The 57671-nt window shown below is 36.5% G+C and carries 59 protein-coding genes, 8 tRNA genes, 1 pseudogene and 1 riboswitch (1 of these 69 running past the window's edge); of the genes and pseudogenes, 56 read left to right on the forward strand and 12 right to left on the reverse strand.

What is annotated here, in order from left to right; all coding sequences use genetic code 11:
* Window positions 1-8 precede the first annotated feature (8 nt).
* From NiCM35_RS14715 to rocF, 9 genes are all read left to right on the forward strand, one after another.
* A tRNA-Asn gene (locus tag NiCM35_RS14715) sits at window positions 9-80 on the forward strand.
* A gap of 30 nt (window positions 81-110) precedes the next feature.
* Window positions 111-183, forward strand: a tRNA-Thr gene (locus NiCM35_RS14720).
* 15 nt (window positions 184-198) lie between these two features.
* Window positions 199-273: transfer RNA gene (locus NiCM35_RS14725), tRNA-Glu, on the forward strand.
* 3 nt (window positions 274-276) lie between these two features.
* A tRNA-Val gene (locus NiCM35_RS14730) sits at window positions 277-352 on the forward strand.
* 28 nt (window positions 353-380) lie between these two features.
* Window positions 381-456 (forward strand) — tRNA-Thr (locus NiCM35_RS14735).
* 29 nt (window positions 457-485) lie between these two features.
* Window positions 486-569: transfer RNA gene (locus tag NiCM35_RS14740), tRNA-Tyr, on the forward strand.
* 43 nt (window positions 570-612) lie between these two features.
* Window positions 613-687: transfer RNA gene (locus NiCM35_RS14745), tRNA-Gln, on the forward strand.
* Window positions 688-689: 2 nt separating this feature from the next.
* A tRNA-Lys gene (locus NiCM35_RS14750) sits at window positions 690-762 on the forward strand.
* 184 nt (window positions 763-946) lie between these two features.
* Window positions 947-1843 (forward strand): arginase, encoded by an 897-nt coding sequence (gene rocF, locus NiCM35_RS14755; protein ID WP_163185870.1) that lies wholly within the window; start codon window positions 947-949, stop codon window positions 1841-1843.
* Window positions 1844-1938: 95 nt separating this feature from the next.
* On the opposite strand, the gene NiCM35_RS14760 is transcribed toward rocF, so the two are convergent.
* Window positions 1939-2106, reverse strand: a complete 168-nt coding sequence (locus NiCM35_RS14760; protein ID WP_095331404.1) for an aspartyl-phosphate phosphatase Spo0E family protein — start codon at window positions 2104-2106, stop codon at window positions 1939-1941.
* Between the two features lie 323 nt (window positions 2107-2429).
* On the opposite strand from NiCM35_RS14760, the gene sigW reads away from it, so the two are divergent.
* The 6 genes from sigW to glmS all read left to right on the forward strand — a co-directional run bounded on the left by sigW (window position 2430) and on the right by glmS (window position 9879).
* Window positions 2430-2993 carry an RNA polymerase sigma factor SigW gene (gene sigW, locus NiCM35_RS14765; protein ID WP_047943945.1) on the forward strand — a complete coding sequence of 188 codons (564 nt, stop codon included), beginning with the start codon at window positions 2430-2432 and terminating at the stop codon, window positions 2991-2993.
* A gap of 19 nt (window positions 2994-3012) precedes the next feature.
* Window positions 3013-3663, forward strand: a complete 651-nt coding sequence (locus NiCM35_RS14770) for an anti-sigma factor family protein (protein ID WP_123260934.1) — start codon at window positions 3013-3015, stop codon at window positions 3661-3663.
* Between the two features lie 258 nt (window positions 3664-3921).
* Entirely contained in the window at window positions 3922-4746 is an 825-nt protein-coding gene (gene cdaA, locus NiCM35_RS14775) for a diadenylate cyclase CdaA (protein ID WP_433779912.1), read from the forward strand.
* The gene (locus NiCM35_RS14780; RefSeq protein WP_249879462.1) at window positions 4739-6064 is read left to right on the forward strand and encodes a CdaR family protein; all 1326 of its coding nucleotides are present in this window, start codon (window positions 4739-4741) and stop codon (window positions 6062-6064) included. The genes cdaA and NiCM35_RS14780 overlap by 8 nt, the downstream gene beginning before the upstream one ends.
* A 42-nt stretch (window positions 6065-6106) precedes the next feature.
* Entirely contained in the window at window positions 6107-7459 is a 1353-nt protein-coding gene (gene glmM / locus NiCM35_RS14785) for a phosphoglucosamine mutase (protein ID WP_095331398.1), read from the forward strand.
* A 617-nt stretch (window positions 7460-8076) separates the two neighbouring features.
* Window positions 8077-9879 carry a glutamine--fructose-6-phosphate transaminase (isomerizing) gene (gene glmS / locus NiCM35_RS14790; protein WP_123258684.1) on the forward strand — a complete coding sequence of 601 codons (1803 nt, stop codon included), beginning with the start codon at window positions 8077-8079 and terminating at the stop codon, window positions 9877-9879.
* Between the two features lie 192 nt (window positions 9880-10071).
* Here the strand turns inward: glmS and NiCM35_RS14795 are convergent, their stop codons facing one another.
* The gene (locus NiCM35_RS14795; RefSeq protein WP_433779915.1) at window positions 10072-10923 is read right to left on the reverse strand and encodes a helix-turn-helix transcriptional regulator; all 852 of its coding nucleotides are present in this window, start codon (window positions 10921-10923) and stop codon (window positions 10072-10074) included.
* 146 nt (window positions 10924-11069) lie between these two features.
* On the opposite strand from NiCM35_RS14795, the gene NiCM35_RS14800 reads away from it, so the two are divergent.
* Window positions 11070-11864: an SDR family NAD(P)-dependent oxidoreductase gene (locus tag NiCM35_RS14800; protein WP_433779916.1), complete on the forward strand. Its 795-nt coding sequence runs from the start codon at window positions 11070-11072 to the stop codon at window positions 11862-11864.
* Between the two features lie 406 nt (window positions 11865-12270).
* Here the strand turns inward: NiCM35_RS14800 and NiCM35_RS14805 are convergent, their stop codons facing one another.
* Window positions 12271-13524, reverse strand: coding sequence for a DUF5068 domain-containing protein (locus tag NiCM35_RS14805; RefSeq protein ID WP_433779917.1), 1254 nt, complete (start codon window positions 13522-13524; stop codon window positions 12271-12273).
* A 409-nt stretch (window positions 13525-13933) separates the two neighbouring features.
* Between NiCM35_RS14805 and NiCM35_RS14810 the strand changes: the two genes are divergently transcribed.
* From NiCM35_RS14810 to NiCM35_RS14860, 11 genes are all read left to right on the forward strand, one after another.
* Complete coding sequence (locus NiCM35_RS14810; RefSeq protein WP_123258707.1) at window positions 13934-14626, forward strand: DUF1963 domain-containing protein; 693 nt, start codon at window positions 13934-13936, stop codon at window positions 14624-14626.
* A 649-nt stretch (window positions 14627-15275) separates the two neighbouring features.
* Window positions 15276-15704 carry a MarR family winged helix-turn-helix transcriptional regulator gene (locus NiCM35_RS14815; RefSeq protein ID WP_123258708.1) on the forward strand — a complete coding sequence of 143 codons (429 nt, stop codon included), beginning with the start codon at window positions 15276-15278 and terminating at the stop codon, window positions 15702-15704.
* Window positions 15705-15815: 111 nt separating this feature from the next.
* Window positions 15816-16112 (forward strand): putative quinol monooxygenase, encoded by a 297-nt coding sequence (locus tag NiCM35_RS14820; protein WP_123258709.1) that lies wholly within the window; start codon window positions 15816-15818, stop codon window positions 16110-16112.
* 478 nt (window positions 16113-16590) lie between these two features.
* Entirely contained in the window at window positions 16591-17229 is a 639-nt protein-coding gene (locus NiCM35_RS14825; protein WP_095331352.1) for a nitroreductase family protein, read from the forward strand.
* Window positions 17230-17270: 41 nt separating this feature from the next.
* Complete coding sequence (locus tag NiCM35_RS14830; protein WP_095331350.1) at window positions 17271-17642, forward strand: DUF1304 domain-containing protein; 372 nt, start codon at window positions 17271-17273, stop codon at window positions 17640-17642.
* Window positions 17643-17986: 344 nt separating this feature from the next.
* A complete protein-coding gene (locus tag NiCM35_RS14835; RefSeq protein WP_123258711.1) occupies window positions 17987-18793 on the forward strand; it encodes a hypothetical protein in 807 nt (268 codons plus the stop codon).
* A 424-nt stretch (window positions 18794-19217) separates the two neighbouring features.
* Entirely contained in the window at window positions 19218-19886 is a 669-nt protein-coding gene (locus tag NiCM35_RS14840) for a response regulator transcription factor (RefSeq protein ID WP_095331376.1), read from the forward strand.
* Window positions 19883-21283: a HAMP domain-containing sensor histidine kinase gene (locus NiCM35_RS14845; RefSeq protein WP_095331348.1), complete on the forward strand. Its 1401-nt coding sequence runs from the start codon at window positions 19883-19885 to the stop codon at window positions 21281-21283. The genes NiCM35_RS14840 and NiCM35_RS14845 overlap by 4 nt, the downstream gene beginning before the upstream one ends.
* Window positions 21284-21380: 97 nt before the next feature.
* Window positions 21381-22292, forward strand: coding sequence for an ABC transporter ATP-binding protein (locus tag NiCM35_RS14850; RefSeq protein ID WP_095331346.1), 912 nt, complete (start codon window positions 21381-21383; stop codon window positions 22290-22292).
* Window positions 22289-22999, forward strand: coding sequence for an ABC transporter permease (locus NiCM35_RS14855; RefSeq protein ID WP_095331344.1), 711 nt, complete (start codon window positions 22289-22291; stop codon window positions 22997-22999). The genes NiCM35_RS14850 and NiCM35_RS14855 overlap by 4 nt, the downstream gene beginning before the upstream one ends.
* Window positions 23000-23002: 3 nt before the next feature.
* A complete protein-coding gene (locus tag NiCM35_RS14860; RefSeq protein WP_095331342.1) occupies window positions 23003-23734 on the forward strand; it encodes an ABC transporter permease in 732 nt (243 codons plus the stop codon).
* A 181-nt stretch (window positions 23735-23915) separates the two neighbouring features.
* Here NiCM35_RS14860 and NiCM35_RS14865 read toward each other — a convergent pair whose 3' ends face one another.
* On the reverse strand, window positions 23916-24275 hold the full coding sequence (locus NiCM35_RS14865) for a winged helix-turn-helix transcriptional regulator (RefSeq protein ID WP_047943959.1): 360 nt from the start codon (window positions 24273-24275) through the stop codon (window positions 23916-23918).
* 208 nt (window positions 24276-24483) lie between these two features.
* On the opposite strand from NiCM35_RS14865, the gene NiCM35_RS14870 reads away from it, so the two are divergent.
* A complete protein-coding gene (locus tag NiCM35_RS14870) occupies window positions 24484-25503 on the forward strand; it encodes a zinc-binding alcohol dehydrogenase family protein (protein WP_163185821.1) in 1020 nt (339 codons plus the stop codon).
* A 176-nt stretch (window positions 25504-25679) separates the two neighbouring features.
* Here NiCM35_RS14870 and NiCM35_RS14875 read toward each other — a convergent pair whose 3' ends face one another.
* On the reverse strand, window positions 25680-26525 hold the full coding sequence (locus NiCM35_RS14875; protein WP_217279740.1) for an SDR family NAD(P)-dependent oxidoreductase: 846 nt from the start codon (window positions 26523-26525) through the stop codon (window positions 25680-25682).
* Window positions 26526-26686: 161 nt separating this feature from the next.
* On the opposite strand from NiCM35_RS14875, the gene NiCM35_RS14880 reads away from it, so the two are divergent.
* From NiCM35_RS14880 to NiCM35_RS14930, 11 genes are all read left to right on the forward strand, one after another.
* Entirely contained in the window at window positions 26687-27232 is a 546-nt protein-coding gene (locus tag NiCM35_RS14880) for a TetR/AcrR family transcriptional regulator (RefSeq protein WP_095331338.1), read from the forward strand.
* Window positions 27233-27296: 64 nt separating this feature from the next.
* The gene (locus NiCM35_RS14885) at window positions 27297-27866 is read left to right on the forward strand and encodes a helix-turn-helix domain-containing protein (RefSeq protein ID WP_095331336.1); all 570 of its coding nucleotides are present in this window, start codon (window positions 27297-27299) and stop codon (window positions 27864-27866) included.
* 201 nt (window positions 27867-28067) lie between these two features.
* The gene (locus NiCM35_RS14890) at window positions 28068-29285 is read left to right on the forward strand and encodes a CynX/NimT family MFS transporter (RefSeq protein WP_433779921.1); all 1218 of its coding nucleotides are present in this window, start codon (window positions 28068-28070) and stop codon (window positions 29283-29285) included.
* A 234-nt stretch (window positions 29286-29519) separates the two neighbouring features.
* The gene (locus tag NiCM35_RS14895) at window positions 29520-29780 is read left to right on the forward strand and encodes a DUF3243 domain-containing protein (RefSeq protein ID WP_433780062.1); all 261 of its coding nucleotides are present in this window, start codon (window positions 29520-29522) and stop codon (window positions 29778-29780) included.
* 302 nt (window positions 29781-30082) lie between these two features.
* Window positions 30083-31132, forward strand: coding sequence for an iron-siderophore ABC transporter substrate-binding protein (locus NiCM35_RS14900; RefSeq protein ID WP_249879452.1), 1050 nt, complete (start codon window positions 30083-30085; stop codon window positions 31130-31132).
* Window positions 31133-32167 (forward strand): FecCD family ABC transporter permease, encoded by a 1035-nt coding sequence (locus NiCM35_RS14905; RefSeq protein WP_433779924.1) that lies wholly within the window; start codon window positions 31133-31135, stop codon window positions 32165-32167.
* Window positions 32164-33195, forward strand: coding sequence for a FecCD family ABC transporter permease (locus tag NiCM35_RS14910; protein ID WP_095331330.1), 1032 nt, complete (start codon window positions 32164-32166; stop codon window positions 33193-33195). The genes NiCM35_RS14905 and NiCM35_RS14910 overlap by 4 nt, the downstream gene beginning before the upstream one ends.
* The gene (locus NiCM35_RS14915) at window positions 33195-33998 is read left to right on the forward strand and encodes an ABC transporter ATP-binding protein (protein WP_095331328.1); all 804 of its coding nucleotides are present in this window, start codon (window positions 33195-33197) and stop codon (window positions 33996-33998) included. Before NiCM35_RS14910 ends, NiCM35_RS14915 begins: the two co-directional genes overlap by 1 nt.
* Before the next feature lie 166 nt (window positions 33999-34164).
* Window positions 34165-34638, forward strand: coding sequence for a hypothetical protein (locus tag NiCM35_RS14920; RefSeq protein ID WP_095331326.1), 474 nt, complete (start codon window positions 34165-34167; stop codon window positions 34636-34638).
* Window positions 34635-35138 carry a hypothetical protein gene (locus NiCM35_RS14925; RefSeq protein ID WP_433779926.1) on the forward strand — a complete coding sequence of 168 codons (504 nt, stop codon included), beginning with the start codon at window positions 34635-34637 and terminating at the stop codon, window positions 35136-35138. Before NiCM35_RS14920 ends, NiCM35_RS14925 begins: the two co-directional genes overlap by 4 nt.
* A gap of 175 nt (window positions 35139-35313) precedes the next feature.
* Window positions 35314-35462, forward strand: a riboswitch (cyclic di-AMP (ydaO/yuaA leader).
* A gap of 121 nt (window positions 35463-35583) precedes the next feature.
* Window positions 35584-36918 carry a TrkH family potassium uptake protein gene (locus NiCM35_RS14930; protein ID WP_095331322.1) on the forward strand — a complete coding sequence of 445 codons (1335 nt, stop codon included), beginning with the start codon at window positions 35584-35586 and terminating at the stop codon, window positions 36916-36918.
* 43 nt (window positions 36919-36961) lie between these two features.
* On the opposite strand, the gene NiCM35_RS14935 is transcribed toward NiCM35_RS14930, so the two are convergent.
* Both NiCM35_RS14935 and NiCM35_RS14940 read right to left on the reverse strand, forming a co-directional pair.
* Window positions 36962-37342 (reverse strand): DUF1634 domain-containing protein, encoded by a 381-nt coding sequence (locus NiCM35_RS14935; protein WP_095331320.1) that lies wholly within the window; start codon window positions 37340-37342, stop codon window positions 36962-36964.
* Window positions 37342-38184 (reverse strand): sulfite exporter TauE/SafE family protein, encoded by an 843-nt coding sequence (locus tag NiCM35_RS14940; RefSeq protein ID WP_433779929.1) that lies wholly within the window; start codon window positions 38182-38184, stop codon window positions 37342-37344. Before NiCM35_RS14940 ends, NiCM35_RS14935 begins: the two co-directional genes overlap by 1 nt.
* Window positions 38185-38612: 428 nt before the next feature.
* Between NiCM35_RS14940 and NiCM35_RS14945 the strand changes: the two genes are divergently transcribed.
* The 4 genes from NiCM35_RS14945 (at window position 38613) to NiCM35_RS14960 (ending at window position 43118) form a co-directional block, all read left to right on the forward strand.
* Window positions 38613-39248: a helix-turn-helix domain-containing protein gene (locus NiCM35_RS14945; RefSeq protein ID WP_433779931.1), complete on the forward strand. Its 636-nt coding sequence runs from the start codon at window positions 38613-38615 to the stop codon at window positions 39246-39248.
* 18 nt (window positions 39249-39266) lie between these two features.
* A complete protein-coding gene (locus NiCM35_RS14950) occupies window positions 39267-40232 on the forward strand; it encodes an LCP family protein (RefSeq protein ID WP_433779933.1) in 966 nt (321 codons plus the stop codon).
* Between the two features lie 316 nt (window positions 40233-40548).
* A complete protein-coding gene (locus tag NiCM35_RS14955) occupies window positions 40549-42123 on the forward strand; it encodes a hypothetical protein (RefSeq protein ID WP_433779935.1) in 1575 nt (524 codons plus the stop codon).
* 125 nt (window positions 42124-42248) lie between these two features.
* Window positions 42249-43118 (forward strand): aminoglycoside 6-adenylyltransferase, encoded by an 870-nt coding sequence (locus NiCM35_RS14960; RefSeq protein ID WP_303985562.1) that lies wholly within the window; start codon window positions 42249-42251, stop codon window positions 43116-43118.
* 55 nt (window positions 43119-43173) lie between these two features.
* Here the strand turns inward: NiCM35_RS14960 and NiCM35_RS14965 are convergent.
* Window positions 43174-43649: pseudogene (locus tag NiCM35_RS14965) on the reverse strand (DsrE/DsrF/DrsH-like family protein).
* 135 nt (window positions 43650-43784) lie between these two features.
* Between NiCM35_RS14965 and NiCM35_RS14970 the strand changes: the two are divergent.
* Window positions 43785-44261, forward strand: coding sequence for a GNAT family N-acetyltransferase (locus tag NiCM35_RS14970; protein WP_163185804.1), 477 nt, complete (start codon window positions 43785-43787; stop codon window positions 44259-44261).
* 106 nt (window positions 44262-44367) lie between these two features.
* Window positions 44368-45696, forward strand: coding sequence for a branched-chain amino acid transport system II carrier protein (gene brnQ / locus NiCM35_RS14975; protein ID WP_163185801.1), 1329 nt, complete (start codon window positions 44368-44370; stop codon window positions 45694-45696).
* A 96-nt stretch (window positions 45697-45792) separates the two neighbouring features.
* Here the strand turns inward: brnQ and NiCM35_RS14980 are convergent, their stop codons facing one another.
* Window positions 45793-46761 carry a helix-turn-helix transcriptional regulator gene (locus NiCM35_RS14980; RefSeq protein ID WP_433779937.1) on the reverse strand — a complete coding sequence of 323 codons (969 nt, stop codon included), beginning with the start codon at window positions 46759-46761 and terminating at the stop codon, window positions 45793-45795.
* 259 nt (window positions 46762-47020) lie between these two features.
* Here NiCM35_RS14980 and NiCM35_RS14985 point away from each other — a divergent pair, with 259 nt between their 5' ends.
* Both NiCM35_RS14985 and hflX read left to right on the forward strand, forming a co-directional pair.
* Window positions 47021-47578, forward strand: coding sequence for a DNA-3-methyladenine glycosylase I (locus NiCM35_RS14985; RefSeq protein ID WP_433779939.1), 558 nt, complete (start codon window positions 47021-47023; stop codon window positions 47576-47578).
* 528 nt (window positions 47579-48106) lie between these two features.
* Window positions 48107-49363, forward strand: a complete 1257-nt coding sequence (gene hflX, locus NiCM35_RS14990; RefSeq protein WP_433779941.1) for a GTPase HflX — start codon at window positions 48107-48109, stop codon at window positions 49361-49363.
* A gap of 65 nt (window positions 49364-49428) precedes the next feature.
* On the opposite strand, the gene NiCM35_RS14995 is transcribed toward hflX, so the two are convergent.
* The gene (locus tag NiCM35_RS14995) at window positions 49429-50553 is read right to left on the reverse strand and encodes a hypothetical protein (RefSeq protein ID WP_433779943.1); all 1125 of its coding nucleotides are present in this window, start codon (window positions 50551-50553) and stop codon (window positions 49429-49431) included.
* A complete protein-coding gene (locus NiCM35_RS15000; protein WP_303985551.1) occupies window positions 50537-51070 on the reverse strand; it encodes a sigma-70 family RNA polymerase sigma factor in 534 nt (177 codons plus the stop codon). Before NiCM35_RS15000 ends, NiCM35_RS14995 begins: the two co-directional genes overlap by 17 nt.
* A 140-nt stretch (window positions 51071-51210) precedes the next feature.
* Here NiCM35_RS15000 and NiCM35_RS15005 point away from each other — a divergent pair, with 140 nt between their 5' ends.
* Window positions 51211-52116, forward strand: coding sequence for an NAD(P)/FAD-dependent oxidoreductase (locus NiCM35_RS15005; protein WP_095331364.1), 906 nt, complete (start codon window positions 51211-51213; stop codon window positions 52114-52116).
* Window positions 52117-52189: 73 nt separating this feature from the next.
* Here NiCM35_RS15005 and NiCM35_RS15010 read toward each other — a convergent pair whose 3' ends face one another.
* Window positions 52190-53347, reverse strand: a complete 1158-nt coding sequence (locus NiCM35_RS15010) for a class I SAM-dependent methyltransferase (protein WP_433779944.1) — start codon at window positions 53345-53347, stop codon at window positions 52190-52192.
* Between the two features lie 174 nt (window positions 53348-53521).
* On the opposite strand from NiCM35_RS15010, the gene NiCM35_RS15015 reads away from it, so the two are divergent.
* The 8 genes from NiCM35_RS15015 to NiCM35_RS15050 form a co-directional block, all read left to right on the forward strand.
* On the forward strand, window positions 53522-54028 hold the full coding sequence (locus NiCM35_RS15015) for a GNAT family N-acetyltransferase (RefSeq protein ID WP_433779946.1): 507 nt from the start codon (window positions 53522-53524) through the stop codon (window positions 54026-54028).
* Window positions 54025-54513 (forward strand): GNAT family N-acetyltransferase, encoded by a 489-nt coding sequence (locus NiCM35_RS15020; RefSeq protein WP_433779948.1) that lies wholly within the window; start codon window positions 54025-54027, stop codon window positions 54511-54513. Before NiCM35_RS15015 ends, NiCM35_RS15020 begins: the two co-directional genes overlap by 4 nt.
* Before the next feature lie 16 nt (window positions 54514-54529).
* Complete coding sequence (locus NiCM35_RS15025) at window positions 54530-55003, forward strand: GNAT family N-acetyltransferase (protein ID WP_433779950.1); 474 nt, start codon at window positions 54530-54532, stop codon at window positions 55001-55003.
* A gap of 96 nt (window positions 55004-55099) precedes the next feature.
* Window positions 55100-55546: a MarR family winged helix-turn-helix transcriptional regulator gene (locus tag NiCM35_RS15030; protein ID WP_016201414.1), complete on the forward strand. Its 447-nt coding sequence runs from the start codon at window positions 55100-55102 to the stop codon at window positions 55544-55546.
* 83 nt (window positions 55547-55629) lie between these two features.
* Window positions 55630-56496, forward strand: a complete 867-nt coding sequence (locus NiCM35_RS15035) for a permease (RefSeq protein ID WP_433779953.1) — start codon at window positions 55630-55632, stop codon at window positions 56494-56496.
* A 33-nt stretch (window positions 56497-56529) separates the two neighbouring features.
* Window positions 56530-56664: a hypothetical protein gene (locus tag NiCM35_RS15040; RefSeq protein WP_268877124.1), complete on the forward strand. Its 135-nt coding sequence runs from the start codon at window positions 56530-56532 to the stop codon at window positions 56662-56664.
* Window positions 56648-57142, forward strand: a complete 495-nt coding sequence (locus tag NiCM35_RS15045; protein WP_433779955.1) for a GNAT family N-acetyltransferase — start codon at window positions 56648-56650, stop codon at window positions 57140-57142. Before NiCM35_RS15040 ends, NiCM35_RS15045 begins: the two co-directional genes overlap by 17 nt.
* Before the next feature lie 174 nt (window positions 57143-57316).
* A protein-coding gene (locus tag NiCM35_RS15050) for a sigma-70 family RNA polymerase sigma factor (protein WP_433779957.1) crosses the window boundary here: on the forward strand, window positions 57317-57671 show its 5' portion. The gene runs 218 nt beyond the window's last position; the window shows 355 of its 573 coding nt (coding positions 1-355); its start codon is at window positions 57317-57319; its stop codon lies beyond the right edge, outside the window.

A 57671-nucleotide genomic window follows, 5' to 3' on the forward strand; every position in this document is an offset into this window, starting at 1 on the left:
ACCATTATTCCGCAGTAGCTCAGTGGTAGAGCATTCGGCTGTTAACCGAACGGTCGTAGGTTCGAGTCCTACCTGCGGAGCCTTATTTTTAATTATATGTTAGCCAAAGTGCTTCCATAGCTCAGCAGGTAGAGCACTTCCATGGTAAGGAAGAGGTCACCGGTTCGAGCCCGGTTGGAAGCTTACGAAAATAAATACGGCCCATTGGTCAAGCGGTTAAGACACCGCCCTTTCACGGCGGTAACACGGGTTCGAATCCCGTATGGGTCACCATTTGGAGGATTAGCTCAGCTGGGAGAGCATCTGCCTTACAAGCAGAGGGTCGGCGGTTCGATCCCGTCATCCTCCACCATTAATTTTTAAAAGTTTATAAATTTATTGCCGGTTTAGCTCAATTGGTAGAGCAACTGACTTGTAATCAGTAGGTTGGGGGTTCAAGTCCTCTAGCCGGCACCACTTTTTTAATTGTCATTAGTTTGAATATCGGAGGGGTAGCGAAGTGGCTAAACGCGGCGGACTGTAAATCCGCTCCTTCGGGTTCGGCGGTTCGAATCCGTCCCCCTCCACCATTTATCATTGGACAATATTAATTATATGTCCTTTTTATATTTTTGGGCTATAGCCAAGCGGTAAGGCAACGGACTTTGACTCCGTCATTCGTTGGTTCGAATCCAGCTAGCCCAGCCAACGAGCCATTAGCTCAGTCGGTAGAGCATCTGACTTTTAATCAGAGGGTCGGAGGTTCGAATCCTCCATGGCTCATCTTTAAACCAAACACGATTGTGTTTGGTTTTTTTGTGCTTTTAAACATGGCATTCTTGTTATTTCCCCTTGAGGATTTATAGCATATTCGCATATATATACATAAAGATGTTGAGTTGAGTCATTGTTTCGGGAGAAGGTACAATAAAAGAAAAATATAGCTGGAGAGATGGGGAGGATTTTCATGAGAAAGCTGACTATTATTGGAATGCCGATGGATCTTGGACAAATGCGCAGAGGGGTAGATATGGGGCCAAGTGCAATCCGCTATGCAGGTGTTTTTGAAAGATTATCAAAGCTATTTTCTTCTATTGAAGATTGGGGAGATATATCAGTAGGAAGACCAGAAACCATAATAGATGTTCAAAGCAATCTTAGAAATCTTCACTTAATAGCAGAAAAAAGTCTAATGCTTGCAGAAATGGTTGATAAGATCATTCAATCAAAGTCATTTCCTCTTATATTAGGCGGAGACCATAGTATAGCAATTGGGACACTTGCTGGAGTATCTAAGCATTACACAAATTTAGGGGTCATTTGGTATGATGCACATGGAGATTTAAATACGGCAGAAACCTCTCCATCAGGGAATATTCATGGCATGCCACTGGCTGTAAGTTTAGGATATGGGCATGAGCTATTGACCAATATATTAGGAGCCTCTCCTAAAATAAAACCAGAGCATGTAGTTATAATAGGGGCTAGATCTTTGGATGAAGGTGAGCGCAGGCTTATAAAAGAATTAGGAATCAAGGTTTTTACTATGCATGAAATTGATCGACTAGGAATGACGAAGGTGATGGAGAGTACGATTGATTACTTAAAGGAAAAAACAGATGGGGTACACTTGTCTCTGGACTTAGATGGATTAGATCCAAATGATGCACCAGGAGTTGGAACACCAGTTCCTGGGGGAATAAGTTATAGGGAGAGTCATTTAGCTATGGAAATGTTAGCGGAATCAGGACTTATTACTTCCGCTGAATTTGTAGAAGTTAACCCGATATTAGATGAAAGAAACAAGACTGCCTCATTAGCTGTAGCATTAATGGGTTCCCTATTTGGAGAAAAATTACTATAAAATTAAAAAAGGTAACAAAGCTAAAAAGCAGGCATGGATGTGCACTGCTTTTCATATGATAATTGGATTGGAAGTCAGGACAAAAACAATCCTTATTATTTTACAGATAGCTGACTACATATTTTTTCATATTTATTTAATAACAAATCTAATTTTGTACTTATGTCAACAACTTTTGGGTGCGAAAAAGAAGTGTTGTTTGCCAAATAGATCATCATTTCACGATGTTCTTCAATGTCTTTTAATAATTTTCTATCACTCATTTGCTTCACCCTCTATATGTTTTTATAATTTCTTCCTAATCTATATAGCCGTAGTAAATTCAAATGTTGCTTGTCTTGATTTTAGCATATTATTACTTTTTTTATAACCAATTCTAAAAATTTTAAACATTATGTGGCATTATTTGTTAAAATAAGAATGAGTATCCTAAAAAAGATAGATGTGCATAATAGGGAGATTTTTCACTACATATAAGTGAGAATATTATTTTTTATACATAATAAAAAATTTTTAAAGAAAAAATGAAACCTTTCCTGCTGTCGATTCGTAAATCGATTAGCCGCACTAGAGCGGAGGTAAATAGATGGAAGCATTAGTAAAAAAAAGGATTCAACAAGTTTTAAAAGGGGATAAAAATGCATTTGGTGACATAATCGAACTATATAAAGATAAAGTGTTTCAAATTTGTTATCGGATGTTGGGGAATAGGCATGAAGCAGAGGATATAGCACAAGAGGCTTTTATTCGTGCATATGTGAATGTTCATCGCTATAATATGGAATATAAGTTTTCAACATGGCTATATCGTATTGCGACAAACCTATGCATTGACCGTATAAGAAAGAGGAAACCAGATTATTATCTTGATGCAGAGGTTCCAGGAACAGACGGCTTAAATATGTACTCACAAATTTCCTCGGATGGAAAATTGCCTGAGGAGGATGTAGAGAGTATGGAGCTACAAGCAATGATACAAAGGGAAATCTCCAAACTTCCTGAAAAGTATCGAGCAGTCATCGTTTTAAAATATATCGAAGAACTTTCTTTGAATGAGATAAGTGAAATTCTGGAGCTTCCTTTAGGAACAGTTAAAACGCGTATTCACAGGGGAAGAGAAGCGTTGAGAAAACAATTACGGTATGTCTGATAAAGAAGGTGAAAATAATATGACTTGTTCAACAAAGATTATTACCTATATGCATCAATATCTTGATGAAGAAATAGAAGAAGAGAATTTAAAAGAATTAAAAAAGCATTTAGATCAGTGTGAAGAATGTGCAACTCATTTTCATGAATTGAAAAAAACTATTGCGCTGGTCCAAAGTACGTCTCACATCCAAGCACCAATGAACTTTACAGAAAATATACTAGCTAAATTGCCGGAAGAAAAGAAGCAAGTAAGAGTGAAACGATGGCTTCGTCACCATCCTATGCTTGCTGCTGCTTCCCTTTTCCTTATATTAATGATATCGAGTCTAATGTCGTCATGGAATGAGGACCATCAGTTTTCTGTTTCGAAACAGCCAAATATAATAGTAGAAAATAATACCGCTATTGTGCCAGAGGGAGAGACAGTAAAAGGTGATGTGATCGTTCGTAATGGAGATATTAAAATAGAGGGACAAGTTGAAGGGAATGTAACAGTAATCAATGGTAAGAAGTATATGGCTTCTGCTAACCAAGTAACCGGTGATATTAAAGAGGTAAATGAAATATTTGATTGGTTATGGTACCATATAAAGAAAACTGTAACGGATATTACAGGGGTATTTAGTGATGAGGATAATACCCAAAAAAATAGCCTTCCTGCAATTTAATTTTAAATTGCAGGTTTTTTTATTTAGTTTTATATGTATTTTTCTTTCGAGTAAAAATAGGGCTTAAATACAATCGAGACACATATACTAGTGATATGGACAATCTAATTGTTTTCAAGATTGTTGGTTATGCTTTTCTTTGTATTAATTGGAATTGTGTTATAATATGATAATTGTAGGTTTTCTCCTGACATATTTGAGTTAGGGAAAAATCTTCTAAAGCGTCACTTTTGAAATATATACTTTGGAGGAAGGAAAATGTCGTTTGCAGATTTCCCTTTTTTAAAATATTTAGCGAATACAGTAGACATTATCCTTGTTTGGTATGTCATTTATAAGATTATTACAATTATCCGCGGGACAAAAGCGGTACAATTGTTGAATGGAATATTTGTTATTTTAATTATTAAAATGTTAAGTGAATATTTCCAACTACAAACATTAAGCTGGATGATGCAGCAGGTAATACAGTGGGGTGCTTTAGCCCTTATTATTATTTTCCAGGGAGAATTAAGAAGAGCTCTCGAACAATTGGGGCGAGGGAAGTTTTTTTCACGATCCGTTGTTCAGGAACATGAACTCCAAGCCCAGTTAGTGGAATCGATTGTAAAAGCAGTAGACTATATGGCTAAACGAAGAATTGGTGCGTTAATCACAATTGAAAGAGAAACAGGAATGAGTGATTACATAGAAACAGGTATTGCGCTTTATTCAAAGATATCTGCAGAGCTATTAATTAATATTTTTATTCCGAATACTCCACTGCATGATGGAGCCGTTATTATACAAAAAACAAATATTGCCGCAGCCGCATGTTACCTTCCTCTATCGGAAAGTCCCTTTATTTCAAAAGAGCTGGGAACTAGACATAGAGCGGCACTGGGCATTAGTGAAGTAACAGACAGCTTAACCGTCGTTGTTTCAGAGGAAACGGGTGCAATCTCGATAACGAAAAACGGTGATTTGCACAGAGAATTAAAATTAGATGCATTTAGAGAAATGTTATCTAGTGCTTTGATAACACCTTCTACCAAACAAACCACGTCAAGTAAGTGGAGCTGGAAGGGGAAGAAAAATGAGTAAATTGTTTAATAATGTAATAGGGAAAAATTGGTTTACAAAAGTTTTATCCTTAGCTTTTGCTCTTTTACTTTTTTCCTATGCATATGATCCCAATGAAAGTTCAACAGATGTAAATGTTCCAGGTGATTCAGAAACCGTTATTTTAGAGGATATCCCAGTAACAGCCTATTATGATACTGAAAATGTAGTTGTTACAGGGATACCGAAAACTGTTACCGTTACTTTAAGAGGTCCAACGGTTCATATACAGCAGGCTAAATTGAAAAAGGATTTTGAGGTATATGTGAATTTAGCAAATGCTAATTTAGGAAGTAAGACCGTTCCCCTTCAAATAAAGGACTTATCTGATAAAATTAGGGCAACGATTGATCCTGAAACGATAAAAGTCACGGTAAAAGAAAAGGTTACTCAAGAATTTAATGTAGAAGCAGAATTTAGCAGTAACGCTCTTGCGAAAGGATACGCTGCTGGAACACCGAAAATTGAGCCGAAAACAGTTAAAGTTACAGGAGCAAAAGATGAGATTGAAAAAATTGCCTATGTAAAGGCAAATGTAAATCTTGATGGAAATACAAATGAGGCTGTAAGCCAACAGGCGAAGGTTTCTGTATTGGATGGTAGTTTAAATAAATTAAATGTGCAAGTGGAACCAGAAATAGTAGAAGTGAATATTCCTGTAAAAAGAACGAGTAAAACAGTACCTATAAAAATAGTGGAACAAGGTAAGCCAAAGGATGGTATAACCATTGACTCGATAACTTTGGATACAAAGGAAGCAACTATCACTGGTCCAGAAGATGTTTTAAAAGATGTGGAAAGCACAAGAGTTGAAGTTGACCTAAGTAAAATAGAAAAAGATGAAGAATTAACATTACCTGTCATTATATCCAATGGGGTAACATCTGTTGATCCAGAGCTTGTAAAGGTTACAGTAAAGGTAACAGCCGCCCAGCAAGAGCAAGAACAAGAACAGAAAGAGGATGATGAGCAGGCGAATCAGGATTCAGAGGAAGCTGTGACGACAGAAAAAACAGAAACAAGAACGTTAAGCAATGTACCTATTACTATTAAAGGTTTAAATAGCGATTTAGAGGCAACCATTGCTAAACCTAAAAGTAGTAGTACAAGTCTTCGGATTTCTGGGGAGCAAAATAGGGTAAGGGAATTAAGTGTCTCTGATTTTAATCTCTATATAGATTTAACAGGAATGGATGATGGGGAGCACGAAGTCCCTATTAAAGTAAATGGACCTGACAATATAGATTGGGAACTAGCTACAAATACGGCGAGTGTGTCTATTACAAATAAAGAGGCTTAACATAAAACGTGATCTATACTAGTTAGAAGGAGCGATATAGAAATGGGTAAATATTTCGGTACGGACGGAGTACGAGGTGTGGCAAATAGTGAACTAACACCAGAAATAGCGTTTAAGCTAGGAAGATATGGTGGTTTCGTCCTAACAAAAGACCACGACAGACCAAAGGTATTAATCGGACGAGATACTCGTATTTCCGGACATATGCTGGAAGGAGCGCTTGTAGCAGGATTGCTTTCCATTGGTGCAGAAGTAATGCGCTTAGGTGTTATCTCTACACCAGGTGTATCCTATTTAACTAAGGCATTAGGAGCACAGGCGGGAGTAATGATTTCTGCATCGCATAACCCGGTCGCAGATAATGGGATTAAATTTTTTGGTCCTGATGGTTTTAAACTATCGGATGAGCAAGAGTTAGAAATTGAAGCACTGATTGATCAAGCAGAAGATACGTTACCTAGACCAACGGGTGCAGATCTTGGTCAGGTTGATGACTATTTTGAAGGTGGTCAAAAGTATCTGCAGTTCTTAAAACAAACAGTGGATGAGGAATTTGCAGGCATTCACATTGCATTAGATTGTGCACATGGAGCAACTTCTTCCTTAGCAATGCATTTGTTTGCAGATTTAGATGCGGATATTTCTACAATGGGCGCATCACCGAATGGATTAAATATTAATGATGGCGTAGGTTCTACACACCCTGAGGCACTTTCTAAATTTGTCCTAGAAAAAGAAGCAGATGTTGGGTTAGCCTTTGACGGTGATGGTGATCGTTTGATTGCTATTGATGAAAATGGGGATATCGTGGACGGCGATCAAATTATGTATATATGTGCAAAATACTTAAAAGAAACAGCAAGACTCAAAAACAATACAGTTGTTTCTACTGTCATGAGTAATTTAGGCTTCTATAAAGCACTAGAACAACACGAAATTACGAGCATTCCAACTGCTGTTGGAGACCGTTATGTAGTCGAAGAAATGCGTAATAATGGCTATAACCTTGGTGGAGAACAGTCAGGACATATTATCTTCCTTGACTACAATACAACAGGTGACGGTCTTTTAACTGGGCTGCAATTAGTTAATATTATGAAAGTAACAAAGAAAAAGCTATCGGAGCTTGCAGGAGAAATGAAGAAATTTCCGCAAAAATTAGTGAATATTAGAGTGACAGATAAATTTCATGTAACAGATAATGAAAAAGTAAAAGAAGTAATTGCAAAAGTAGAACAAGATATGAACGGAAATGGAAGAATTTTAGTTCGTCCTTCTGGAACCGAGCCACTTGTACGTGTAATGGCGGAGGCTCCAACAGAGGAATTATGTGAAGCTTATGTGAATGTTATTTCCGAAGTTGTTAAAGAGGAAATGGGTTTACCAGAAGAATAAGCTTAAACACATAAGGAACTCATATTAATATCTATGCAATTAGGAACAAAATTAGCACGATAGAATACATTAATAGGGTGAAAGACATTTCGAAGGAATGTTTTTCACCCTATTAATTTTTCCGCTTTTCGTGTCGGGAATGGATCCTACCTCAGTTAATGAAATAAAAATTTACGATTTTGTCATAGGATTGTATTTGACGGAACGATTCTAGGTAGGGTATGATTAAATTGCTTTTTGAATAAAGCAAACCTGTTGATAAGGAGGATAGGGATTATTATAGGAAATTGAAGCGCCTGGACTAGTAATGGACGACACGAAACTAGTTGACGAGGAGGAGGTTTATCGATTTTTCGGCGGATGCCTCCCGGTTGTATTAGCCAATCGTAAGTCATACTTTAAAACATTAAGGTAACTTAATGCACAAAGAGTAGGGCAAGCTAAAATCATAAGCGTAATCTTTAAGTTGTATTATCTACAGCCTTTGTTTTCATCTGTCTTTAGGCAGTACAAAAGATGCAGTATATTACAGCTTATAACCAAAAAAACAGAGATAAGGGAGCAAGTTTGTTCCCTAAAAGTGACTTCTTGCTCCCTTAGAACGGAGGAAAAGAAGTATGTGCGGAATTGTTGGTTATATTGGAAACCAGGATGCGAAAGAGATTTTATTAAAAGGTTTAGAGAAACTAGAATATAGAGGCTATGACTCAGCTGGTATTGCATTAAGCAATGGAGAGGGAGTTCAAGTTTTTAAAGAAAAAGGACGAATTGCTGACCTACGCAGTATTGTGGACGAAGAAGTATTTGCACCTGCTGGAATTGGTCATACACGCTGGGCAACCCATGGTGTGCCAAGCAGATTAAATGCGCACCCACATAAAAGTGCATCAGAACGCTTTACAATTGTTCATAATGGTGTCATTGAGAACTATGACTTATTAAAGAAAGAATACCTTGCTGATGTTACTTTGAAAAGTGATACAGATACAGAAGTCGTTGTTCAACTTATTGAACATTTTGTAGAAGCCGGAAGCGATGTAAAGGCAGCATTTGTTCAAACACTAAAATTATTAAAAGGGTCTTATGCGTTTGCCTTATTAGATGAGCAAAACAAAGACATGATATATGTAGCAAAAAATAAAAGCCCATTATTGATAGGATTAGGGGAAAGCTTCAATGTTATCGCAAGTGATGCAATGGCTATGCTTCAAGTAACTGATCAATATGTGGAATTAGTAGATAAAGAAATTGTGATCGTGACAAAAGACGAGGTAACCATTGAAACATTAGAGGGAGAGATTATTTCCCGGGAAGCATATACGGCAGAACTAGATGCTAGTGATATTGAAAAAGGAACATATCCTCATTATATGCTAAAAGAAATTGACGAACAGCCAGTAGCTATTCGCAAAATTATTCAGGAATATCAAGACAAAGATGGAAAGTTGACAATTGATCCAGCGATCATTGAAGCGGTGAAAGCTGCCGATCGACTGTACATTGTAGCTGCTGGTACATCTTATCATGCCGGTCTTCTTGGGAAGCAATTTATTGAGAAATTAGCAAAAATCCCTGTAGAGGTTCATGTGGCAAGTGAGTTCGGCTACAATATGCCGCTGCTTTCTGAAAAACCACTGTTCATTTTCATTACACAAAGTGGAGAAACTGCAGATAGCCGTGCTGTGCTTGTGCAAGTGAAGGAAATGGGTTATCCAACTCTAACTATCACAAATGTACCAGGCTCCACATTGTCTCGTGAAGCTGACCACACCTTATTATTGTATGCTGGTCCGGAAATTGCAGTAGCTTCTACTAAAGCTTATACTTCGCAAATGGCTGTATTGTCTATCCTTGCAGAAGTAACAGCAAGAAACAAAGGCTACCAGATAGATTTTGATCTTATTCATGAATTAGGTATCATTGCCAATGCCATGGAAGGCGTTTTTGAAGATAAAGAAGAGCTAGAGGCTATTGCTCGAGAATATCTGGAAACATCAAGAAATGCTTTCTATATCGGGCGCGGCATTGATTACTATGTTGGCCTTGAAGGTTCTTTAAAGCTAAAAGAAATCTCTTACATCCAAGCAGAAGGATTCGCAGGTGGAGAATTAAAGCATGGAACAATTGCTTTAATTGAAGATGGAACACCTATTATCGCATTAGCAACACAAGAGAGTGTTAACTTAAGCATACGTGGTAACGTGAAAGAGGTAGTAGCTCGTGGAGCAAACCCGTGCATCATTTCGATGAAAGGCTTAGAAATGGATGGCGACCGCTACATCGTACCAGCTGTGCACGATCTGTTAACACCCCTTATCTCTGTAGTACCATTACAATTAATTGCTTACTATGCAGCACTTCATAGAGGCTGCGACGTGGATAAACCACGTAACTTGGCTAAGAGTGTTACGGTGGAATAAGTTTGGTTTTAACCTTTTCGGGTAATGTAGATTTATAAAAAATAACCTCTTCGGGTATGATATCCCGAAGAGGTTATATTTATTATAAAAGGTGGAATGAGAATGTTTCCTAAATATAATTCCCAGAAACATAGCCTATTAGAATCGATAGTTTGCTTTACTGATATTTTAGGGTTTTCTAGCTTAATGATGTTATCCCTTACTTCCTTTTGCAGGTGATCCCTTTGCCAAATATTTTTCTAGCTTTGATCTTGTTGCTGGTAGAGGCATGTAAATCATCACTCTCATATCAGGATCATTGGGGACTTGCAGGGTAATATGATCGAACTCAAGGTGTCCCATGTGGGGATGTTCCACTTCTTTAAATCCTTCAAGAGAGCCGGGCGTTTCATGCTGCAGCCATAGACGGCCAAATTCAGGACTTATTCGTTTAAGATCTTCTATTAACTCGGCAAACGACGAATCTTCAACGTATCGGGCTGATGCCGTGTGGAATTCCGCAATCATTCCCATAGCCTTTTGGTCGAAATTTTTGAAGTGTCCCCTCCATACCGGGTCCGTGAAAAACCGCCAGATTAAATTGAATTCATGAGGCGGTGTTCCCAAGGAAATAGAGAAAATTTCATTTGCAGCATCATTCCAGGCTACAAAATCCCAGCGCCTTCCCAGAATATATGCAGGATTCGGAGTAAGGTCATCCAGCATCCTTTGAAATGTTGCCCCGATACTTTCTTTATGAGGAGACAAATAAGGAGGAAGTGATTCTCCTGCAAGAAAAAAAAGATGGCGTCGTTCATTGGGATTAAGCTTTAGAGCAGCAGCTAGGCTTTCTAACACTTGTACTGACGGACGGATATCACGTCCCTGCTCCAGCCACATATACCAGGATGTGCCGATATTTGATAGCTGTGCGACCTCTTCCCTGCGCAATCCTACTGTCCGCCGTCGGGACCCAGTCGGTAAACCCACATTCTCTGGAGAAAGCCTTGACCTCTGTTTACGCAAAAAATCCCCAAGAGCCGAACGGCGCTCGCTATCGTTCATCCAATCCCTCCTAACCTATTACTCGGAAACCTATGATTAAGCAACCTCTCGTTAAATGTGTATTATAAAATTATACTTAATTATAGAAATCGTTTCAACTCAGTTTGAAACGTTTCAAACCATTACTGACTATAAAGGAGATAGCCATGCAATCAATAACACAGCACAAAAATTACAATTCTCAGGGAATGCTTATCAATAAAGTAGCTCTTGTTACAGGGGCCAGCCGCGGCATCGGAGCAGCGGCTGCCAAACTATTCGCCGGAGAAGGAGCGGCGGTTACTCTCGTCGCAAGAACAGAGGCAGCTTTACGCTCTGGAGTTGAGGAAATTATCGCGAAAGGCGGTAAAGCCGATTATATTGTAGCTGATCTGGCCGATCCCCCCAGCATCGAACGGGCGGTTCAAACGACCGTTGAGCGTCACGGTCGCCTGGATATAGCATTCAATAATGCTGGAATTGGATCTCCTCTTTCGCCCTTAACAGATGTCACAGAAGAGGATTTCGACCATCTTCAAGCTGTAAATTACAAAGGAATCTGGGCGGCAATGAAAGCGGAAATCAAGGCAATGCTTGATACTGCAGGTACTGGTGCCATTGTCAATAACAGCAGCGTGGGCAGCTTCAGAGGTAATCCTGGGTTGTCTGTCTACGGAGCCGCCAAACGGGCTGTTAATAGTCTGACCGAGACAGCTGCCATTGAATTCGGACCCTCGGGTATCCGCGTAAACGCTATTGCACCTGGCACCACTATGACCGAGATGATCGAGGGGTTAGTTGCACAAGTTCCAGATATAATCGAAAAAAGCAACTCTGTGACACCACTTAGGCGTCCTGCCGATCCTCATGAGATCGCACAAGCAGCTGCCTGGTTATTGAGCGATAGAGCCTCTTACGTAACAGGCGTAGTTCTGCCGGTGGACGGTGGAACAAGAGCGTAGTCCCAAACAGAGGGAGTATCCCAAAGGGTCCATAGCCAGGGATACTCCTTTCGTATGTAATGGAAGAACAGAATTTTACGATCAAGCAAGTCGCCGAGTAAACCGGTATTTCTGAAGATACAATCCGCTATTGCGAAAAGAGGATGCTTTTTATATTACACAAATGTTGTAGCATTCTTATAATAAAAGAAGAGAGGTCTTCTTTTAACACAAACGGGGCAGTTTTAAAAGGATTTCTTATATTTTTACAAAATATTATAAATGGACTTGAATTCGCATTTGCTAAGCCAAAATAACAAGCTAAAATCCCCATCATAAGTGATAAGTATTGTACATTTGGGAACTCATAATAAGTCCGAAAAAACCAGTGCCTTTTCTAACTGACACTGGTTTCTGTTTTTTTTATTTATCTTGGTAAGCTAAACGTAGCAGATTTTCCTTTGAATTGGTCTTTGCCATCTGTACCGACAAATGGACCAAATCTCATATCAAACTTCTTATATATTTCAAATTCATCTTTTCTAAGTAGGAAAACATGCAGTTTTTCACCTTTTTGTCCCGCAGCAATCTCCCTTTGTTCACGAGGTTCCGCCATACCCTGACTTAACACTTTCGCACGATTGTCATCAATATTAAGAGTAGTTTTTAGATTCGATATGTCAACAGGTTCTGATGTTTGATTATCAACATTCAATTTGACAGTCACAGCCACAATCCCATTATCACCAAAATTTCTAAAGCGTTCTTTATTGGCTTCTGTTGGAATCACTTCAGTATATTGTACACCTTCAAGGGTAATTTTCACTTTATCTATCTCTTTGGTATCATTAATTCCAGATTTTTCAAAAATCATTTTTTTGTCAGCCATATTATCAGTCGTTAAACGATCTTGATAAAATTGGGGTTGTTCAGCTGTTTGTTTTGCTTGTTCATCGCTATAAATAAAATCATAAGCCGGCGATTGCTGCATGTTACTATTTTTAGCTTGTTCATTATCAGCTAAACCGCCTTCAATTATATATTTTGGTTTTACTGTTTTTAATTTTTCAAATTCAGCATCTGATAATCTGAAACTCATTAAGCCAGTTACCTTCTCGCCAGCTTCATATAAAGTAATCTTTTCTTTATTCTTTTTGATTTTATTAATCTGCTGATCTTCAGGTACAAGAGTTTTCCAGTCAGAAGGAATATAATCATACTCATTGCTTAGCTGGATCTTATGATTATTATTATAATACATTGGTTTATCGGTTCCATTTTCAATGGTAACTTTAGTCGTTACTACGTATCCATTATTCTGGCCATCAAAACGCAACTTAGAATCTTCGTTCATGTCTGTTACTTTAACAATTTGGTATTCGTTAACGGATACTTTGAAACCATTAATATCATTTAAAAATCCAGGTTCTTTATTGGTATAAACAACTTCAACATTTCCTTCTGTTTCTTCTGCAATACTTGGATTCAATACCTCACCTGATTTAGTATCTGATTCTTCTGCTTTTTCATTCGTTTTCCCTTTATTACTTGTTTCCTCTGTTTTAGCCTTTGAATCATTCTCTTTTGGTGATTCAGAAGCTTTTTCTTCATTTCCGCAAGCCGCCAACAATAACATTGCTGCAGAAAGGATTGATACCGATAATACTTTCGTTTTTTTCACATTTACACCCCTTCTTTTTATGTAGACCATAATTATTATAAAGGAAAATAGATAAGAATTCCTTTAATATTACAAAAATGGTATATTTTATCTAGTTTTGAAGAAGACTTTATCCCTAATTTCAATAACTTTTGTAGTATGAAACTTTCTAAAAGATTATTGATAGAGAAATGGATGAATGAGCGACGAAAAGCAATTTAAAGCATAGGTTGGTCAACCTGCTTTCGCAAGAAACTGATAAAAAGAAGCTAGATTTCGATTTGGCCGTCTTTGATGAAAGAATCAGGAGCATATTTGAGCCGCGTATCGGCATCCATTATACTTGAGGAGATGGATGGAACTTATAGAAAGACTGCTATCCGTCTATCCAGTAGAAAGCTAACAGATATCGGGAGGAGAATTGCTTACCATGACACAATTTGAGGCATTTAGTTTACTTAGGGAAATAGCAAAAAAGCCAGTACTGGCGCAAATTGGCGGATTTCGTCCGGAGGAAGCGAGGATGAGTTGGTTTGGCGGGCATTTTTATATTGATAAGGAAGCGGGATGGCCTCATGACAAAGATGGTCCCATGATTCCCGTATTGCAAGCGTATGTGCCTGAAATACCTGGTGGGATCGATGGTGTGGGAGAGGCAAGTTTGATCCAGCTATTTCTTAACAGGAAACAGCTTCCAATCTATCCTGTTAAGAACGGAGAAGGCTGGCTACTCATCGAGCATCAGTCGGTGGAAGAGCTGCAATTAATGGAAACACCGGAAGAAGCAAGAGGTCTGAGGGAATTTCAGATTCGGTGGCACAAGGCTGATAGCGATGATTACCCATGCTGGGAAGAGGCTTGGGATTATGTTGACTTGACGGAAGTGAACGAGGATGAAGATGCGAGCGATCAGTTCTTCGATGAATTCGGCAGTTATCCGCAAACGAAAATAGGAGGATACGCATCCTATATCCAGTCACCGGTTTCCTTAGAAGATTGTCAGTATATCATGCAGATCGGAAGCGAGGAAAAGCCGAGATTTATGGTGGGTGACAACGGGACGATTTACTTGTTCAGGTCTCGTTCGACTGGTGAATGGCATATGCATTGGGATTGTTATTGAGACTTTGACGGTCAGATAAGATAAACGGGCGATAAAAAGCAGATTTTTTTACCCAATGGAATTAATTTTTTGTCATTATGGAGTGTTAAGAAATTGATCCCCATGTCTGACAGCAATAACTTGAGCTGGTTCCGGATTTGCAAATGGTAAAATGATGTTAGGGATAAGCCAGCGGTCAGTGGAGTCGTTTCGTCTTATCTCTGGGGCCTTTGACGCCTCGAGCAGTTTAAGCCGCGGGTTAGCTTAGCTTGCATACGACTGGCTTTGGTTAATACTTAAAATTAATGATATTTTTACCAGAAAAGGCAAAATAAAATGCAATTTCCTTAAGTTACTTTATTCTAAAGCTACAGGTGACATATCTGTATAGACAAATCTAAATAAGACAATATAAAACACCTACGAAAAGGTACACTTAAACAAAGTACTATTTCGGAGGTGATTTGCATGGGAAAAACTATGTGATACTTATAATTCCAGGTAGTATGCGCTAAACTATTCATGTCCTTTATAAGGTACCCCTTTTTTGCGCGAGATAAAAAGGAAAAATAAAAATACTTGCATTTTAAATCCAATTGAGTTAAATTATTTGATGAGTCAATAATTGATACATCAAATAATTTTTAAACTGTAAAAAGGAGGGAAGTTATTGACAAATTCTTGCTCTAAGGAAGCAATTATTTTATATAAATTATTTTTTATTAATAAAGAAATCAATTCGAAATTTGAAGGCTGCACAGGTGTTAGTCAGTCGCGCCTTGAACTTTTGCGCCATCTTTATCAAGCGGATGAAATGAGCCAGAAAGCACTTCAAAAAGAGATGAATATTGACAATGCTGCAATCACGCGGCATTTGAAACAACTCGAGGCAAACGGGTTGATTTTAAGACGAAAAAAAGCGAGTGACAACAGGATCACTCTTGTAACGCTAACTGATTATGGACGTCAAAAAATTAGTTGCTATCAAGAAGAAAAGAAACGTTTCGTCACTTCTATGCTAAAAGATATTAGTGAAGAGGAACGAGATTTGCTATTTGATATGCTAGATCGTATTCAAAATAGCATAAAAGAAATCTAAAACGTAAAACTTTAATGGAACGACGTTCAAATATTGATATACGCACCGGAGTGTTCATAGATGTTTTAAATTTTCTTTAATATAAAAGGATTGAGAGAAGAGGAGAAGAAGATGATTATTATTCATGCTGAAATGCAAATAGACGCAACAAAACAACAAATTTTTTTAGAAGAGATAGAAACACTAATTCGTGCTTCTAGACAAGAAAGTGGAAATGTTTCTTACAATTTATATAAAGATATAGAAAAGAATCATACATTTACCATGGTTGAAGTATGGCAAGATGAAGCGGCGGTAGCAAGCCATAATACAAGTGAACATTTTACTTCTTTCGTGGCCAAAGCTAGTAACTTTTTAGTGGCACCACTTGCTATAAAAGCATATGATGGACAACCTTTGCAAAGTTAGATAGCTCTAGTGTAAAAATGAGTTACAAGTAGACATCATTTTTTAATTGATTGGCGATTTATAAATGGGAAGATTGTTTATTAGAAAATATTCTGGATAACAATGACATGTCGGAATCCCTTAAATTGTAAAGTTTACATTTTTAAGAGATTCTCCTGCATTGCCCTCAACTTAGTTATTATAACTTTGATAATCGAGAATTAATTAAAAGTAGATGGAACAAAAAATGATTAAGAAAAACCTTCAAAAAAGGATGATATCGATGGCGCAGCCGTTACAAGACACGTCAAGCAGATTGAAGCTAAAAGAAGAAGGTAATCCTGAGGACAGCCGTATTATCCTTGCTCGGTTGAGCGAACAAGGGCGAGACCAAGTCAAGGCTTCCTCGGAAATCTCAGCATAGAAGAAAGCACTGTGTTTAAGAAAGTGCTGTTTGCAGATAAGGAAAAATATTAAAATATACAGGAGTTGTTTGCACATGAAAACTACATTAAAAACAAACGATTTTATGAAAATAATGAAAGAGCGCCGATCCATTCGCAACTATGATCCAACAGTTAAAATCAGCAAAGAAGAGATGACGGAAATATTAGAGGAAGCGACTACAGCTCCATCTTCAGTCAACGCACAGCCATGGCGTTTTCTTATCATCGAAAGCCCAGAATCCAAAGAAAAACTTGCAGCGCTTGCTAAATTTAATCAGTCACAAGTCACCACTTCATCTGCCGTAATCGCAGTATTTGCAGATATGAACAATGCAGACTATTTAGAAGAAATTTATTCAAAAGCCGTTGACCTAGGGTACATGCCACAGGAGGTAAAAGACAGACAAATTGAGGCTTTGAAGGCACATTTTGAACAACTACCGGAGCAAGTAAATCGGGAAACGATCCTAGTTGACGCTGGTCTCGTCTCCATGCAGCTTATGTTGACAGCACGCGCGCACGGATATGAAACAAACCCAATAGGGGGCTATGAAAAAGAAAATATCGCTGAAGCTTTCGGATTGGAAAAGGAGCGCTATGTACCAGTCATGCTTCTGTCCATCGGAAAAGCAGCTGATGAAGGATATGCTTCATACCGTCTCCCTGTCGATAGAATTGCGCAATGGAAATAATATAAATTGATATTAGGAAACAGAAAAGGGGGGATTAGTGAGTGGAAGTACTTGCGGCCATTTTAGTTGGGATAGTAGCAATAGAACATTTATTTATTATGATCCTTGAAATGTTTTTTATTGATTCAAAATTGGCAAAACGAGCTTTCAATTTACCGAAGCACTTAGAAAGAGATCGAAATGTAGCCATCATGTTTGCAAATCAAGGTCTATATAATGGGTTTTTAGCAGCTGGTCTCATTTGGGGACTCATACTTGGACTTAATTCAATTGGCTATATGATTCAGTTGTTTTTCATAATTTGTGTGGTAGTGGCAGCCATTTTCGGAGGCTTTACATCCAACAAATCAATTATTGTGAAACAAGGGCTTCCGGCTATTTTAGCACTGGTTACCCTTTTGTCTGTAATGTAGAACCGAAGCTTTTATATTTTATAAAAAAATCTAACAGAGTTATTAAAAGAAAATCCATTTTGAACAATCTTTCTTCAAAATGGATTTTTTGTATTCTTTGATAAATAAAGAGTCCATAAAATGTTTTAATCAATCTTTATTAAAAAGCTACTTTTGTATAAAGTTGCAACGTTTATCCCCCTTTAGTTCTAATAATTGGCAGGGGGTTTTTTAGTGAAGGGAAGAGGTATGCATATTCAAATGGGAGAATGATTGAAGGGAAGTAGCGGGGAAATTTATGTCATAAAATAGTTTCCTGATAACAAATATAGTAAAATAAAGGAAAAAGAAAAGGCGGTTTTTGAATGCAGCGCAACTTTGGAAAGTATGATATACCAGCAAGCCTTCAAAAATTAATGGAATTAGAGAAGGAACTTGGCGATTGTGAATCTTTTTATAATGGGCTTCACTTTTATATTTCATTATCCGACTTTCGCTATTTTAACACACCAAGCGATGTTATTGTATTTGGCCATATTGGAGTAGATGGTATTCATTATGGATTTTTAACAGACTATGGATCGGTTTCTGACCTTGAAGAGGCGCCTATTGTCTGTATATGTCCAATGGAGTTTGAAAAGCCAACCCGTATAGTCGCAAAAAATTTGCGTGAATTTTTACGTATCAATTGCACAGATAGTGATTTATTTTATAATTATTTCGCTGATGAAGACAGTTATTTAGTATTCAAGGAACGGGAAGTGGATGATGAACTTCATCCTCAGTCTGAACGACAATTATTAAAGTATATCGATAACTTTTTAGAAAAAAACATTCAAATGCCTATTATAGCTAATCCTTATCGCTATATTCAAACGCTTAGATTGCAGCGACAAAAAATGATAACTATTCAAACCCAGGATGGCATTGGTGTAATTGCTCCATTTCTTGCTAATGAAACGCACTTTCCTTTAAAAATTAATAAAGACGTTGAACCAGACTTAGCAGCTTTAAAAGCATACTTATCTCGTGCACCAATACCATCACAATATGCTGTATTTCGAGATATACAACTTCATCATGTTTTATCAGATGAACCACTGTTAAAGAAAATTGTGCTGGAATCCATGTATAATATAGGGCTTATCGATGAAGCGAATAGACTATCTTAAAATCTCTTACCAGGTCTAAAAAATCAGCTGGAAAATGTTTCTAAATGAAAGTGTTTGAAGACATATTAACCTAAGAAGTGCTGCATATCAGCATTTTTTGAATTTTTCTTTGAATATTTATATAAATGGACTTTTACAATTGTTCCATAAACAGATGCTTGTTTCACATGAATTATTCGAAATAATTAAATTTTATTTAAATGCTAAACTAGTCGTTGAATTGAAATGTGTTGCACCGCTTACCCCTTTGGTTAATACTGTCTAAAAGGGGTGTTTTTTAACATTTATAAGAAAAAGAAAGTCTTAGATTTAGCAGTGGATGAAATAAGGCCAAGGGACAGGTTGGAACTAAGATCTTTTTTGATAGGTTGATATAGGTATGTTATATGTAAAAGAAAACAGCTATTTTAAAAAGGAGGAAGAAATGGTTCATGTATTGTATATAGAAGATCAAAGTGATATAGGCAGCTGGGTGACAAAGGATCTAACGGGAAGAGGATATGAAGTAACATGGCTACAGTCAGGCGAAGGAGTGGAAGAGTATCTATTAACCGTAGATATCCTCATTTTGGACGTAATGTTACCAGGATTAGATGGTTTCTCTATCGGAAAGCGTATCAAAAAAGAAAATAGAGATTTGCCTATTTTAATGCTTTCCGCACGTACCTCAATTGAGGATAAAATAGAAGGTCTTTATTTTGCAGATGATTATTTAACAAAACCCTTTCATCCTGATGAGCTTGCAGCTCGTGTCGAAGTATTAATAAGAAGATATCAAAAGAATGACGATATATTAGAATTGCGACATTTAACTATTTATACAAAAGACATGAGATTAGTAAACAACGACACAGGAAGCGAAATTCAATTAACAGGAAAACAATATCATTTATTTCAATTCTTTATTCGACATTTGAACCAAATATTAACAAAAGAACAGCTATATGAAGGCGTTTGGGGCGAGCGATATATTGAAGGAGATAAGACTTTAATGGTTCATATTCGTTATTTACGAGAAAAAATTGAAAAGAATCCTTCAAATCCAACAATCATTGAAACGATTCGTGGCATCGGATATCGGGTGAAAATATGAGAAGGTTTTTCCAATCATTATTGGCGAAGTACATGATGATTATTTTAATAGCCATTTTTCTTGTTCAATTCGCATTCCTAGTTGTCACAATATTTGTGTCTGGTGTTGCAGAAAACATGGAAAGTGGAAGTCAATCCCAATATAGGAATGATTTCAATGAAATAGAGACAAAGTGGCATGCTGAAGCAAACAATTTGAAAAACGTCACGCCTGAAACAATTGAACAGCATTTTTCCAAGTGGAAAAATCAATTTCACGATGCCTCTATGTTTTGGGTTGATGAAAATGGTAAGTTAGGAAAGCAAGTAAATGTAAGAGAACAACTTCCTTCCGAATGGTCATCTGTTTTTACAGCAAAATTTATCAAAGGTCGATATGAAGGGGACCCCTTTACGGTTATTGCCTTTGTTGGAAAGGAAGAATCTCGAGGCTTTATAGTTTTTGAGATTCCTAGAACTGCGTTAAAATCTCCGCTTGAAAAAGCAAATGATAATTATGGCACGATATTATTAGTCGGTGTTATCTGTATCATCTTCTTATTTATTATAGCTTCCTTTTTATTTTTTAGAGGCATCAGAAAACGATTATTACAATTACAAGATGCGATGGAGATACGGGATGTTGACGGTTTGCCAATCCAGATTAACGTAAAAAAGCAGGATGAAATTGGACAACTTGAAAAAACGTTTAATCAAATGGTATTTGAACTCAAGGAAAGTAAACAACGTGAACAGAAAGAAGAACAAATACGGCGGGAATTAATTGCTAATCTTTCTCATGACTTACGGACACCTTTAACTAAAATAAGAGCTCAAACCTATTCAATTGCTAAAGAAGATTTATCAGAAGAGGGTACAAAAGCAATAAAGGCGTTGGAAGCCTCGGTAGTGAATATTGATAGGTTAATGGAAAATTTGATGTCATATACTCTACTAATGGCTAGTAAATATAAAGTTGATTGGAAGGATATAGATGTTATTCGTTATGTGCGTGAATGTTTAGCTTTATGGTACCCGGTTTTTGAAAAAGAGGGATTTGAAATAGAAGTTAAATTACTCCCGTTTAAAAATAGTAAATGGACGGTTGATCCAATTTGGTTAGGACGTATATTAGATAATTTATTGCAAAATGTATTGCGTCACGCTAAAAGTGGAAGATATATTTGTGTGAAAACGGAATCCACAGATCAATATGATGCTATAGTTGTTTCAGATAAAGGAAAAGGGATGAAGGGTATTTCAAATGAAGCAGGTGCAGGAATTGGTTTGTCTATTGTTGATATGATGGTGAAAGGTATGGAGTTATATTGGGAAATTAAGTCAAGTGAACATGGAACAACAATAAAAATAATAAAAAAAAGAGACTCAAGTAAAGATAGATTGGAAAAGGTCATTTAGCACCTTTTCCAATCTATCTTTTTTTAAACAAAATTTAACCTGTCAGCATACTCAGTTTTAACCTTCTTTTCCTAGGATAGAAGATGAGGTGAGAGAAATGGAATATGTAGTGCAGACGGAAAATTTATCTAAACGTTTTGGTAAAGAAGAGGCTGTTGCAGGCTTGAATATGAAGATTAAAAAAGGAGAAATATACGGATTTTTAGGGCCTAATGGTGCAGGGAAGACAACGACGATTCGTATGCTTTTGGGGTTGATGAAATCAACATCGGGTAGGATTCATATTTTTCAAAAGGATTTAAGGCTGGAAAGAAGAGACATATTAAAAAGAGTAGGTTCACTAGTAGAGAATCCATCCTATTATCCACATCTAACTGCTTATGAGAATTTAGAAGCATTGAGAAAGATTTTAGGGGTGCCGAAAACGAGAATTAACGAAGTATTAGAGATTGTTCGATTACAAGACGTGGCAAATAAAAAAGTAAAAGGCTTTTCATTAGGAATGAAGCAACGGTTAGGAATTGCTGCTTCTCTATTAAACAATCCCGAATTATTAATCTTGGATGAACCTACAAATGGACTAGACCCATCCGGAATTATTGAGATCCGAAATTTAATTAAACGATTGCCTGCTGAGACAGGAATGACTATATTGATTTCTAGTCATTTGTTGTCAGAGATTGATCAAATGGCGACAACGGTAGGGATCGTTACAAAAGGAAAAATGATTTTTCAGGATTCCATTGAAGCATTACGTATGTATGCGCAGCAAAGGATTTTATTAAAGGTTAGTGATAGTAAGCTAGCTTGGCGCTCCTTATTAGGAAAAGGGATAAATGCTGATTGGCAAGATGAGATCATTTTATTAACCGAGCATTCAAATGAGGGGGTAGCAAAAGCTGTACAGTCTCTTGTTCAAGAGGGATTTTCGATTTATCGTGTTGAAGAGGAAAAGAGATCATTGGAAGAAATATTCCTTCAAATGACTATGGAGGAGAAAGCAGTATGATTGGAAAACTTTTAAGGGCAGACTTTTTAAAAACTAAACGAAAAGGATTTTGGTTTCTAACCTTTTTAGGCCCCTTTGGTGTTGTCGCATTACAGATGGTTAACTATGGAGTGAGAAAGGATTATTTATTAAAACAGAGTGAGGATGATTGGGGATATTATTTATTGAATGTAAGTTCTTTTACACCACTTGCACTTGCATTAGGCATCGTCATTTTAACATCCTTTATGGCTAGTATTGAAAATGAAACGAATTCATGGAAGCAACTGATTTCGTTGCCTGTTTCCAAAATGAATGTTTATTTATCAAAATTTACAGTGCTTGCATTTTTTTTATTCCTATCATCCGTGCTATTGATGGTATTTACCATAGCTTTTGGAGTCTTTTTAGATTTGGGAGAGCAAACTCCATTTGTTGAAATAGTAAAATATAGTTTTTATCCGTATTTTGCCGCACTGCCTATATTGGCATTACAGCTTTGGATTGCCACTGTTAGTCAGAATCAAGGGATTCCGATTACCATAGGGATTTTAGGCGTGATTTTCGTTTATTCGGCCATGGTTTTACCAGATTGGATGATTTGGAAGTGGCCTTCATTAACGAACGAATGGAATGAGCCGATGATCAATGTCCTGCTTGGAATTGGAGTAGGTGTTTTATTATATATCGCTGGAATGATAGATTTTACAAGAAGGGATGTGAAATAATAAATGCTCTCTATTCTTCAATCAGAATGGTTTAAATTGCGAAAATCAAAAATCCTATTAATTATTTTTACCGGTCCACTCATTGGCCTTTTTACAGGGTTGACTGCTAAACCTTTCCATCTCGAAACGGAAATGAATGAATGGTATCTACCATTATTATCAATGAACTTGACATATGCTTTACTATTTTTACCTTTAGTCACAGGGGTGCTGGCGAGTGTGATATGCAGATATGAACATCAAGCTGGTGGTTGGAAGCAGCTGTTAGCACTGCCCGTAACAAGAGGACAAGTATTTACAGGGAAATACATATTGTTAATGCTCCTCGTATTGGTTATACAATTATTCTACCTTGGTGCCGTTTATGGAGTGGGAATGATGAAAGGTTTCACAGATCCATTTCCAATTGAAATTGTTTGGAAAAGTATTTTCGGAGGATGGGTTGCCACGTTTCCATTAGTAGCTTTTCAATTGTGGATGTCTATTCTATTCAAGAGTTTTGCTGCTCCTTTGGCTGTCAATGTGATCTTCACATTACCGTCAATATTAGCGGTGAATTCTGAGCGTTTTGGACCTTATTATCCATGGGCCCAGCCCTTTGCAATGATGTATATGAGTGATACTAGTGGTGATGTGTTTTCAGTTCCTTGGGACCAATTATTAACCGTAGTGGGAGGAAGTTTTATTTTATTTTTTCTTGGAGGGTATTTATACTTTCATAGGAAAACTGTATAGAACGGGTAAGCCTTATTCCAAATCAACTTACTTAATTGTTGTAAATTTATTTTTCCACATCACAACAAGAAAACCTTGGTATATTCAATTCTTGCTGTACCAAGGTTTTCTTTATAAAATATAAAGGAAGACTCTACAAAGGTGGAGAGACTATATCCGATCGATATATATGCTTATAAACCTATTTTAATTCCCGCTTATTTTCTTTTAAAAACTCTTTGTAATTTTCTCCCCATTCATTCATTAGAGAAATAATTGGTTCGAGCGTTCTTCCAAATTCCGTTAATGAGTATTCCACTTTAGGGGGGATTTCGGGATATACTTCTCGATGAACAATTCCGTCTTCTTCCAGTTCTCTTAATTGGAGAGATAACATTCGTTTGGTAATACCAGGCATTAATCTACTGAATTCATTAAATCTTTTCTTTCCATCTAATAAATAAAACAAAATAACGCCTTTCCATTTACCCCCAATCACATCAAGCGTTCCCTCAACCGGACATCCTTCGGGGCATCCATACCCTTTCTTTCGATTTCTCATCGGTACTCATACCTTTCTCATTTCTGCTTGTTCTATTTTCTTAATTAGTAACATAGTTAATAGCAGATTACAAGAATGTCAGTTGCAGCTGCTTTCATTTCTCTCCTAATAGGTAACATGTGTGATACCAGATTACAAGAATGTGCGTACTTACTCTTAATATATTTCTTTTTTATAATAAACATGAATAAAAAAGGAGGGCTTTTAAATGAAAGCAGTTGGATTGTATAAATATTTACCGATAGAAGAGGAAGAAAGTTTGATAGATGTCCAAGTGGAAAAACCAACACCAACCAAAAGAGATATACTTGTTAAAATAAAAGCTGTTTCGGTTAATCCGGTTGATGTAAAGGTACGTGCTCCTAAAGATAAAGAAGAATCAGAACCAAGAATTTTAGGCTGGGATGCAAGTGGAGTGGTGGAAGAAGTTGGACCAGATTGTAGAATGTTTAAACCTGGAGACGAAGTGTTTTATTCTGGTGACCTAACTCGACCAGGGACGTATAGTGAATACCATTTAGTTGATGAAAGAATTGTCGGATTAAAGCCAAAGTCTTTAAATTTTGCACAATCAGCAGCTTTACCACTGACATCGATAACAGCATGGGAAAGTTTATTTGATCGATTAATGATAGATGTAAATAACTACGAAGAAAATCAAACTAAGAGCATTCTTATTATTGGTGGGGCTGGAGGAGTGGGCTCCATAGCGATTCAATTAGCTAAAATGGCAGGTTTACAAGTGATTGCCACAGCATCCAGAGAAGAGAGTAAGCAATGGGTGAATAAATTAGGTGCTGATTATATCATTAACCATCACGAAAACTTTCGAACTCAACTACAAGATCATGATATAAAGGGCGTTGAGTACATTTTATGTTTGAACGAAACAGAGCAGCATTGGCAAAATATGGCCGATATTATTTTCCCTCAAGGAAGGATTTGCTCGATTGTAGAAATGGCTAATCCTATCGACCTTACTGCTTTAAAAAATAAAAGTGTCACGTTTGTTTGGGAATTTATGTTTACAAGATCTATGTATGAAACTCCAGACATGATTAAACAACATGAACTTTTATCCAAACTAAGTAAACTAATAGACGGCGGGAAAGTAACAACAACCCTTACAGAAACTCTTAGACCAATTAATGCCGAAACGTTACGTAAAGCACATAAAATTGTAGAAACGGGAAGTATGATTGGTAAAATAGTAGTTGAGAATGAATAAATGCCTAATGGGATTGTCATCTTATCTAAAAAGTAGACTGTTTGGTTAACAATGACTTAGGATTAAAGATTATTAGTCTATTTAAAACTAAATTTTGGGGATTTGCCTTATAAAAGGGAGAGGAAAACCAGCGAAGCTGTTATCCTCTCCTTAAGAATAAATACTCATCACATCCTCTACTCCTCACTATTCAAAAATTCCCTTACATAAATTCTGTCTACTCCCTCTAAAACAAGGGAACTATATTCAGCAAAATTAACCTTTGTGCTTTTCCCCTTTACAATAAAGTCCCCAGAAACTGCTCTAGTCTTATCCATTGCGGCATCGTAGAGTAAAGTAGCCCCTTTCGTGGGTGGAGAAGAGAAAAACTTCATCAATGGTTTTATATAAAAGGGAATACCTGATTTTTTTTCTTTCCGTAACGTATTGTTACTCCCGGGGTCTACACTTAGAAACCGGAATCCATTGGCACTCTCTTTTTTTGCTATTTCTTTTGTCCATAAAGATAGAGCTAGCTTTGCTGTCGCATAGGGACCAAATAATCTTTTAAAGGAAGATGGATTTTCCAATGTGTCTGGATCAAACTGTTTCATATGAAGGATGACAGCTGAAGAGGTATTCACAATTGTCTTATCCTCTCCCTTTTCAAATAAAGGGGACAGTTCCTTAAAAATAATATAAGGCACTACTGTCTGAAGTTCATAATGTAGTTCGCGATTTTGCTTAGAAAATAACAGCGAAGGAAAGGTGCCGCCGGCATTATTGAAAAGGAAATCTATTTTCTTCTCCGCTGCGTTTATTTCTTCCAGCGCTTTTTTTAGACTGTTAAAATCAGATAAATCGGCTTTATAAATTCGTAACTGTCCTGTTGTAATTTTTGATTGAATAAAGATGTCATCCTTCAAAAAAGAAGAACGTATTAATGCAATGACTTGACTCCCTTCTGCTAGGATTTTTTTTGTTAATTCTAGACCAATCCCATTATTTGCTCCAGTAATGACTACTACCTTTCCTGTTTCCAAAATAATTCCCTCCGATAGGATAAATAATTTTTGTTGGTAAATGAACAATTGACACTTAAGTTACAATTGTCACTTAGCTTGAAAGGATTGTATAATAAATTTAAGCAAAGAAAAAGCAAAGAATTTTTTTATGTGACACAGGAAAGGAAATTGGTGCATAAATGGATAAACGGGTTGAAAGAACACAAAAATTATTGCTGCAAAGTTTAATGATGTTTAATCTTAAGAATAAAAACTTTTATGAGATTTCCATCCGAGATTTATGCGAGCAAGCTGGAATTGCAAGGCAAACTTTTTATAGAAATTATTTAGTGAAAGAAGACATCATTATAAGACAGATATCCAACGTAATGAGTGATTTTAAGTCGGTTTTAAAGCAGCAATCTTTTAACGCTTCAGGCTTTATTCAACTACTAATTCAATTTTGGAAACAAAATCAAGAGACATTTGTATTAATTGAATGGGCTGGAATTAGTAATGAATTTATTCGTCAGTTAGCCAATTTTAATAAGCTTGTAATGGAGCAACATAAAGCATTCGGTAAGAATAGTGAATATATTGCAAACTATTATGCAGGCGCTACTTACATGTTTTTAAAGACATTTATGGAAAAGAACGATTTTAGCCAAGAGGCTTATGCCAAAGGAGCTGCGGTTTATAATCAGTTGACCAACCAATGCAAAGGTTTGTTTGAACCACTTAATTAGGAATGGAGTTAAGTTCATAACATAGTAATAACAATATTTCCCATAAAAGAAACGGAGGACGAATATGAATAGAGAGACAGATGATTCAAAACAGGTAGTTATTCAAGTTGGAACCGTGCTTAAAAAATTGCGAAAGGAGAGGCGGTTGAGTCTTGAAAATTTATCTGAGATATCAGGTGTAAGTAAGCTGACGCTGGGAAATATTGAGCGGGGAGAAACTAATCCAACAATTGGGGTATTGTGGAAGATTTCGCAAAGTTTATCGATCCCTCTGATGGCGTTATTTTCCTCAGGAAACAGTGTAAATGTATCGCGAGCTGGTAGCGGGGTAAGAATTTTCGGAGATGATGGCAATTGGGCTGTAGAGCCGATTTTTCAAAATCAAAAGGATGAGATGGAAATGTGTCGAGCATATTTACAACCGCACAGTTCTTATTATCCAGAAAAGCATCACCCTAATACGACGGAAATAGCAACGGTGATGTCGGGAACCATCACCATTAATGTCAATAATGAGTCATATATCTTAAATGAATATGATTCGATTAGTTTTGATGCAAATGGAAACCATTCCTATATAAATCAAACCGATAACGTTGCTGTACTCTACATCTTATTGAGATACGGGAGATAGTGGTTAGGTTATACCATCCAGTAGCGGGGATATATTTTGTTCTAGAAAAAAGAATGGACAAACACCCGCTTGTTATATTATATTATTCATTGTCACGGTGAAAATATATTATAATATACCAAATTGCTTGACTGACGACTTCTTATTAATGAGGCAGGACTCATTTCATAGTCATTTGGCTATTAGAATCAGGAGGAAACAATGACTAATCAACATATACAATCAAATCGAGCTGTTCATAAATCAGCCGTTTGGATGATTGTTATAGGAATAATCTTTATTGCTGCTAATTTAAGAGCTCCATTAACATCAGTGGGTCCAATAGTAGGATTTATTAGGGATGATCTTCATATTTCTAATACATTAGCAGGGATGATTACCACATTGCCATTATTATCTTTTGCGTTTTTTTCTCAGCTTGTACCTAAATTGGCTCGTAAATTTGGTGTGGAAATGATGATTCTGATGTCTATTATCTTTCTTACACTAGGCATTATTTTACGTTCATTATCTGGGGTGGCTGCTTTATATATTGGTACTGCTGTGCTAGGATTGGCGATTTCAATTTCTAATGTGCTATTACCAAGTCTGATTAAACAAGAGTTTCCAACTCGAATTGGATTAATGACAGGTGTATATTCTATTTCGATGAATTTATTGGCTGCTATTGCTTCGGGAATAAGCGTTCCAATTGCCATTGGACTTGGAATTGGCTGGAAGGGTGGATTGGGAATTTGGGGGATACTTAGCTTCCTATCCATTTTATTCTGGCTGCCTCAAGTAAAGCATCTCAACAAGGAAACACCAGCTGTTCGAAATAAAGTAGTAGATACTCAGGTGAACTTGTGGCGCTCTCCATTAGCTTGGCAGGTGACCTTATTTATGGGGTTACAATCGATGGTCTTTTACATTCTTATTGCATGGCTGCCTGAGATTTTACAACAACAAGGAATAAGTTCAGACCAATCTGGCTGGCTGCTTTCTGTGATGCAATTAGCATTACTTCCGTTTACCTTTATTGTGCCTATTATTGCAGGGCGTATGAAAAGTCAGCGTTCTTTAGTCACTATCATGAGCGTTTTGCTTTTAGCGGGGACACTTGGACTAATTTATGGAAGTGCAAAGTTAATTGTATGCTGGATTATCATGATAGGCATTGGGGGAGGTTGTGCCTTCAGTTTATCGATGATGTTTTTTGGCTTGCGAACGGAGAATGGCAGACAGGCTGCAGAACTATCTGGCATGGCTCAATCAGTTGGTTATTTACTCGCGGCTATTGGTCCTACGCTTTTCGGGTATTTACATGATGTAACGAATAGCTGGACTGTTCCGTTGTTCATTTTAGCTGCTGCTTCATTACTGCTCTTTGTATTTGGATTAGGAGCAGCTAGAGATAGGTATGTAAGCACAAGTAAATAGTTTATCTTAACGAAGGTTTTTCCTGGTGCACCGCCGGAGAATCTTCGTTTTTTTGTGTGTGGGTTAAAAAAGACGAAGGAAGAATGAGATAGAAATGGAGATTATTGCTAAGTACATATAAAGTTTCACGGGGCTTTTCTGGGGAATAGTTAAGAGACTAAAACATTGGAGGGAATATTATTGATGAATAATTATAATGCAGATCCCAACAAGGCAGAAGAAACAGTGAAAGAAATGAATAGAAAAACAATCCAAGAGAAGCTAGAGAATTTTGATGAGTTTAAATCTTATTTAAGCAGTAAAATAGAAGTAGGCAAAAATCTTGGCATGGATGAAGAACAATTAGCGAAAAGCGCGGAGAAAGTCGCTGGCTATCTTGCTAACAATGCAGAACCACAAAATCGAGAGGAGGCACTTCTTCGGGAACTGTGGAAAGTGGGAAATGAAGAGGAACGACATAAATTAGCACATATGCTTGTGAAATTGGCAAATTAATATTAATTCGGGATTTCAATTATTTAGAGGATAAAGGAAATGATGGAAAGTTAATGAGAATTAAAAAAGGGCAATCGCTTTAGCGTTGCCCTTTAAATATGTCTAAAATAGTTTAAATTTATTAGTAGTCTACTTGATTTTACCGCCTCATAGTTGGTGAAATGGAGAATTTTCATCAAAAGATGGCAAAATCACGTATAACTTACTATTTGTAATTGACAGAAAAATAGAAAACAAGTATTATAATTGAGAATGATAATCATTTATATTATAAAATTATATAGAAAAAGAGGGACATACATATGTTTAAAAAACGAAGAAAGCCATTTATTCCTATTTTTTTGTTCTCTATTGTAGCCATTCTTTTACTAGCGGGTTGTTCAAGTCAGTCATCTTCGAAGGCTGATAAAGAAAAATCGGCTGATTCCAATACAGATTCATCGTATCCAATAACGATTAAGCATGCGCTTGGAGAGACTGTAATTAAGGAAAAACCTGAACGTGTTGCGACGATTGCCTGGTCTAACCAAGATGTAGCACTTGCGCTTGGCGTTGTACCTGTTGGTTTCTCAGCAGCAAATTATGGTGTTCAAGATGATAGCGGAATGTTACCTTGGACTGCAAAAAAACTAGAAGAGCTAGGTGAAAAAAATCCGAATATTTATCAAGATACAGATGGCATAGACTTTGAGGCGATTTCTGATTCTAATCCAGATGTCATTCTTGCAGCGTACTCAGGACTTACACAGGAAGAGTATGATACTTTAAGTGAAATTGCTCCTGTTGTTGCATATCAAAAAAACCCTTGGGTTGCTTCTTGGCGTGAACAAGTAACGTATAATTCAATGGGGATGGGTATGGAAGAAGAAGGGAAGCAGCTTATTGCAGATACAGAAAAATTCATTGCAGATAAAGCAAGTGAGTTTCCTGAATTGAAAGGGAAAAAAGCGGCATTTGTAAGTGTTAATGGTGCTGACTTATCCAAGTTTTATATCTATTCACCAACAGATCCACGGGGGGAATTCCTTACAGAGTTAGGGATGGAATACCCGGAAAGTATTACCAGTCAAATTAAGGATCCAACTAGTTTCTATTTGGAAGTAAGTGCTGAAAATGCAGACATATTAAATGATGTAGATATTTTTGTATCGTATGGAAATGATAAAACACTTGCCGCTTTACAAAAAGATCCGATTTATGGAAAGATTCCAGCTGTACAGCGAGGGTCTGTTGTCATTATCGAGGATAATACGCCACTTGCAGCAGCCGGAACACCAAGTACACTTTCGATTGAATATACGCTCGACGAGTACCTAAAATTACTCTCAGAAGCTGTAAGTAAAGTGAAGTAAATGGAACAGACATCCGTTTTAAAAAATAAGCAGTTATTAATACCGAGAAAATTTATTAGCGTATTAGTAATTTCTATTATCTTACTCGGTATAAGTATATTGGCGTCTCTTGCTTTTGGATCTCGCACTGTTGGCTGGAATGAAATACTGGATGGATTATTCCATCCGGAAGTACAGTCTCACGGAGCAAATGTTGTCCGCCAAAGAATTGCTAGAACTGTATTTAGTTTGTTGTGTGGTGCTGCATTGGGAGTTTCTGGTGCTCTTATGCAATCCGTCACTCGTAATCCGATTGCAGATCCTAGTATATTAGGAGTAAACACAGGTGCAGCTCTATTTGTTGTTTGTGGGATATCCTTTTTCCATATTGGCACTGCTGGTCAATACATTTGGTTTGCATTAGCAGGAGCAATCTTAACTGCCATTTTTGTATTCGGAATTGGTTCGATGGGGAGTGGCGGTGCCACCCCCCTTAAACTCGTTTTAGCGGGAGCAGCGACAAGTGCAGCTTTATCCTCTCTTGTAATGGCTATTATGATTCCGCGTTCCAATGTTATGGATCAATTTAGATTTTGGCAGGTGGGAAGTGTTGGTGCTGGAAATTGGGATTCTATCTCTATTTTCATTCCTTTTCTCCTTATAGGCATTCTAATCGCCTTGTTCTCTGCCCCGGGCTTAAATGCTTTGGCCTTAGGGGATGAAGCAGCAAAGGGATTGGGTGTGCGGACCGGCACACTTAGACTTGTCGCGGCATTTGGAGGGGTCTTATTGTGTGGGGCAGCAACAGCTCTAGCGGGCCCAATTGGTTTTATAGGTTTACTTGCAACCCATGTGATCCGTCTTATTATTGGTCCTGATTTGCGCTACATTATTCCAATGTCCGCTCTAGCAGGAGCGATTATACTAACGATTTCAGATGTGTGCGGCCGGATTATTGGCAGTCCCGGTGAACTGGAAGTGGGCGTAGTTACAGCCTTTATCGGGGCACCAATTTTAATCTTAATAACTATGAAAGCGAAAATGCGTACGTTATGATGAATGAATCAATGAATCTTATTATGGTAGGTAGAACAAGAAGACGTCGTCGTTTTATTATTGTGACTTGTTTGTTAGCAATCATTGCTTTTGCTTTATGCTGCATGATGCTTATGCTGGGAAATACGATTTATCCAGTTGGGGATGTAATTAGTGTTTTACTAGGCGAGCAAGTGAAAGGAGCCTCTTTTGCGGTCGGAACAATCCGTTTTCCAAGGATGGTGGCTGGTGTTTTTGCTGGTTTTGCTTTTGGTATTTCGGGACATGTGTTTCAAACAATGCTTCGTAATCCTCTAGCAAATCCAAATGTTATTGGAATAACAGCTGGCTCAAGTGCCGCTGCGGTATTTTGTATCATCGTTCTTCATGCAAGCAGTACTTTTGTTTCCATTGCTTCTATTATTGGTGGATTAGCTACAGTCCTGGTTATTTTTCTATTGTCGAAAGGAACTTCTTTTTCTATTGGCAGGTTAATATTGATAGGTATTGGCATACAGGCAATGCTAAATGCCGTAATATCCTATTTATTGCTAATTGGACAGCATCATGATGTTCCGACAGCAATGAGATGGTTAAGTGGTAGTTTAAATGGGGTGAAGATGGAAAATATTTACCCGCTTATGATTACTGTTCTTCTTTTGGCACCTATCATTATCTTACTTGGAAAGCGACTCGATATGTTAGAGCTTGGCGAACAAACTGCCGCATCACTAGGCATCAACACAGATAGAACAAGAGTTGTACTGGTTATTAGTTCGGTTCTAATCATTGCGTTAGCTACTGCTACCACTGGACCGATTGCATTTGTTGCATTCCTTTCGGGCCCTATCGCTAAACGATTAGTTGGAATAGGATTTTCTAGTGTTATTCCAGCAGGTCTGGTGGGAATCATTTTGGTTTTAGCATCTGACCTTATTGGACAGTTTGCATTTGTTGCTAGATACCCAGTAGGTGTGATCACTGGTATTCTAGGTGCACCATACTTAATCATGCTATTAATTCGAATGAATCGAAAGGAAGAATTGTGATGGATAAGATACATGAGTTTCGAGCGGAAATGTTAACAGCAGGCTATGAAGGCAAAACGATATTGCAAGATATTGAGCTTGAAATTCCGAGTAATAAAATTAGTGTGATTATCGGTGCAAATGGCTGCGGAAAATCAACGCTTTTAAAAACACTATCCAATCTTATTAAGTCTTCCTCTGGCAGTATTGCACTCGACGGAAAGGCAATTAGTAAATTTCCGCCAAAACAATTAGCACGCATTCTCGGTATTTTACCACAATCTCCTATTGTACCAGAAGGAATAACAGTAGCAGATCTAGTTGGGCGAGGGAGATTTCCTCATCAAAATTTCTTTAGTGGCTGGTCTAAGAAGGATTATGAAGCAGTTGCAGAAGCAATGGAAATTATGAAGATTACAGAATTTGCTAATCGAAATATTGATGAGCTCTCAGGTGGTCAGAGACAACGTGTCTGGATTGCAATGGCACTTGCTCAGCAAACAGATATTTTATTTCTTGATGAGCCAACCACTTTCTTAGATATCACCTATCAAGTGGAAATATTAGATTTACTGACAGATCTTAATCGAAAATACGGTACAACGATCGTAATGGTCCTGCATGATATTAATCTTTCGGCACGATATGCAGACTATATTTTTGCACTGGAAAAAGGCAAGCTTGTAGGAGAAGGGAAGCCAGCTGATATCATTACAAGTAAGTTGGTTAAAGATATCTTTGGACTTAATTGTACGGTGATTAATGATCCGGTCTCAGGAACTCCTTTAGTTGTGCCGAAGGGCCGATATCATGTTAATGCATAGGTTTATGATGAGAAAGCCTTCAAGTATATGAAAACTTGAAGGCTTTTTGTGTCTATATACCGGACGATCTTAACACTGGCAATAATACTTTATTTTGGAAATAATATTGTTTCTTTTGGGCATATTACATGTTATATGCCAAATCTTCTTTAAAGGATGATTATTTATGTCCATCGCTATTATGTCACTGTTAGCATGTATAGTATTGATTGTATTTGCTATTGTTCCTAAAGGTTTAATGCTTACGGAAATTGTTTTTTTGTACTTTATTATTGCAATTTTAACAATTACGATATTTACAATATTAGATGTTAATTTGCACTGGGTCCCTCTTACTCGCACGGTTGAAGGTTCATTTGCTATGTATATTTGTCGCTTTATTGTGATTCCATTTCAAATTCTCTTGTCAATTTGCATACTTTGCTCTTCTTGGAAAATAAAATGGCGATTACTATTTTCCGGGATTATTGTATTATTCTTATGTTTGGAAGATCGGATATATATATGGGCAGATCTTCTTGCTTTCGAGAATTGGAATCAGTTATATTCTGCTCTTTTGTATGTTATATCAATAGTCTTAGTATGGTGGATAGCCCGCTGGTTTATTGGCCTAGATAAAGGAGAGTTGGAAGAAAAATGAAAGAATTACATTATGATTTTCATTTTAATTTAAATGAGTGGAGTATCCTTATCTCGATCTTTTTGGGATTTCTATTGGTGATATTGCTCCCAAGACGTTTTACTAAAAAGACGATGAGTATATACCTTATGTGTGGTGTTTTTTTTGGTTTCATTTTCGACCATACGTTAAGTATTTTACCAGTGCGTTATTATATAATAAATGACAGTTCTTCTTTTGAGATAATGGACTTCTTATCCCATGTGATGTATGCCCCGATAAGCTACCTTTTCTTTTATCTATATGATCTCTTCAATATTAAACCCCATTTTACGCTGTTATACATTTTAGGCTGGGCCCTTGTGAGTGTCGCGATAGAAAGGGTTTGTGGCATGATAGGGATTTTTCATTATCAACATGGATATACGATTTATTATTCCTTTGTTATTTATTTATTAGTTATTAGTATTTGGGTTATCTTTTACAGATTGATTAAAGAACATGGGGAGAAACAATATTAGCCGAATTCCGTTTAGATTTTTCCTAATCGTTTGTATGAAAAAAGCGTAAATATGCGTCATGATTAGAAAAAGGAAGAAGAAGAACGAGAATAGGTTCTTACTGCTTATTATTGCGCTAATTTTGTCCGAAATGGCTCTTTACAAATCTATATACAGAGGAGTAAGATACAAAAAAATAAGTATATCGCTGAATCCTCAACTAGAGGAACGGGGGACCCAATTTTTTGTGATAAAACACTTGGGGTGAATCCTTTTTGTAAAAGGTAGGGTTATTCTTAGACCCGAATCCGACTGCTAACTTCGTAAGCGTTTAAAGAAGGAGAATCGATACTTGTGTTCATGGATGGAAGATTAATGAACCACAGGGGGATACCTCTGTGGTTTTTGGTATGCCGATATTTTAGAGTTGGTAAGACTATGGTAACGGAAGGAAGAAGGGGAAAAAATGAGGTTTCCTAAGAAAAAGGATATAATTGCTTTAAATCCACCTCAGATTCTTATTTTTGTTTTTTTAGCTTTTACTTTGCTAGGGACAATGCTTTTGAAGATGCCCTTAGCTACAACAGGAACCATAACATGGACGGATGCTCTGTTTACGTCGACTTCTGCGATGACGGTTACAGGTTTGGCTGTTATTGATACGGGTGGTTCATTTACTTTGTTTGGAGAAATTGTAATTTTATGCTTAATCCAAGTTGGTGGATTAGGAATCATGACGTTTGCTGTTTTAATTTTTATGACATTGGGAAGAAAAATTGGCTTTAAAGAGCGGCTGTTGATCCAACAGGCTCTCGGTCAAACATCCATTGGCGGAATTATAAAATTGGCAAAACAGTTGTTCTTATTTTCTATTACTCTGGAGACTATTGCGGCAGTTCTTCTAGCGATTAGATGGGTTCCAGAAATGGGGTGGCAAAAAGGGGTCTATGCTGCTATATTTCACTCTATTTCCTCTTTTAATAATGCTGGATTTTCGATTTGGCCAGATAACTTATCTAGATATGTGGCAGATCCAGTCGTAAATATCGTTATTTCGCTTCTATTTATTATAGGAGGAATAGGTTTTACTGTTATATTTGATCTTTGGAAAAAATCAGAGTTTAAAAAACTAACCCTTCATACTAAGATAATGGTAGTTGGAACAATTGTAATTAATGTTGTTGCTGTGCTGCTCGTATTTGGCTTTGAATATGATAACCCTCAAACATTAGGAGATCTATCTTGGTCTGGTAAGATTCAAGCTGCTTATTTTCAAGGAGTGGTTCCAAGAACGGCAGGCTTCAATACAGTTGATATTGGAGGACTAAATGAATCTACCTTGTTTTTTATGATTTTGCTTATGTTTATCGGAGCAGGAAGCGGGTCTACTGGAGGAGGGATTAAATTAACAACTTTCCTTGCAATGGTATTTTCTGTTCTATCGTTTTTAAGAAACAAAGAGGATATTGTCATCTTTAATCGATCAATAGATGATCGAACGGTTGTTAAATCTTTAGCCATTACTATTATTAGTCTGTTTGTAATCTTTGTTGCCATTTTTATTTTAGACATAACTGAGAAAGACGCAAGATTCCTTGCTATTGTATTTGAAGTAGTATCTGCTTTTGGAACATCAGGATTGTCGATGGGATTAACATCAACGTTAACGATGGCAGGGAAGTTTGTCATTGTCCTTGTTATGTTTGTTGGGAAAATTGGCCCTTTAACCTTGGCTTTCTCATTAGCAAAACCAAATAAATCAAAGATTCGTTTTCCGAAAGAGGATATTTTAACAGGATGAATAATAAAGGGGACTGTTTTCAGGAAGAAAACAAGCCCCTTTTTTAAGAAGTATAACCAATTAAGAAACTGATAAATAATATTATTAATACTATGGCTGTTATTCCAACATATAACCAGTCCTTTTCTTTATAGAAAGCATAACAGGATATTCCAACTCTTAATACAGGGGTTAGGATTAAACAAAAGAGACCTAGCATAATAATGGCAAATGGTTTAAAGGCAGCAACCCCAATAAAAATATCTTTAAAATTAGTAGGGAACGTTTCCTTATAACCAGAGTTATTTGTAATCAAATAAGTAATAATGCCTACTAAAATAATCAGTGCAGAGACAAGAACCCCGAATCTAAGTATTTTTCCGATTGTTTCCTCAATAATGACTAATTCTTCTTCAGAAGTTTGTTCTTTTTTTTGTGCTTCCATTAAAATTTCACCCCAAACCCTTCAAATATCATTTGAGCACCGATATAGCATAAAAGTGGAATAAAGATAATTCGGATCCATTTTTCTGGTAATATTTGCATTACTTTTGCTCCAATTGTGGATCCAATTAATACCCCAATAGCAACGGGAGCAGCAACTTCTGGTAAGATAGAGCCGTTGAAAAATAATACAGTTGCACTTGCAGCAGCAGTAACTCCCATCATTAGGTTGCTAGTTGCGCTAGAAGGCTTGAGTGGCATTTTCATAAAGGTATCCAATGCCATTACTTTAAAGGCACCACTGCCAATCCCTAGTAACCCACTAGCCAATCCTGCCCCAAACATCACACTAAATCCTGCTGGGACTTTTTCGACTTGATAATCAATTTGTGTCTTTAGGCTTTTATCATAATATGTATTATTTAGTTTTAGCCTGTCCGATAAATAGTCAGGTTGTGCCTTTTTTAATACTTCTTCGCCTGAACGGAGCTTTTGTACCATATTGATCGCTGAGTAAAGTAAGAAAGAACCAAATAAAATAAACATAAGAGTTGGCGAGAGAATGCCTACTAAAATTGCTCCTATGATCGCTCCAGCAGTAGTAGCGATCTCTAAAAACATGGCTACGCGAATATTGAGCATTCGATCCCTTAAGTATGCTACTGCTGAACCTGAACTTGTTGCAATAACTGATATTATACTTGCTCCAATCGCATGGTGGATATCAAACCCAAATCCTAGTGTTAGAACTGGAGTAAGGATAATCCCTCCGCCTATTCCGAGGATAGAGCCCAGAAGCCCGGCAAAAATACAAATAAAAAGAAGTAAAATGAAAGTTAGCATTACATAGCCTCCTAGTGAATAAGGTAATGTCTTAAACATAGTGATGAATCTCTACATAAAAGAATCAAATGAAAAACGATAAATAAGTCGTACTTAAGAATTAGAATGATAGTTTGAAAGAAAGAAAAAATTTGTTGTAAGTTATTTGAACCATACTATTATGTTGACGATATGTCAACATCTTTATTTGTTCTAATCAACTAATAATTAATAATTAATAAATAGACAAATTTATGACGCTTATGTGTTTATTTTAGACCATCGATTGCAAGAGTATAGGATAGAAATATTGATAGGGAATAGATAATAGAAAACGAATTGTTTGTTGACAAAAAAACAACAGTTCGTTATTTTAGTAATATATCATCTGTTAATACCACAAAGTCCATATATAAATGAATAAGAAAAAGATAGGAGCTTAATCTAATATGAGTGACACCAATGAGATTGGATTATTATTAAAAAATCTTTTGAAGAAAAACGCTATTTCAATGAGAAAGCTAAGTGTGTTAACGAATATTGACACAGCTACAATCTCTCGAATAATTAACGGCAAAAGAAGACCAACCCCAGAACATATTCAAAAATTCGCAAAATTTTTTGATTATCCTGTAGATAAAATGTTTACAGCGGCCGGTTATTTACCTTCAGAAGCATCAAGTCAATCAGAGGATATCTTCGATTCTATCGAATCCATTCAAAGTGAATTATTCTCTTCTAACCACTATAAGGAGACCTTTTCTATCAAAGAAGTGCAAGAGCAACTTCATAAATATAATCATTATGCATTGACTGATGAAGGAAAGGGATTAGTAGCCGATAAATTTGCAGAAAAAGTGCAAAAAGTAGAAGGGGTAGGACCATTCATACAACAACTAAAAGAGTATTATCAACGTTTTTCCAACAAAAAAGGAAATATTACGGAATTAGCTGTTATGGGAGCCGCTCTTATCTACTTTATAATTTCCGTTGATGTTATTCCGGATTACATTTTCCCAATCGGATATTTAGATGATGCGGTAGCAATTAAGATTTCGGCTAAGCTTTTGCCTGCAAAGGGTTAGAGAATAAGGAGATATAGAATGGAAAATAATATGAGAGTAAAAAGGAAAAAAGGAATAAGGTGGAAGAGGGTTTTTGGCTTTGCTATTCTTATTTTTGCTTTAGCCGTTTTTTATTCTGTTTATCAATATAATAAAGGTTTAAAACAAGCAACCCAAACAAAAGGGAATAATAAAATAGAAAGTAGTTTTGAAGACTTTGAGGGACCTGAGCCACAATATGGAGAAATTAATATTATGTTGTTAGGAAGTGATTCGCGAGGAGAGGAACATGCTAGAACGGATACACTAATGATTGTTCATTATAATCAAAATACACATAAAATGAAAATAGCCTCTATTATGAGGGACATATATGTAAATATTCCGGAAATAGGATATCAAAAAATGAATGCGGCATTTGCTTATGGTGGACCTGAATTAGTAAGAAAAACCTTAAAAGAGAACTTTGGTATTGATGTTAATTATTATGCGATTGCAGATTTTGAAGGCTTTTCCAAAATCGTAGATATAGTAGCTCCTAAAGGAATTGAAGTTGATATTCCATATGAGATGTCATATGGGATTGGTATGACATTACATCCAGGGAAACAAGTATTACATGGCGATCAATTATTAGGTTATGTCCGCTTTCGCCATGACCGATTAAGTGATTTTGGCAGGGTGGAGAGACAGCAGGAAGCAATAGAAAAGCTGAAAGAACAAGCAGTTAGTATGCACAGCGTAGTGAATTTACCTAAAATCCTAGGTACTGTTACGCCTTATATTCAAACAAACTTAGATACACCTACAATATTGTCGATAACAAAAGGGTTAGTAGTAAATAAATCAGAGGATTTGGACCGTATTAGAATTCCAGTTCAGAACTCCTATGAAAATGATACGGTTAATGTGGGAGCAGTATTAAAAATAGACATGGATGAAAACGCAAGAATATTAAATGAATTTTTAGATGATGGACTTGTAGAAGGAAAGGCAGGTAATTAATCAAATAAATCTTCCTTTGCTGATGGCTATGCTTTTCTATAGTCTTAGTTTAGTAACAATCCTCATCCTAATTATGGGTGAGGATTGTTTTAACTGATAATAAGTTTTACTAGAATAATATTTTTTGGTAGAACAAGAGAGTTGAATGGTGAAACACTTTTTTTATGCTTGCAGATTTCCCTATATAGTTTGTGTACAACGAGAGTGAGAAAAGAAAATTAATAGAATTCCCTAGCATATTTTGTCAGAAAATATGCTATTATTATTTTATTCATAATACAAAGAGAACTTATTTAAAACACTATGGGGGAATAAGATGAAGACCTGGGTACTACAGAAATTATATTGGATCATACCAGGGGTGCTGATTTTATTAGGACTGTTTTTATTATTTGTTGAAAATTTTTCCAATGTGACGGCGCAACCAGACCCAGATTGGAGCAGAGGATTGTTAGTTGGACAATCTGAAGTAAGTAAACTGCCGGCAATCAAGGAAACGGAGGATGGGCATTACTTGTTCTCCTTCTTTCAGGAAAATAAATTAAAGACGGCTATCATGACCAATGATTTTCGGATCGAGGCAGAGAAATATTATGATATACCTGCAGACAAATGGACACAAATATATCAGGGAAAAGACGAGCTTATTTATTTTGATTATAAAAATATATTTGACCAAGATAAAACACAATTAGTTGCGGATGTTGCGGAGTTTTTTCCGCTCGAGAAAACCATTCTTTATATAAAGGAAAATAAGCTTTTTCAATTAAATCCTGAAACCAAACAAACGTCGGAAATTATGGATATTGATCTAGAAAAGGAAAAGTTAGCGGTAGAGGAAAATGCGGATGGCGTTCACCTTCTGTTATTTGCAAAGGAGAAGGGCAATGTTGATCTTGCTTTATCTCGAGTCCAAGATGGGAAAGTTAACCACCTATATGAAACAAAGATAAAGGTTGATCCTGGGAAAATAGTAAATGGCATATCTTTTACGTTTGAAGATCAAAAACTGGCGTTATTGCTTCAAGAGGAATTAGAATTAACGCAAGGGAAACCAGAGTTTTTTAACTATTATGCAGAAATTGATATTACAAAAGGACAAGAGGCTGCGCAATATGAGTTAACGTTCCAAGACCCTGCAAGGGAGAATGGGAAGCTAACGGAAATTTCGGATGTTGCCTTTACCTTTAGGGATGGAAAGCCGCGCCTGCTATTTAAGGCGAATGGTTATACAGAAACGAAATATAATGAAAAGACTGGCTTCAATATTTATGAATCGGAAATAGGCGAAAACGGAAGTACCAAGACGGAGCGACGCAGCAATACAGCCGCGATATCGACGATTCCACAATGGTTAAATGAAGATATGATTGCATGGATGGATTTACATGGAGATGACAATAAAGTCTATGTTTCTTCTAATGAACTTACAAAAATAAACAAACAAATAAAACATTCATCTGAGGATTGGTTGCAGGCATTAGGCAAGACATTTGGAATGATTTCCACCTCTTTTTTCGCTTTTGCACTTTCCTTTATATGGTTATTGTGGCCAATAACATTTGTTATCTTTATGTATCTATTTTTTAGTAGAAAGGTTGATTACAATCCACCTTGGATTTTCTATACTGGCATTGGAATCTATTTAATCGCAGCGGTTATATGGAAGGATCGTTTCTTTGTTCCGAATATACTTGCAACCGCACCTAAGTACCTAACATTTACGGGCAGTACTTATTTTTATCTGTTATTATTTGCGGTTATTTCCTATTTTTTATCCATATTAACAAAACGTATCAATGAATGGACAGGTACACCGAGGATTATCTATTTTGTGGGTGTACACATTATCTTGTTAACTGTATATTTTGGTCCGTATATTATTTATTAGAAAGGAGAGGTTTTTATGAACTTATTAGAGGGATTTTTATAACGAGATTACAGCAGGATTCGTGCCCCTCCAATTATAAATAGAAGAATAGAATCATATAAATAATTTATAATTGGAGGGATAGTATGAGAACAGAGAAGCAAATGTTAGATTTAGTGTTAAAAGTGGCAAATCAGGATAATAGAGTAAGAGCTGTTTGCATGAATGGCTCGAGAACAAATCCAACAGTACCAAAGGATGCTTTTCAGGATTTTGATATTGTTTATTTAGTAGATAATATGGAATCTTTTTTGAATGAGCCTAACTGGATTGATGTTTTTGGGGAACGAATCATTATGCAAACCCCAGAGGATTCCACGCTTTTTCCCGCAGAGCTAGGTGGAAGATTTTCTTATCTTATGCTATTTACGGATGGGAACCGCATAGACTTAACCCTTGTTCCGCTGGAGGAAAAGAACAAGTATTGTCAGGAGGATGGGTTGACGGTGATTCTATTAGATAAAGACAATAGTCTCCCTTATATGCCCCCTAGTACAGATAAAGATTATTGGGTGAAAAAGCCAGCTGCCGAACAATTTTCTGATTGCTGTAACGAATTTTGGTGGGTCTCGACCTATGTGGTTAAAGGGTTATGGAGGCAAGAAATTCTTTATGCGATTGACCATATGAATACCATAAGGGCGATGTTGTTAAAAATGTTGGAATGGAAGGTTGGCTTGGAAACAGATTTTTCCCTTAGCATAGGAAAAAACAGTAAGTACTTAAAGCGGTATATCGATGATGATACGTGGGAAAGGCTCATGCATACCTATCCGAGTGGAGATTATAATCGAGTCTGGGAATCGTTATTTTCTATGACAGCATTATTTGAGAAAATCGGATTAGAAGTTGGCAGAAAGATGGGATTTCTTTACCCTTTCGAAGAGGCGGAAAGGGTGAAAGTCTATTTACACCATGTTCGTCAATTGAATCCTAATGCAACAGAGGTATATTAAAGGTAATAGGCGGTTTTTATGCATCAGCAGAGACCGCCTTTTGATATGGGAAGCTTTAAATAAAAAGCTGAATATCTGATTTTAAAGCATCTTTAAGATAAACCTTGGCGTCGACAATTTCGACTTCAGGATAAAACTCTTCTTGCTTAAATCCAAGTATATCAACTGATAATTTGCAGGCAAGAAACTTAACGTGTTTTTTTCTTGCCCCTTTTAAGAAAGCTATAAGTGGTGGGGCCTCTTCATCCCCAAGCATTTCCTTCATCATTATTTTACCTAGACCAGCATAATTCATTTTGGATAAAGGAAGCTGCTCTACGTCTTTAGGTTGGAAGGTAGTAAACATTTTTTCATAGAAGGACTTACCTTCCAAATCGATTTTTTCGGGGTCACGAAGTAATAAAAGCCCCCAAAAAGTGAAAAACATGGTTACTTCCACATCTATTTCCCGGGCACTATTAGCTAGAATTAAACCAGCCATGCTTTATCGTAGTCCCCGCTAAACATTAATACGTTTAACTTTTGTTCCATGGGAAAATTCCTTTCTTGTTTTAGAATATCTTTAGCTTTCATCAAATAGTTTTGGATATACGAATTTCACTATATTGTCATATTTACGGAAGAGATTAGAAAAAAGCGAATATAATAGGAAGGTGATGAGCAGTCATGCTATTTCGAAAATTTACAGCAAATGATTTTGAGTTGTATTACCAATTAGTTTCTAATGAGCGAGTGATGGCCCAGATTACAGAAAGAGCTATTCCGTTAGAAGAGGCAAAGATTGACTTTGAAAAACTATTAATCCGCAATGACAAGAATCAGCTCTTTGGATCCTATGCTTTTTTTCAACCAGACTCAGAAGTATTTATCGGGCTTGGCCATGTGACTTTAACGGAGCAAGAGCTTGCTGAAGCAGAGCTTGGCTATATGCTTTTGCCGGAACATTGGGGGAAGGGATATGGCGGTATGGTTGCGGATAGATTAATGTCATTAGTGAAACAAACAGATCTAAAGGTAATAAAGGCAATTATAGATCCTGATAATATAGCCTCGAGAAAAATATTAGTCAGTAGAGGATTTACTTCAGCATGGATTGGAGAAATAGAAGGCTTGCCAGGAGAGATTTTGAAGAAAGTTCTTTAATAGTCTAGAAGGTATTATGTGAAAATTCATTTAAAAAGTTGTTGTGTACTTTTAAACGTTCCCGTATTATCTAATTTATATGTATTTATAAAGGAGTATTAGATTTATGCAATCAAGAATTTCTTTTTCAACTTATGCTCTAATTGGGACGATGCTTTTTGGTATGTTTTTTGGAGCGGGAAATTTAATTTTTCCTATTCAGCTTGGACAGCTTGCGGGAACAAACTTTTGGCTTGCGCTAGCAGGCTTTTTAGTAACGGCGATTGGGCTTCCTTTTCTCGGTATATTAGCAATTGGATTATCAGGAAGCAATGGTCTGCGCGAGCTTTCAAGTCGCGTTCACCCAGTATTCGGATTTCTCTTTTCGTTATTTCTATATTTAACGATTGGTCCATTCTTTGCTATTCCACGTACAGCGACAGTTCCATTTGCAATAGGGATTGAGCCGTTTGTCGCGAATAGCCATATTGCGTTATTTTTAGCTATTTTTAGTTTTCTTTTCTTTTTACTGGTTTACTATTTTTCCTTAAATCCGGCAAAGATTATGGATGTGATCGGGAAATATCTGACTCCTGCTTTTCTGCTGTTTTTATTTTTATTAATAATAGTAAGTATTGTTCGCCCGATGGGGAGCTTTCAAGAGCCACAGGGAGCATATCTAAATAATGCTTTTATGACAGGGTTTAAAGAAGGATATAACACCATGGATGCTCTAGCATCTCTTGCCTTTGGGATAGTGGTGATTAATGCTATCAAAGGGAAGGGAATTATGGACGTAAAGAGTATTGCAAAAACGACATGGAAATCAGGAATATTTGCCATGCTGCTAATGATGCTTATCTACGGATTTATCACTTATATGGGTTCTTCTAGTGTACAAGCTGTAGGAACTTTTGAAAATGGCGGACTTATCTTTGCTGCAGTAGCTAAGCATTATTTTGGTCCTTTTGGCGGAATTTTGCTTGCGGTTATCATTGTGCTTGCCTGTTTAAAAACAAGTATTGGATTAATAACGTCTTGTAGTGAATTTTTTCATGAAGTATTTCCGAAGATTGGCTATAAGACTTTTGTGCTTAGTCTTTGTGTTGTTTCTTTCTTAGTTGCCAATTTAGGCTTAAATAAAATTATACTATTTGCAGTACCTGTGCTCATGTTCTTATACCCTTTAGCAATTGTGCTTATCATACTTGCTCTTTTTTCGCGATTATTCAAAGGCAAGCAAAGTGTGTACCTAATGGCAATGGTGCTAACATTCTTTGTAAGTATATTGGATGGCTATCAAGCACTTGTAAAAAGCATCCCAGAAGCTAAGCTTGGCTTTTTTGAGGAGATTGGGCATTTTTACGAGAATATTCTCCCCTTTTACGAAATAGGGTTAGGCTGGATTTTACCTGCCCTTATTGGTACGGTGATTGGATATTTCATTCGTAAATAGTACGTAGAGGGACGGTTCTCCTGCATTCCATAGAGGAAGCGGGAGAACCGTCTTTTTTGTTTAGTAGTCAATAAATCAAAGAAATTAAGGGCTGATTCAATATTGATTTATCATCTGCTGAATTCTCCTTTTTATTTCCTTTCTTATGTCTGTGGGTTCGATTACTTCTAAATAATTTCCATAGGATAATAGGTAGCTGTATAACCATTCCCCTTTTATATGAGAGGTGGAAATGATATGATAACCATCCTTTTCTTTGGAAATATCCTTTTCTTCAAATTCATCATAAATCCGATAACTGGCTCTGGAACTAATTTTGAGCACTAAGTCTGCCCATTCTAAATAATCCCCATCCAAAGAATCATTTAAAATTAATTCTTCCGTTTTTTTTATGTTGTCATAAATTTCATTAGTTAAAGCTATATTAGACATACGGTTTATTTTAAAAGTTCTATTCGCCGATTTTTCTAGGCAAAAACCTTCTAAATACCAGGCTTTATCCTTAAACAATAATTTTTCCGCAAGAATTCGCCGTAAGCTCTTTTCCCCATTCGAATTGATATAGTGAAAAGAGAGGACATGACGCTCTAGAATGGCTTGTCTAAAAAGAGAGAAGTATTTCTTTCTTTTTGTATCACTGCCCCATGATGAAAAATCTACCTCAATCCACTTAGTTTCACTTTTTTGAAATAGATGACTTAGTTTCGCTAAAATATCGCTTGTATCTGGATAATTAGTGGCAGATAGACTTTGCAGGGAAAATAGTATTTCATCCTGCTCTTTGTCTAAAAGGAGTGATTTGTTGAGTACAAACTGATCCATCAAGGTAATTCCGCCTCCTTTACCTTGCATTGTATAAATAGGAATGCCAGACTCCGTAAGGACTTCAATATCGCGGTATATAGTTCGCACAGAAACTTCAAGTTTATCGGCTAGTTCGTTAGCCGTGATCATTTTTCTTTCTAGCAAAATATAGATAATTTGAAACAGTCTACTTATTTTCATGGAAAGCCTCCTTATTTGAGGAATATAAGAGAAACAGAAGAACTGTCCCTCTGTCACCATTTTAATGGTGGTTTATCTAATTGAGCTTCTATTCCTAATTCTTCGGCTGCTGTTAATAAAGGGAATTTACCTTCTAGCGTCTATCCTATATATAACGGCCAGGTAGAACAAAATTAAACGGGTAAAATTATTTTTTTAATTAAGTGTATCATCCAAAGAAAAGAGAAGCGAGAAGTGGTATCAAAATATGACATACTGTTGTCAGGTTAATTGGATTATACTAAAGAATAAGAATAATTTATTTAAAGAGGATGGTTTGATGGAAACTAGATGTGCTTGGGCAAATTCCAGTGATTTAATGCGAGAATATCATGATAAAGAGTGGTGTATTCCAAGTCATAATGATCGATATTTGTTTGAAATGCTTGTACTAGAGGGAGCACAAGCTGGATTGTCTTGGTCAATCATTTTAAAAAAGCGAGAAGCATACAAAAAGGCCTTTCATGATTTCGATTTAGAATACTGTGCAAACCTAACAGAAACAGAGTTGGAAAATATCCGAATTAATACAGAGGTTGTGAAACATCCGTTAAAGATTAAATCAGTTAAAAGCAATGCCTTAGCAATGATAGAAATACAGAAAGAATACGGAAGTTTTGCTGAATTTTTATGGTCTTATGTAGATGGAAAACCAATCATATCAAATTGGCAGTATGACAACGAAATACCAGCGCAAACTGACCTATCAAAGAAGGTCAGCAAAGATTTGAAAAAAAGAGGATTCAAGTTTGTAGGACCTATAACGATCTATTCCTATCTACAAGCAATTGGAATAGTCAACGATCACATAACTAGCTGTGCTTTTCATAAAGAATAAAGGAAATCGAGGAAGTTCTCCTGTTTCTGAAAGTATTTCAAGCTTATAAACAAACTGGATAGGGATCTTACAAAAAGTATATAGGGAAGCTTGACTAAACCAGCGCTTTTCTTTTAGGAAAAATATTCAGCAGAAAACAGAAGAATTGCCCCTCTACTTCCCATTTATGGTATAATAATGTTAATTAGATGAATGGAGGGTTGCTTTAAGATGTGGAATTCTATCTCGATTGTATACTTTATGTAACTAATTTTATAGTACTTAAAGGCTCTGCCTGTGTGTAGAGTAATCGGGATTAGTTTGCCTATTTTTAAAAGCAACCTTTCATTAACGTTATTTATAATGATGTGGTGTAAAAGGGGAGAATTATGCTCTCTTTTTATTAAAATGGAATAATATTTTTTTTAGAAACCCATTTTAGGCTTAGGGTTTACTTTAAATAAATACTATTCCTCTTTCTTATTCCGATTGCTTCACACACAGGTGGCCACCTGTGTGTTTTTTTATGAACAGAATGGAGGAACAGGAATGGAAGGAAAACAAAAAGCGATAGTAGTAGGCGTTCATTATGATCAGAAAGAAGACTTTGCTAATTCAATGGAAGAGCTAATTCAATTGGCAGAAGCTTGTGATATAGAAGTAGTGGGAGAGATAACGCAGAAGTTGGATCGGGTTCATTCTGCACACTATATTGGGAAAGGGAAACTGCAGGAGTTAACTGCATTGCTTGCGGAGAAGGACGTACAGGCTGTTCTTTTCAATGATGAGCTGTCTCCTTCCCAAGTTCGTAATTTAGAGGAAGCAACAGATTGCCGAATCATTGACAGGACAGTATTGATTTTAGATATATTTGCTCAAAGAGCGAAGACAAAAGAAGCGATGCTCCAAGTTGAAATCGCAAAATTGCAATATATGCTGCCTCGATTAGCTGGTTTAGGAGAATCACTAGGTCGTCAGGGAGGAGGATCTGGCCTTATAAATAGAGGGTCAGGGGAAACGAAGCTTGAATTGGATCGAAGACGGATTGAAGACAGAATTAGTCGCTTGCATAAAGAATTAGATACGCTTGTGGTCCAACGTAAAAACCAGCGAAAGATGCGAAAAAAGAAAGAGTTGCCAAGTATTGCACTCGTTGGCTATACGAATGCTGGGAAGTCGACTTTAATGAATGTGCTGCTTGAAAAATATCATGCTGCAACAGAGAAAATGGTGTTTGAAAAGAATATGCTCTTCGCAACCCTTGAAACATCAGTGCGCAATATTACATTACCAAATAATAAATCCTTTTTATTAACAGATACAGTTGGGTTTATTAGTAAATTACCGCACCAATTAGTAAAAGCATTCAGGTCGACCTTGGAGGAAGTGGCGGAAGCTGATTTGCTTATTCATGTCGTTGACTACTCTAATCCAAATTATCAAGAGCAAATCAATGTGACTAATAAGACTTTAAAAGAGCTTAACGCGGAAAATATCCCCGCTATCTATGCTTTTAATAAGATAGATTTAGCAGCAGGAGAAACTTCGATGGCAGGAACAGATGGAGTTTACCTTTCTGCTAAAAAGCAAATAGGAATAAATGAACTAGTGGAAGCTATTTCTAAAAATGTCTTTAAGCAGTATATTTCCTGTGAAATGACTATCCCGTATGATAAAGGGAATGTACTATCCTATTTGACGGAAAAGGCAAATATCCTTTCAACAGAATATAAGGAAGAAGGCATATTCCTATCCATCGAATGCAAAGAAGAAGACTATAATCGTTATCGAGAATACGTAATTTAAAATACGCAGAGGGACGTTCTACGCTTCTATTTTTGAAAAAGAAAGCGCAAGAGCCGTCCCTCTGCTCATTCTATATCCTGCAAGTACATAGAAAAATCTGCTGCCTCTCCGTTTACTATTAAGGATCCATCATCGGTGAAACGGGGCATGACTAGGCGTTCTTTTATATTATTAAATATGGGTAGTTCCTTTAAATTTTCCGTTTCTAATTGATATAGTTTAACTGTATCTGTATTTTTTTCCACTACACTTAATGCAACGTAATTTTTATAGACAGCATAAGTAGTAAAGGGTGGTGTGGGGATTTCATGAAATACTCCATTAGTGAGATCGATATACCCTAAAATAGATGGGCTCTCATCCTCATTTGAAAAAGCTGCATATATTTTATTATTTATTAAAGTAACGTTTTCCGCTGCTTTATAGGGAACGCTATAATTCCCAACTTGTTTTAGGTTGGTTAGATTATAGACAAAAAACTCCGTTTTATTTCTGTTATTTGATTTAAACTGCTCAGGAATAACAAGTAAATTACGATCTAAATCAGCTTTGCTGTTTCTGGCAATTCCCGTGAAACCATGAATGCTAGTTTCCTTAAATGTTGATAAATTTAACTGCTTATATCCAGAAGTATCATCATAAATTAATGTATTTCCTTTCAATTGAACATCTCCTATAATGTCCTTTTTATATTCTTTCTGTGAGAGTGTTTTTCGATTTTTAATAAAAAGCTTATTATTTTTTTCTCCCCACACAAGCCAATGCGCATTTGCTGTCAGTACATATATATCAATGTTTGCACCAGATTCGACAAGTACTTGCTGTGAGTGCGATGTGAGGGAATAAGAATAAATGCTTTTTTTATCAGCATAAATCAATTCGTTCGTTTCCTTTATATAGAAAGAATGGATTAAAGATGAATAATCAACATTTGGTATAGTTACTTTTTCCATCGGTGTATGAAAAGAAGAGTGTGTTGAAAGCCGGTTTACTAGAGAAGGACTAATTAAAATAAGGAGAAGACTAATAATGCCAACTACACTGCATATTGGACGGAATATTCGTTTTCTCTGACTAATGTTTTGCATTTGCTGGTTTGCATTTCGTAAAATCCTTTGTTTGTTTTCTTCGGAAAGGGTGATATCCGCTGGGATTATTTCATCAAATAATTGTTTAATGTTCTTTGGCACGATTTATCTCCTCCTCACTCATTGTTAGTTGTGCTTTCTTCCGTCCTCTCGCTAGTCTAGTTTTAACCGTATTGCTGGAACAGTTTAATATCTCGCTGATTTCCTGTGTAGATAATTCAGCGTAGTAATATAACCATAAGACTTCCTTATACTTTATTGGTAGTTTATTAAGTAAGTCGGCAAGATAATTTTTACTTTCCTGTTTTAAATAGGCTTCTTCGGGTGTTTCTTTATGGATCAGAAAAGTGTTCTTAATCTTCGAAACTTCGACTTTTCGAAAAGCCCAGCTTTTAAAGTAGTTTCGGCATTCATTTACCGTTATACGATATAAATATGTTTTCACACTAGATCGACCTTCAAATTGATCAAGCTGCAAATAATAACGAATAAACACATCCTGCACAATGTCCTCTGCTTTTTCCCTATCTTTCACAAGGGCGTAGGCAAGTCGGGATAAATAATGACCATATGTATCCATCGCGTTTGTAAGCAATTTATCTCTTTCTTGCTTCTCCACAGTCCCCTCTCCTTTCTACCTACAGATTAGACAAAACAAACAGACGAACGGTTTCTCTTTTTTACAAATTTATTCTAGCACTACGAAGGCAACGTCGTTCATATACTTAAAATAGAAGGAAAAAGGGGGAATCTATGGAGATGAATATTCTTGATTGTATAGTTATTGGTGGTGGTCCAGCTGGAATGAGTGCTGCGCTGACACTAGGGAGAGCGAGAAGAAGTGTGGCTATCTTTGATGATGGAACGAATAGAAATAGAGTAAGTCATGAATCACATGGCTTTCTAACAAGAGATGGAATAAGTCCACAGATGTTTAAGGAATTAGGGATGAATGATTTAATGAACTATCCGAGCATTTTTCCCTATAAGGATACGGTAACGGAAATAGAAAAGTTAAGAGGGGCAGAAGTGTTTCTGGTTAAAACGAAAAAACATAAAGAATATTTAGCAGAGAAAATTATTTTAGCGACTGGTGTACAAGAGATTATTCCGATTCCTAATGCGAGACAATATTATGGGAAAAGCCTTTTTAGCTGCCCATACTGCGATGGCTGGGAGCTAAGAGATCAAGCTCTTCTTATTATTGCTTACACGGAAGCACAAGCATTACATATGGGAAGGTTAGTTTATAATTGGTCGAAGGATTTAGTGATAGCAACAAATGGTGCAGCGATTTCTCCAACTACAAAAGAAATATTCCTCAAGCGGAATGTTCCAATCGTTACCGAACCAATAAAGAGCTTAATAGGCGAAAATGGGTATCTTCAGCAAGTTGTGTTTACATCAGGAAGGCAGATTGCTAGAACGGGGGGCTTCGTTTCTCCTTCTTATTATCGCTCCAATCAGTTTGTGGAGCAGCTAAGATTAGATGTCTATGAAAATGGAGTGTTAGTAACAGATGGATCAGGGAGAACATCCAAAAAAAATGTTTATGTTGCCGGAGAAACCGAAAAGGAAGGGGCATCATCCTTACTGTTTGCTGCTGCGGATGGAAGCAAAGTAGCTATAGCTGTAAATACAGATCTTATGCTGGAAAGATTTTAAAGGAATCAAAGGGCTGGTTCTTATGCTTCTGTTGTTTAAAAAAGGGAAGTGTAATAACCTTCCCCCTGATTCTTTATCCTCTCGTCATTGGTAACGAATTACTGCTTTTCTTAACCAATAAATATTGAATAACATCAATGTTGCTGGCTTTAAAGGAAGCGGCACAAGCCTGCAAATACAAGTCCCACATGCGGATAAAGCGTTCATCCTTTGTTTTCCTGATTTCCTCTAGGTTAGCGATAAAGTTAGCATGCCATATTTCTAATGTTTTTTGATAATGGCGACGAAGGCTTTCTAAGTCTACTAATTGGAGATTTTCAGCTGTCATATGGCTGACTAGCTCTGCGACTCCAGGGATATAGCCTCCAGGAAAAATATATTTGTTGATCCAAGCATTAGTTGCGCCACCTTGTTGACGTGAAATTCCATGAATTAAGGCTGCCCCATCATCTTTTAGCAATTGATGTACCTGGTGGAAATAGGCTTGAAGATTTTCCTTACCTACATGTTCAAACATCCCTACACTAGTGATGCGGTCAAAGTTTCTATCCTTTAAATCACGATAATCCATTAAATAGACGGTTATGCTTTCCGATAATCCTTTTTCCTTAGCTAGTTGGGTCACATAATCATACTGTTCTTGGCTCAAAGTAATGCCGGTTGCCTTCACCTGATAATCTTTAACCGCAGTAAAAATAAGATTCCCCCATCCACAGCCAATGTCTAAGAGATGCTGGCCCGGAGATAGATTTAATTTTTTTAAAATATGATCCACCTTATTTTGCTGTGCGGTTTCTAATGTGTCTTCTGGATTTTTGAAATAGGCACAGGAATAAGTCATGGAACGGTCTAGCCATAGTTTATAAAAGTCATTGCCGATATCGTAATGATTTTGGATATCTTCTTTACTTCGCGCTTTTGTATGAGATTGTTTGGGAACAAATTTCCTAAACTTATTATTTTGCATAAAGCTAGATGCATTTTCATAGGCAGACGCAATTAAATCCTCGATACTTCCTTTTATTTCAATCTTCCCGTCCATGTATGCTTCTCCTAAAGCTAATGATGCGTTATTATGAATGTCTTTAATACGAATAGGCTTTCTAAAAATAAGCTCTATGGCAGGATCGCCGTTACCATAAACAACTGACTTTCCATCCCAATAAGTAACCTTCACTGGAATGGTGAAGGAATTGCTTAGAATAGTTTTATATATAGATTTCTCGAACACACCATTCACCTCTTACTCTTATGTTATATGTATAATTTTACCTCTATTCCATGAAATATGTGTTCGATATGCTCAAACGAGAAAATGGACATTTATAAGGGAAATTATCCCCATATAAGAGTGAAAATGGTAAAATGGAGACGAGCATCATGATAGGAAAGAGGTGGAATGAAATTGCGATTTATAACGGCAAGAGCCAATATGCTAGAAGAAGTTAATGATATATATATCAAATGCAGAGAAAATCTAATTAAGCATGATATTTTCCAATGGGATGATCATTATCCTAATAGAGGTTATTTCCAGGACTGCATGGAAAACAAGATGCTATTCGTTTTATTAGAAGAGGATAAGATAGTGGGACATGTGGTATTAAATGAATGGCAAACAGAGGAATGGCAGTCCATTCCATGGAATGGAAATAATCCTTTGATTATTCACTCTCTCATGCTTAATCCCCGTTACCAAGGAAAAGGCATAGGAGCAATCATGGTCCAGCATATGGAGGAATATGCTCTTGCCAAAGGATATGATAGCATCCGATTAGATGTATTTTCAGGAAACCCTCAAGCTTTAAAGTTATATAAAAAGCATGGTTATATAGAAAAAGGAGAGGTTTTCTTTGCCTCTAAGCCTAATGGGCATCAAAAATATCTTTGTATGGAGAAGGAATTGATATGAATATTACCGCGATTACTGAAACCAACCGTGAAAAAGTAAAATTATTTTTCCAATCTCATTGGGGAAGCCCGGAAATGGTCCTTTCTACAGGCATCTATGATTGCAGTGCTTTAGATGGATTTATTGCCTGGAATAAAGAAGGAGAAATGATTGGTTTAATAACCTACATTTTAAGAGATACAGAGTGTGAAATTATTTCTTTAGACAGTATCGAAGAAGGAAGGGGTGTTGGGACAAAGCTATTACAAACTGTTGAACGAACAGCCAAACAAGTCCCATGTGATCAGGTCAAAATAATTACAACAAATGATAATTTACTAGCCTTAAAGTTTTACCAAAAAAGGGGCTATTGTTTAGCAGAATTGCTTAAAGACGCAGTAAAAGAAGCTAGAAAGATTAAATCAGAAATCCCTTTCCTCGGAAACGATGGTATTCCTATTAGAGATGAAGTAGTGCTAGTGAAAAATCTATCAACAACAAAGTAAATGGAAGGTGAAGATAGTGCCTGTATCATTGGAATTTTATGAAGAAAAATATAAGCGGCAATTAGAAGAATATCTTTTATCGGATGAACAGCTATATTATACAAGTACGCCGCTTGATGCTTTAGAGAAATGTTTAACGGAAGAGGATCGTCATCCTATTGTTATCTTAAATGATGGGATGGTTGCGGGTTTTTTTGTCCTTCATGGATGGGAGGGAGTAAAATCGTATAGTGACAATAAAGAAGCTATTCTTATGCGAGCTTATTCTATTCAGCATTCGTTTCAGGGGCAAGGGATAGGTGGGAAATCAATGGAACAATTAGTTCCCTTTGTGAAAAAGCATTTTCCTGCGAAAAAGGAAGTAATCTTGGCTGTGAATGTAAAAAATACTAGAGCACAATATGTTTATCAGAAAGCAGGATTTGTTGAGACAGGAAGAAGAGTGATGGGACCAAAAGGAGAACAAATTATTCTCGGCAGAAAAGTGTAAGTTGGACTGTTTAAAAAACAGTCTGAATTAAATAGTTGCAAAATGCAAATAATAGGATATAATAAAAATAACTTCATAAAGAAAAGGGGAAAAGGGATGGAAAATATCCGTGAGATTTTACAAATTACGATGAGAAGATTTGGTGTACTGGATAAAAATTGTTGTTCTGTTGGAAAAACAGAAATATCGCTTGTCCAAAGTCATATTTTATATGAAATTGATAAGAGAAGTAATCCGTCAATGCAAGAAATAGCGGAGCTTATTGGAATGGATATTACCACCTTTAGCCGGCAAATTCAATCTTTAGTAAAAATGGAATTAGTGAATAAGCAACAATCAATGAACGACAAGAGAGTATACGTACTCCAATTAACAATGCAAGGAAAAGCGATTGCGACTTCTATTGATACCCAAATGAATCAATATTTAGAAGAAGTTCTCTCCTTTATGTCAGACTTTGAAAGAGAAACGGTAATCCGGTCGTTAAAGTTATTAAATAGTTCCATGGCAAAAAGCAATATGTGTTGTCACCCGGTTAAGTGATGGAAAAAAGCTATGTTAGATTTCCTTCTTAATATAGCTCTGATATAATACTTGTATTTTGCAAATAATAGGAGGCTTTTAAGATGTGGTATGAAGTGTTGAAAAATTTCGCATGGTTAGTAATCGAATTAACTGTTCTGTTTGTGGTTGTATCTTTCATTGTTAACCTGCTGCAAGGATTTATTCGCTATAACAAAGTGGAGATGTGGATGAAGGAGGCTCCACCTATTGTTAGTGCGCTGATTGCAGTAGTCTTTGCTTTTATTACCCCTTTTTGTTCCTGTTCTACCATACCGGTTGTGGTGAATTTATTAAAAAATAAAATCCGGTTTAGCACCGTTATGATCTTTTTATTTACTTCTCCCGTTCTTGATCCAACTATTTTAACTGTAATGGCTGTTCTAATGGGATGGAAAGTAGCTCTCACATATACGGCAATTACAACGATACTTTCAGTTATACTTGGCTTTGTATTAGAGAAATGGGGGTTTGAAAAAGAAGTAAAAAATGTCATCATCAAAAATGCGTCTCAAGCAGAGAATGGATTTAGCTTGAAAAATACAGTTTCTGAAATTTTAACATTAATGAAAACTGTTTACCCTTTTTTGTTAATAGGAGCAGGTATTGGAGCAGTGATAGGAGGAATCGTGCCAACAGAGTTTGTAGCAACCTACTTAGGCGGAGAGAAGTGGTGGTTGATTCCAATCGCAGCCATTATTGGTATTCCTTTATATATTCGGTTATCATCTATGATTCCGATTTCCCAGATTCTTATTGCGAAGGGGATGGCGCTCGGACCAGTCATGGCAATGATGATCAGCTCAGCAGGAGCAAGTCTACCGGAGCTAAGCTTATTAAATAGCATCTTTAAGCGGAAATTAGTGTTCGCGTTTATTTTATCAGTTATTTCGATGTCCACGATTTCAGGATTTTTGTTTTATTTTATCTAAAAGGAAAACAATTAGCAGGAGGAATGATTTATTATGAATATTTTAAAAAAAATAATGAAAAAAGAGCAGAAAAATGATTGTTGTACCATTATGATAGAAGAAGTAGGAAAGAAAAAAGATGGCTGTTGTGTCGTGAAGGAGGAGAAGGAGGATGAGCGTAAAGGTTGAGAAGATTTCGGAGAAATACTGGGAAGCAATCGCAGCTATTTATAGGTTAGGGATACAATCAAGACAAGCAACATTTGAGACAGATGTTCCCACTTGGGAAAAATGGAGCAATAATAAAGATTTAACTGCTAGCCTAGTCCTATTAGACAAAGAAACGTATAGAGTGATTGGTTGGGCTGCTATCAGCAAAGTATCGAACCGTTGTGTATATCAAGGGGTTGGGGAGCACAGTGTGTATATACATCCAGCTTATCATCGCAAAGGATATGGGAAACTTTTATTAGAAAAATTAATTGAACATTCTGAACAAAGTGGTTATTGGACACTGCAATCAGGCATATTTCCAGAAAATAAAGCAAGCATCCACCTTCATAAGAGCTGTGGCTTTAGAGAAGTTGGCTTTCGGGAGAAAATTGGCAAGTTAGATGATGAGTGGAGAGATATAGTATTGGTGGAAAGAAGAAGCAGGAAGTTCTAATTGTAATCCGAGAAAGTGATAGATGCTTTCTTGGATTTTTTTAGTTGGGTAGTAAATACAATAAATCTCTAAAGAAAGTCTCTTACCCATATTAAAAGAAAATATGGAGAAAAAACAGAACCTAAAAGAGGTTTGTGTCGTCTAAACGTAATAGGAAAAAGGAGGAGGTTTTAGATGCTTGAGAAAAAGCACAATATGCATCAGAGAGAGCAAATGAGCTCTAATGATCCTCTTGAAAAGGAAGAACGCCTTATTTGGTTAATGGATGAGTACGGAAAAAGTGTTGTCCGATTAGCATATACCTATGTTCGCCATAAACAAACAGCAGAGGATATTGCTCAGGATGTATTTATAAAATGTTATGAAAATATCGATAATTTTCGAAACGAGGCATCCTATAAGACTTGGGTATACCGTATCACGGTAAATCGCTGTAAAGATGTCTTAAAAAGCTGGTCTTATAAAAATATCCTTTTTGCAGACTTTCTTTCTTTTAAAAGAGATACTAAGGAGCAATCGGTGGAGAAAC

This window comes from Niallia sp. M35, assembly GCF_050971705.1.
In the GTDB taxonomy this organism is placed as follows: domain Bacteria; phylum Bacillota; class Bacilli; order Bacillales; family Cytobacillaceae; genus Niallia; species Niallia circulans_A.

Bases quoted from the DNA above. Each gene is read 5' to 3' on its own strand.
- rocF (WP_163185870.1), top strand. From the start codon at position 947: ATGAGAAAGCTGACTATTATTGGAATGCCGATGGATCTTGGACAAATG.
- NiCM35_RS14865 (WP_047943959.1), bottom strand. From the start codon at position 24,275: ATGAGAAATCGAAAGAAAGGGTATGGATGCCCCGAAGGATGTCCGGTT.
- cdaA (WP_433779912.1), top strand. From the start codon at position 3,922: ATGTCGTTTGCAGATTTCCCTTTTTTAAAATATTTAGCGAATACAGTA.
- NiCM35_RS14900 (WP_249879452.1), top strand. From the start codon at position 30,083: ATGTTTAAAAAACGAAGAAAGCCATTTATTCCTATTTTTTTGTTCTCT.
- NiCM35_RS14940 (WP_433779929.1), bottom strand. From the start codon at position 38,184: ATGCTAACTTTCATTTTACTTCTTTTTATTTGTATTTTTGCCGGGCTT.
- NiCM35_RS14925 (WP_433779926.1), top strand. From the start codon at position 34,635: ATGAAAGAATTACATTATGATTTTCATTTTAATTTAAATGAGTGGAGT.
- NiCM35_RS14795 (WP_433779915.1), bottom strand. From the start codon at position 10,923: ATGAACGATAGCGAGCGCCGTTCGGCTCTTGGGGATTTTTTGCGTAAA.
- NiCM35_RS14770 (WP_123260934.1), top strand. From the start codon at position 3,013: ATGACTTGTTCAACAAAGATTATTACCTATATGCATCAATATCTTGAT.
- NiCM35_RS15030 (WP_016201414.1), top strand. From the start codon at position 55,100: ATGGAAAATATCCGTGAGATTTTACAAATTACGATGAGAAGATTTGGT.
- NiCM35_RS15005 (WP_095331364.1), top strand. From the start codon at position 51,211: ATGAATATTCTTGATTGTATAGTTATTGGTGGTGGTCCAGCTGGAATG.
- NiCM35_RS14860 (WP_095331342.1), top strand. From the start codon at position 23,003: ATGCTCTCTATTCTTCAATCAGAATGGTTTAAATTGCGAAAATCAAAA.
- NiCM35_RS14910 (WP_095331330.1), top strand. From the start codon at position 32,164: ATGATGAATGAATCAATGAATCTTATTATGGTAGGTAGAACAAGAAGA.
- NiCM35_RS14960 (WP_303985562.1), top strand. From the start codon at position 42,249: ATGAGAACAGAGAAGCAAATGTTAGATTTAGTGTTAAAAGTGGCAAAT.
- NiCM35_RS15035 (WP_433779953.1), top strand. From the start codon at position 55,630: ATGTGGTATGAAGTGTTGAAAAATTTCGCATGGTTAGTAATCGAATTA.
- hflX (WP_433779941.1), top strand. From the start codon at position 48,107: ATGGAAGGAAAACAAAAAGCGATAGTAGTAGGCGTTCATTATGATCAG.
- NiCM35_RS14880 (WP_095331338.1), top strand. From the start codon at position 26,687: ATGGATAAACGGGTTGAAAGAACACAAAAATTATTGCTGCAAAGTTTA.
- NiCM35_RS14985 (WP_433779939.1), top strand. From the start codon at position 47,021: ATGGAAACTAGATGTGCTTGGGCAAATTCCAGTGATTTAATGCGAGAA.
- NiCM35_RS14845 (WP_095331348.1), top strand. From the start codon at position 19,883: ATGAGAAGGTTTTTCCAATCATTATTGGCGAAGTACATGATGATTATT.
- NiCM35_RS14850 (WP_095331346.1), top strand. From the start codon at position 21,381: ATGGAATATGTAGTGCAGACGGAAAATTTATCTAAACGTTTTGGTAAA.
- NiCM35_RS14820 (WP_123258709.1), top strand. From the start codon at position 15,816: ATGATTATTATTCATGCTGAAATGCAAATAGACGCAACAAAACAACAA.
- NiCM35_RS14835 (WP_123258711.1), top strand. From the start codon at position 17,987: ATGCAGCGCAACTTTGGAAAGTATGATATACCAGCAAGCCTTCAAAAA.
- NiCM35_RS14885 (WP_095331336.1), top strand. From the start codon at position 27,297: ATGAATAGAGAGACAGATGATTCAAAACAGGTAGTTATTCAAGTTGGA.
- NiCM35_RS15020 (WP_433779948.1), top strand. From the start codon at position 54,025: ATGAATATTACCGCGATTACTGAAACCAACCGTGAAAAAGTAAAATTA.
- NiCM35_RS14825 (WP_095331352.1), top strand. From the start codon at position 16,591: ATGAAAACTACATTAAAAACAAACGATTTTATGAAAATAATGAAAGAG.
- brnQ (WP_163185801.1), top strand. From the start codon at position 44,368: ATGCAATCAAGAATTTCTTTTTCAACTTATGCTCTAATTGGGACGATG.
- NiCM35_RS15040 (WP_268877124.1), top strand. From the start codon at position 56,530: ATGAATATTTTAAAAAAAATAATGAAAAAAGAGCAGAAAAATGATTGT.
- NiCM35_RS14950 (WP_433779933.1), top strand. From the start codon at position 39,267: ATGGAAAATAATATGAGAGTAAAAAGGAAAAAAGGAATAAGGTGGAAG.
- NiCM35_RS14760 (WP_095331404.1), bottom strand. From the start codon at position 2,106: ATGAGTGATAGAAAATTATTAAAAGACATTGAAGAACATCGTGAAATG.
- NiCM35_RS14895 (WP_433780062.1), top strand. From the start codon at position 29,520: ATGAATAGAAAAACAATCCAAGAGAAGCTAGAGAATTTTGATGAGTTT.
- NiCM35_RS14945 (WP_433779931.1), top strand. From the start codon at position 38,613: ATGAGTGACACCAATGAGATTGGATTATTATTAAAAAATCTTTTGAAG.
- NiCM35_RS14840 (WP_095331376.1), top strand. From the start codon at position 19,218: ATGGTTCATGTATTGTATATAGAAGATCAAAGTGATATAGGCAGCTGG.
- NiCM35_RS14970 (WP_163185804.1), top strand. From the start codon at position 43,785: ATGCTATTTCGAAAATTTACAGCAAATGATTTTGAGTTGTATTACCAA.
- NiCM35_RS15045 (WP_433779955.1), top strand. From the start codon at position 56,648: ATGAGCGTAAAGGTTGAGAAGATTTCGGAGAAATACTGGGAAGCAATC.
- NiCM35_RS14930 (WP_095331322.1), top strand. From the start codon at position 35,584: ATGAGGTTTCCTAAGAAAAAGGATATAATTGCTTTAAATCCACCTCAG.
- NiCM35_RS14855 (WP_095331344.1), top strand. From the start codon at position 22,289: ATGATTGGAAAACTTTTAAGGGCAGACTTTTTAAAAACTAAACGAAAA.
- NiCM35_RS14905 (WP_433779924.1), top strand. From the start codon at position 31,133: ATGGAACAGACATCCGTTTTAAAAAATAAGCAGTTATTAATACCGAGA.
- glmM (WP_095331398.1), top strand. From the start codon at position 6,107: ATGGGTAAATATTTCGGTACGGACGGAGTACGAGGTGTGGCAAATAGT.
- NiCM35_RS14870 (WP_163185821.1), top strand. From the start codon at position 24,484: ATGAAAGCAGTTGGATTGTATAAATATTTACCGATAGAAGAGGAAGAA.
- NiCM35_RS14890 (WP_433779921.1), top strand. From the start codon at position 28,068: ATGACTAATCAACATATACAATCAAATCGAGCTGTTCATAAATCAGCC.
- NiCM35_RS14920 (WP_095331326.1), top strand. From the start codon at position 34,165: ATGTCCATCGCTATTATGTCACTGTTAGCATGTATAGTATTGATTGTA.
- glmS (WP_123258684.1), top strand. From the start codon at position 8,077: ATGTGCGGAATTGTTGGTTATATTGGAAACCAGGATGCGAAAGAGATT.
- NiCM35_RS14800 (WP_433779916.1), top strand. From the start codon at position 11,070: ATGCAATCAATAACACAGCACAAAAATTACAATTCTCAGGGAATGCTT.
- NiCM35_RS14955 (WP_433779935.1), top strand. From the start codon at position 40,549: ATGAAGACCTGGGTACTACAGAAATTATATTGGATCATACCAGGGGTG.
- NiCM35_RS14915 (WP_095331328.1), top strand. From the start codon at position 33,195: ATGGATAAGATACATGAGTTTCGAGCGGAAATGTTAACAGCAGGCTAT.
- NiCM35_RS14780 (WP_249879462.1), top strand. From the start codon at position 4,739: ATGAGTAAATTGTTTAATAATGTAATAGGGAAAAATTGGTTTACAAAA.
- NiCM35_RS14810 (WP_123258707.1), top strand. From the start codon at position 13,934: ATGACACAATTTGAGGCATTTAGTTTACTTAGGGAAATAGCAAAAAAG.
- sigW (WP_047943945.1), top strand. From the start codon at position 2,430: ATGGAAGCATTAGTAAAAAAAAGGATTCAACAAGTTTTAAAAGGGGAT.
- NiCM35_RS14935 (WP_095331320.1), bottom strand. From the start codon at position 37,342: ATGGAAGCACAAAAAAAAGAACAAACTTCTGAAGAAGAATTAGTCATT.
- NiCM35_RS14980 (WP_433779937.1), bottom strand. From the start codon at position 46,761: ATGGTGACAGAGGGACAGTTCTTCTGTTTCTCTTATATTCCTCAAATA.